Below are 57,671 nucleotides of genomic sequence, written 5' to 3'. Positions count from 1 at the left end.
GGCTCAGTCTCGGCAGTGACCATGTACGCTTTAACGGTAAATGGAGCACCATCAACCATTCCGGCGGGTGGGCAAATCCTGTTTGCCACCTCGACAGGTTACCAAGGAAACTTCGGTGGCCTGGCGGCAGCCGACAAGATTTGCCAAATTCATGCGGCCTCGGCAGCCTTGCCCAAGCCCATGACTTACAAAGCCGTGTTGAGTGATGTGTCGACCAATGCCAACTCCCGCTTCTCGGTTCCGGGTCAAGTCTTTAACCGTGCGGGTTCTCTGTTGGCCAACGGCTCAGGTGATTTGTGGGATAGCTCCTTGGCTTCGCCTGTTCAGTACGATGAGAAGGGGATGACGACCGGCTCGTCGGGTGTATGGACAAACACCGCCGCTGCGGGCCTGAAGAATACAGGAACTCCCAGTCAGGTCTGCCAAAATTGGACGGATTCAACGGACTCGTTTGGTGGTCGCATCGGCTTGACCAACGCAACGGGGCCGACGTGGATCAGCTCTTCACTGGAAGACTGTGATATGTCTTATCGTCTGTACTGCATCGGCGGCCAGTGATCAGGAGCCCATGGCCTCTTTCATTTTAAACAAAATGGAGTACATGGCATTCATCAGGTCTTTGTCGTAGCGACCCATGAGCTTCCCCTTCATAAACTCCAGGGCATCAGTGGGGGTCATGGGTTGGTTGTAAGACCTCTTGGTGGTTAAGGCATCATAGGTGTCGGTGATGGCCACAATACGGGCCATGGGGTGGATCTCGTTGCCCTCAAGTTGCTGAGGGTAACCGTTACCCAAAAAAGACTCGTGATGTTCAAAACAGCAGGCTCTGACAGCCTCTGAGGCGTCATGTTCAGTGAGGATCTTCAGTCCATAGGTGGGATGCTTTTGCATCAGTGCCCACTCCTGATCGTCCAAGGGGCCTGACTTGGTGATGATGTCCACACTGATATGGCGTTTGCCAATGTCGTGAAACAAAGCCCCTTGGCCCAACTCCTTGAGGTCTTCTCCTGAGTAACCGGCAACTTGGCCCAGGCCCAGGCTGTAGATCGAGACATCCAGAGAATGGGTGTAGGTGTAAAAGTCGTGACTGGAAAGTCCAATCAGGTAGGCCATGGACTCGGGCTCTTCGTCCATAAAATCTACGAACTGATCAATGATCTCTCGGGATTCATTGAGGGCGCGGGCCACGTCGGGGCTTTCAAACAGTTCTTCGACCAGGGAAAAGGAACTTTCGCGCAAGATGAGGGCCTTTTCCTTGGGGTCCAAGTCCTTTTTGTTCAGCACATCGTGGATAAAATCTTTGTAGGCCTGGCGGTCGCTGGCCTTAATAAAAAAGGAATCCGGGGCCTTTTTTTCGAAATTCTGAATTTTGTCGGCTGCCAGGGTGTCGCCGCTGCGCAGGTAATGGACATAGCGCCCGTTAATATGGACGTAAATGTCAAATGGCACGGCCGTGGACGGGTGGATGGACGCCATCCGGATCTTTATGTGCTCCGTATCACTCATGATTTTAGTTTGCCACGGATTCGTTGACTGTCCACCCACAATGCATAATTTAGAGGGCTATGGCGATCTCAATTGACACACCAGTACAATACCTCAAAGGCGTAGGCCCCAAGCTCGGCGAAGTTTTGCGTAAGAGGGGAATTGCCACCGTGGAGGATTTGCTCCACTGGTTCCCGCGCACCTATGAAGACAGGCGGGCCATTCGCAGTATTAGCAGTTTGGAACCGGATCAGTACGTTAGTCTGGTGGCTGATGTGATCGGTGTGAGATCGGCCACCCTTGGTCGCTCCCGTCGTCGGATGTACGAGATCATTGTTGCCGACAAAACCGGACGCATTGCCTGTAAGTACTTTCGTGTTCCCTACAAAGGCTACTTTGAACGCTTTCAGCCTCAAGATAAAGTCCGTGTGGTGGGAAAAGTTACGGAATACCGTGGTCGTATTGAGTTTCACCATCCCGATGTTCATCACATTCGCGATGAGGACGAGGACGACGATGCCCTGATTCCCTTGTACACCGAGACCGAGGGCCTAAGCCCCGCGAAACTGCGCAAGATCATTGATACAGCTTTGACTGCATTGATGGAGGCCAAAGAAGAGCCGAAGCCAAAACTTCGTCCGGATCAAGATCCCAAATATTTGCCCAAGCCGGAGCGCATGTTAGTCGAGCCCCTGCCGGAGTGGATCTGCAGCGACTATAAGCTCCCGGATCTTCCTAATGCCATTCGCGAGATTCATCAGCCACCCAAGCACACCTCGGATTTGTTTTTGAATTTCAAAGCGCCGGCACAGAGGCGGGTGATCTTTGAAGAATTCTTTTGGCTCGAACTTTTGTTGGCCACCAAGCGGGCAGGTTTGGAAAAGGAAGACGCCCCGGCACTGAAATGCAAGGGTGAGTTGGTGGGGAGGCTGGTTGAGTCCCTGGAGTTTCATCTGACGGGTGCCCAACAAAAGGCCTTCAAAGAAATTGCAAAGGACTTGGCCCATCCTCACCCCATGCACCGACTGGTTCAAGGAGATGTGGGAAGTGGAAAGACCATGGTGGCCCTGCTGGCAGCCGTCCATGCGGCTGAGTGTGGTTATCAAACAAGTCTCATGGTGCCCACGGAGATCCTCGCTGAACAGCATTTTAAGAATGCTGTAAAAAGGCTTGAGCCCTTGGGCATGCGTGTGGCCCTGTTGACCGGACAAATGAAGGCCAGCGAAAGGCAAGAGGTCTATGCCGGACTGGAATCAGGCGAGATTCATCTGGTGGTGGGCACTCACGCTCTCATTCAGTCGGAAGTGAAGTTTAAGAACTTGGCTCTGGTGATTATTGATGAACAGCACCGCTTTGGTGTGGCGCAAAGAATGAGTTTAAAAGAAAAGGGATTGTCGCCCCATTTTTTGGTGATGACCGCCACACCAATTCCCCGTTCCCTGGCCATGACCGTCTACGGTGACTTGGATGTTTCAATTATCGATGAGCTTCCTGCCGGCCGACAGGAAATCACCACCCGGGTCACCTATGACAGCAAGCGCCCCCAGGTGTGGGACTTTGTGGAAAAGCAAATCCGCAATGGGCGACAGGCCTACGTCGTTTACCCTTTGGTGGAAGAGTCGGAAAAAATTGATCTCAAAAATGCGGTTGAGGAGTATGAGAAACTCCAGGCCCGCTTTCCGGATTTTAAGCTTGGCCTTCTGCACGGCCGCATGAAGCCTGCGGAAAAAGAAGAAGTGATGAATCAATTCCGTAAGGGGGAGTTGCACATTCTGGTCGCCACCACGGTGATCGAAGTGGGCGTGGATGTTCCCAATGCCAATATCATGGTCATCGAACACACCGAGCGCTTTGGTTTGTCTCAGCTTCACCAGTTGCGCGGACGCGTGGGGCGGGGAGAGTTTAAGAGTTACTGCGTGTTGGTACTGGGTTACGCGGTTTCAGACGAATCCCGGCAAAGGGCCCAGATCATGGAGAAAACCAGCGATGGATTTAAAATCGCCGAAGCCGATCTAGAACTGCGCGGCCCCGGTGAATTTATGGGTACTCGCCAATCCGGCCTTCCCGGCTTTAAGATGGCCAACCTGGTCCGCGACCTGGGCATTCTCCAGGAGGCCCGCCAGGCCGCTTTCCGCCTGATCGAAAAGGATCCACAGATGAACCTCCCCGAAAACCACCTCATCCGCGAACAACTCGCCCACAAACAAGCCTCTGTTATTGGCTAGTCCGGTTTCCCGCCCTGCGAGTTGATCCCAAGTACTTTTTAATCGGCAAAGGATGAAGCTCAGCATGGCGGATATAAAAAACTGGCGTTCACCCTCTTCGGCGCCTATAGTGTGCTCATGCCACTTGCGATCGCGGTCATTTTTATTTTCTCTCTCATAGGGATTCTCGACACCATCTACATTTCTTACCACGCCTATAAGAACACTGATGTCTGGTGTCCCATATTTCCCAAAGAGTGGTGTTTAAAAGTACAGTACAGCAAGTGGTCGAAGACCTTTGGCATCCCAAATGGCTACTTGGGTTTTCTGCTCTACAGTTTAATTTTTGTCCTCACCTGGCTGTTTCACTACCAGGCTGCTGTTCCTTTTTGGTGGATTCAGGTTCTGTCCGCCTTCGGTTTTGGATTCGCCGTTTACTTCACCATCATTCAGGCCTTCGTCCTTCGCGCCTTTTGCCTGTGGTGCATAATTTCGGCCATCGATTTGTCAGCCATCTTAATCGCCGTGTTTTTTCTGTAACTTGCCATAAACTGGCCCCCTTCATTGTTGATCCACAAAATCCTTTATCAGTGAAGTCGGTCCTTTGCCGACCATCCCCCGCAAATCCTCACGCGCCTTTCGGCCGCAGGCGCGTCTTCGGACTGCGTCAGCATTGCTGCCGCAGTTCGTTCGGCTGAGCCTATTCCCTTCGGTCACTCAGCCTCCCGCCATGCGCGACGGCAGAGGATTCGGATTTCCGGGAGTGGCTCGGCAATCGGACCTATTCCCGGACAAAGGCGGCACACGGTTTTGTGGATCAACAATGAAGGGGGCCAGTTTGAATTTGCCATTTGGTTCCAGGGCCAGTTTGTTATGGTTAACATCAGATTAATTCGCCACGTCGATAATTTAAGAAACTGTAAGATTATCGCTGCGAGAGACGAGATTTCGCTGGTCACAAATTGCCATTGGTTCCGATTTGGAACTGGCTTGGCTTTCAGGGCCAGCTGTAACGAACCTTCCTGCTAAAAATTCGGGCAAAACTGGAAATCTCTCTGTGGATAACTTCTCTCAAGTGCTCATCCAGAGCCCACTTGGTAAATTTTACTTTGTCCCCGACCATTGGCGTGATTCACTTTTTACTCGGCGAACCAATGCAAACCAATCGGAGGGGATTATGGTTTCACGGATGATGGTCGCCGCCAGTTTATTGGTCATGTGCCAATGGGCTCAGGCGGGCGAGGTGTTGAGGCTCCAAGCAGGGGATGTTCGACCAAACGACGTTCAAAGCATGGACAGATTTATGGCCGCAGCCGACAGGCAGCACTTGGCCAATACTCAATTGCACATTGTGCAATTCAAACAGGTGATTCGCGCTGAGGATCAGCAAATGCTGAAAGCGGCTGGCGTGACCGTTCGCCACTACATTCCAGACGATGCCTATATTATTGAAGGCAGCGTGGATGCCATTCGTGAACTCAGCCAACAGGCTGCAGTCCAAGCTGTGGTTCCCATGATGCCGCAGTGGAAAAAAAGCCCTGACCTTCCCAAAGCCAGTGTGTTCACTCAGCGCCATCAAGTGGTTGTCCATGTGCACCTGGGTGCCGACGAGCAAGGCTTGGCTTTTCGCTCGGCCCTGCGCGGAGTGCAAGGGGTTGAGATCTTGGCCGGTGAAGGCAACGCCTACTACGTGCGCCTGGGCATGACTCAAATTGATGACTTAACCAAAATGGACGAAGTCATTTGGATTCAGCCCTTTCAGGAAATGAAACTGCAAAATATGGAGCTGCCTGAAGCCATGGCCGCCACTCGCGGTGATGCTTCGCCCATGAGTGGCAACTATAAAGACTTAAATGGATTTGAGTCTGGGACTCGTATTATGGGTTTTGAGGAGGCTTGGGCTCGCGGCTTTACGGGTAAGGGGCAGATTGTCAGCATGGCCGATACGGGATTGGATAGTGGAAACAAATCCACCATTTTCCGTGACTTCGCCAATATCCCCAAGGGCTATAGCTTTGGTTTGGGAGCTCAGGATTGGGCTGACAAAATGGGACACGGGACCCACGTGGCTGGCTCTGTAATGGGCGGTGGTGTGGCCTCGGGCGGAATTGTTCGTGGTGGAGCCTATGAAGCTGAAATGATTCCTCAAGGGATGTGGTCGCCAATTATTGATAATTTGACTGTTCCACCAAAGTTGAAGTCATTGTTTGAACCAGCCTTTGCAGACGGGGCTAGGGTTCACACCAACTCTTGGGGTGGTGGTCAGCTTCCCGGTGCTTACGACAGTTTTGCCTCCCAGGTTGACACCTTTATCTGGGAAAACCCTGATATGCTTATTCTGTTTGCGGCCGGTAACAATGGTGTCGACGGCAATAAAGATGGCCGCATTGATGACAACTCAATGGCATCCCCTGGTTCAGCTAAAAACGTGCTGACCGTTGGAGCTTCTGAGAATTTGGTTCTCAACGGTGGTATCCAACGCAAACTGGGCGATTTGATGGGTGGTCAGCCTTGGGGAATAGAGCCTCTTAAGAGTGACACTCTTTCTAATAATGCCGATGGAATGGCAGCCTTCTCCAGCCGTGGTCCTTGTCGCGATGGTCGGATTAAACCCGATATCGTGGCGCCAGGAACAAACGTGTTGAGCAACTGCTCTCATGTGCAGAACGCCAGTCCCTTGTGGGGCAATTACAACGCCGATTACTGCTGGTCGGGTGGAACTTCCATGTCCACGCCACTGGTGGCAGGTGCAGCGGCGGTTCTTCGCCAATACCTGGCTCAAGAGTGGAACAACTCGGCTCCCAGTGGTGCTTTGATGAAGGCTCTGCTGATGAATACAGCTGATGATATGTTCCCTGGACAGTACGGCACAGGTCGCGGACAGGAGCTTCCTGATCGTGCGCCGAACTCCATTGAGGGCTATGGTCGGGTGAACATCGACCGGGCGACCACTCCGCGTCCGCTCAAGTACTACTATGAAATGTATGATCACAAGCAGGGTATCGGCACCAGCGAGAATTTCACTGAGAGACTCACTGTGCCTGAAGGTCCCTTGCGTGTAACTCTGGTTTACTCAGATGCACCGGGTGCGCCCAATGCGGCTCGTGCTCTGGTGAATAACCTGGATCTGGAAGTGACGTCTGCTGACGGCACGACCAAGTCCCTGAGCTCCGTCGATAACGTGGAGCAAGTTGTGTTGGGCAAAGTGCCAGCTGGTGAAGTCACGATTAAAGTTGTGGGCAAGAACGTTCCTCAGGGACGTAATGGCAAACAACCTTTCGCCGTGGTCGTCACCCGCTAGAGCTTTTTCATGTCATTCAACCCTAAAGGTCTGGTGGTAACACCAGGCCTTTTTTTATAAGGTACCAAGTTAGCTGTACTTGCCGGCGGTAGCGACGAGAACAACAAGAACACCAAGGACCAAGTTGGTCCAAATCAGCAGTCTCATTTTGGCCATCTTGGGGCCAGCCACCTGAGGTTTTTTTGCGGCAACTGCCGCCTTAAAGGGGCGATAAAGAGCGAAGTAAATGAAGACAAAGATGGCGACCATCACCAGGCCCACTGCGGTCATCAAATGAACATGGGCACCCAAACCTTTAAAGCCACCATAAACCGACATCACCGTCCAAAACCCGGTGGCAGGAACAATGATCACGGCGGCCCACACCAGCTTAAAGAATCTCTCCAGAATAGCTGTCATAAAGGGCCCCTGCTGACTGGCCTCCAATTGCCCACCGACCACGGGCCTCATCACCACCATGGCGAAGATCATTCCACCCACCCAAATCACCGCAAACAAAACATGAAGAGCCATAGCCAAAGACATTTAGACCTCTCAGGGTTTAGTTTCCTCGATTCTGCGAAGCCCAACCTCTGAAGTCACGACCCCAGATATAAGTAATTGGCGGTCGCCGGTCGGCACCCCTTTGCCACTTTAAGGCTCGCCTGGGGCTCCAGATTGCCCTGATTGGAGTTGGGGCCAGATCTCTATGGCATGGATAATGCTCAAGAATCCTCACTCAAGCGGAAAGTGATTGTTTCGATATAAAAGGAGATGAGGATGCACCACCTTGGTTTTGCGGTTCAGGCGATGGCCCTGGCTTTGGCTTTTGTCTTAAGTTCTTTGGGGGCCCGTGCGGCAACATCCCAGTTTTGTCAGGACAACAACTTCAAAAACGTCGAGGCTCACATTGAGGGCAAGGTCCTCAACTTTTGCATCGAGCGCTTTCGTGCTGATCGCGAGGGCTACGGTCAACTGATCTCCTCCTTGCGTTCGGCCAAGGGTTCTCTCGACAATCTGGATATTGCCTTCATCAACAACCGCTCCTTTGGTCATGACCAGTACCAAGCCAACCCGGGTGATTTTAATCATGTCGGTCCCACCATTGAGGCCAACGACGATGAGTTCCTGGCGGAGATTCTTCAGATTCTGAAGTTGGTTTGGTCCAAAGAGCAAGTGGTGAAATACCTCAACCACACCAACTCCTTGGGATTTACCCTGGCCATGTTTCCAGGGCTTTATAACGACAAGGACAATGGGCGTATCGTAACCCTCCTCTGTGAAGCCGGCCTGCGCTTTGATGTCCTCTCGGGCGAAGTGCGCGAAGGGTTCAATTTCCCCAGCCCTTTGCCTCCCGGCATTTCTCCTTTGGCCGTCGCTCTTGATGCAGGTCGGGTAAATGTCAGTAAGGCTATCGCTGAATGTGGGGCTGACCTGAGTTATAAGCATCCCCACAGCGACGACTCAATTATGCATTTGGCAGCATTTCTCGGTGATGCGGATCTTTTTGTAACCCTAGCGGACGCGGGAGCACCGGTGGACGGTGTCAACAAGCGTGGCGAAAGCGTACGTCGCTGGGCTTATCGTGGCAAATCGCGAAAGCCTGATTTGGCTGCTGACTACGAGCGGATCATCGGCAAGCTGGCGACTCTTGGCGTGACCAAGAATATCGTCGGCAAAAAGGGCGAAATCTTTCACGTCAACGGCGATACTTTGGCTAAGGAAATTCGTTTTGTTTCCAAAGAAGAGTTTTCAGCAAAAAAGCGCGGCATGAGTCGTGGCGACTTTTTGGACTTTATCACTCAGACTTTCGACTCCATTCCTGTTCCTCGCACTCTGATTGAGGAGGCCCGAGCCAAGGCCGTAGCCAACGGTGAGGCCGAGTGCAAGGCCAATGGCTTTACCAAGTGTGAAGCTTCGCCCGGTACTCTTCAGGTTCAGGGAATCGACGACCAAAGCGGCCGCGTATGGACCGTCGAGGAGTCTCTCGGCCAGATTCTCTTTGTCCGCAAAGTCACAGTGACCGTGGAAATCCGCGCTTCAGAGTGATTTTCGAAAAATACCCGGTACCCTTCGAGACTACCAGGTGCTTTTGAGAGTGACGGCGCGGTTAAAGACCAAAGAGCCGGGCTTAGAGTCCACGTTGTCCAGACAGAAGTATCCCAGACGCTCAAACTGAAAAGCCTCACCGACCTGAGCCTGAGCTAGGGCGGGTTCAATGAGGCAAGACTTCAAAGTCTTCAGTGACTCAGGATTGAGGAAGTCAATAAAGCGCTTTTCCTTGTCGGCATTGGGGTTCTCCACCGTGTACAGTCGATCGTAAACGCGAACCTCAGCCATTTCCGCATGGCGGGCTGAGACCCAGTGGATGATCCCCTTTACCTTACGGCCTTCAGGCTTTTTGCCCAAGGTGTCCGCATCATAGGTGCAGTGGATCTCAGTGATCTTGCCGCTGGCGTCTTTAATCACGTTTTCGCACTTGATGACGTAGGAGTAGCGCAGGCGCACCTCTCCGCCCGGCATCAGGCGCTGGTAGCCCTTGGGAGGGTTCTCCTCAAAGTCCTCACGCTCAATGTAGACCTCACGGCAAAAGGGCATGGCCCTTTCACCTAACTCGGGCTTTTGTGGATGATTGGCCACCTTGAGCTCTTGCACCTGATCTTCGGGGTAATTGGTGATCACCAGCTTTACAGGATCGAGCACAGCCATGCGCCTTTGGGCGTTTTCGTTCAGATCCGAGCGCAGGCTTTCTTCAAGCAGTCCCATATCCAATATGGACTCACTCTTACTCACCCCGGTGGCAAAGCACACATTGCGGATGGAGGCCGGCGTGTAGCCCCGACGGCGCAAACCCCTCAAGGTGGGCATGCGCGGGTCATTCCAGCCATCCACATGTTTGTCGGTGACCAACTCTTTCAGTTGGCGTTTACCCAGCGCCATGTAGTTGAGCTTAAACTTGGCAAATTCAATTTGCTGAGGATGAACCGGGGTCTCCAGTTCATCTAGGACCCAGTCATAAAGAGGGCGGTGGTCCTCAAACTCCAGAGTGCAAATGGAGTGGGTGATGCCTTCGATCTCGTCCGACAGGCAGTGGGTGTAGTCGTACAGTGGGTAAATGCACCATTTGTCCCCGGTGACCGGATGGGAGGCATGGCGAATGCGGTAGATCAAAGGATCGCGCATATTCATGTTGCCTGAACTCATGTCGATCTTGGCTCTCAGGGTGTGAGCCCCATTGGGGAATTCGCCCTTTTTCATGCGTTCAAATAGATCCAAATTCTCTTCCACCGAGCGGTCACGGAACTTGCTGTTGCGGCCCGGAGTGGTCAAATTCCCCCGGTATTCCCGGACTTCGTCCTCGGTCATGCTGCAAACATAGGCCTTGCCGCGCTTAATGAGTTCCACCGCGTAGTCGTAAAGCTGATCAAAGTAGTCCGAAGCATGGCGCAGCTCGTGCCACTCAAAGCCCAACCATTTGATGTCGTCTTTAATGGCCTCAATAAACTCAATGTCTTCGGCCAGGGGATTGGTGTCGTCAAAGCGCAGGTTGCATTTGCCGCCATATTTTTGGGCAATGCCGAAGTTCAGACAAATGGATTTGGCGTGGCCAATGTGGAGATAGCCATTGGGCTCAGGGGGAAAGCGGGTGTGAACCCGGCCACCAAAGCGTCCTGACTCCTTGTGTTCGGCGATAATCGCGTCGATAAAATTGTCCACCAGCGGTATTTTGGAATCGCTGTCAGCCATGGGCAAAACCTCTTCTCGTGAAGCCCATTACATAGCATGAAAAGGGATGGCGACTGAATTAAAATGTGATACTTCAGGCCCATGGAGAAGAAAAGAATTCACATCCTGACCACCGGCGGGACCATCGAAAAATCCTACTGCGAGTACGAGGGGGATTTAAAAAACCGCGAGTCCCTATTGGAGAGAAAGCTTCTACAAAAGCTCCGTCTTCCCTACACCGAGGTCAAACTCACTTCATTGATGGCCAAGGATTCTCTCTACATGACCGATGAAGACCGGGAGATGATTTGGCAGTCGGTGCAGGGGCTCTTTAAGGGCGGCGATCCCATCCTTATTCTCCACGGCACCGACACCATGGAAAACACCATCCAGTACCTCTATAGTAAGGACCCAAAGCCCCCCATTGCGGTGGTCTTTACCGGGGCCATGAAGCCCGTGGGCTTTGACGATACCGACGCCCACCAGAACTTCATTGAGGCCTTTGTCCTCGCCCAGTACGTCCAACCCGGCTATTACATCAGCTTCCATAACCACCTTTTCCCCGCCCCTAAAGTGAGGAAAAACCGGGACACGGGGACCTTTGAATCGACCTTCTGAGGGCAGAGTGACCAAATGCGGCGCTGACAAAGTTGGTCACCTAATGCGGAGTATCTTTACACCTCCTGTTGTAGAGTCCTGAATTACAGAGGGAAAACGAGAATCACTTGGTAAAAATTTCACTCGCATTGTTGTTTTCATATTATTTGATAAGTCGTGTCATAAGTGATATAAAAGATAGTCGCTCTGAGGTCCCATTTGACCGGGACTAACAAGCCACTTGCTGGAGGTTGATGGATGGCTTCAACATTCAATGTTGGTGACAACGCGGTCTATCCTGGACATGGCGTTGGCCAAGTCACTGCGATTGAAACCAAAGAGATTTTGGGTTCTAAGCAGACGTTTTACACCATTCAAATTATTGAGTCCGGAATGAAAATCATGGTTCCCAAGAACAATGCGGAATCCGTGGGTCTTCGTCCGATTATCTCAAAGTCTGAAGCTGCCAAGGTTTTGGAGATCCTGCGTGAAACCGACGTGAAGGTGGATAATCAAACCTGGAACCGCCGCTATCGGGAGTACATGGAGAAGATCAAGACCGGCTCGGTCTATGAGATCGCCGAAGTTCTTCGTGATCTTTTCGTGCTGAAAGTGGACAAAGAGCTGTCCTTTGGTGAGCGTAAGATGCTCGACACAGCTCGTAATCTGCTATTGAAAGAGCTGACTCTGGCCACCAGCAAAGATGAGCTGAGACAGGCTGAGGGTATTGCGGCTATTTTCGATATCTGATCGCGCCCCTGACATTTGAAATTTGGAAGAAATCCAGGCCTCGCTGAGGCCTGGATTTTTTTGTGCCCCATGTTTGCTCCTCAGGGTAAGTTGCGGCATCTTTGCTGTTTGATCTGAGAAGGAGAATCTGACATGGCAGCCTCAACTGGCCCGTCTTTTCGCGTTCGTTTTGCCCCCAGTCCCACCGGTTATCTTCACGTGGGTGGTGCAAGAACAGCCCTCTATTGTTACCTGATGGCCAAAAACATGAAGGGCACATTTGTTCTGCGGGTCGAGGACACGGATGAGGAAAGATCCACCGAAGAGTCCATGCGTATGCAGATCCAAGATCTCCACTGGCTGGGGTTGAAGTGGGATGAGGGACCTCATCCGGAGACTCTTCAGGATATGGGACCCTATGGTCCCTATCGGCAGAGCCAGCGCAAACAAATCTACAAAGAATACGCCGAAAAACTGGTGGAGATGGGTAAGGCCTTTTATTGCTTTATGACCGACGAGGAGCTGGCCGCAGAAAAGCAAAAGGCCGAAGCCGCCGGCCGTGGTCAACAGGTGCTGAGTCCCTATCGGGATCTGTCCACAGAAGAGGCCCGGGCTCGCTTGGCCAAGGGTGACAGTGCGACCATTCGCTTTAAGGTCGAAACCAACAAGCGGGATTATGTCTTGAACGACCTGGTTCGCGGGCAGGTCACCTTTCCTTCGGACATGGTCGGAGACTTTGTGTTGATCCGCTCAAGCGGGATGCCGGTCTACAATTTTTGCTGTGTGATTGACGATGCTCTGATGAAGATCAGTCATGTCTACAGGGCAGAGGAGCACCTCAACAATACACTTCGCCAGATGATGATCTATGAAGGCCTTGGGTTTGAGCTTCCTCAGTTTGGCCATATGTCGATTATTTTGGGACCAGACAAGCAAAAGCTGAGTAAGCGCCACGGTGCCACCAGCTGCAATGAGTACCGGGAGAATGGCTATTTGCCCGAGGCTCTGAATAACTTTATTGCCCTGCTGGGATGGAGCTCCCCCAAGGGTCAGGAGATCATGTCCATGGACGAGATGATCGATCAGATGTCTTTGGATCGCTTCAATTCCAGTCCAGCCGTATTTGATGATCAAAAACTTAAGTGGGTGAATGCCACTCATTTGCGGGCCCTGCCGCACAATGAACTTTGGCAGAGAATGAAGCCTTTTCTGGATGAAGCCGGCCTGGATTTGCCCGCCGACTCCGATTGGCAAAACCGCGCACTCGAACTGATGAAGTCCTATATGGAAACTCTTAAAGACTGTGTGGAATTGTTTCGCCCTCTGTCTAAGGGAACTTTTGCCATCTTGCCTGAGGCCGACGAGACCTTGGGCTGGGAATCCAGCCGAGCGGTGGTCAGCAAATGGATGGAGATTCTCAAGGGCCTCGATGGCCAGCACATGAGCGAAGATCAGTTTAATGAAGCTCAGGATCGGGTGAAGAACGAATGTCAGGTGAAGGGTAAGTTTTTGTTCATGCCCATTCGGGTTGCCGTGCTCGGCAAGCCTCATGGTGCTGAACTAAAAATCCTGGTGCCCTTGATGGAGAAAGAAGACCTGATGGGTCGGGCTCAGGCCGTTCTTGAGGCCATGCCTTGAGGTCTGAGCCGAGTCGGTTTACAATTTTTAGAATACTCACTTAAGGAGAAGGGCCGTGGCCGTACGCATTTACAACACCCAGACTCACCAGAAAGAAGATTTTGTGCCTCTGCACGAAGGCGAGGTGAGAATGTATGTGTGTGGTCCGACGGTTTACGACTATCTTCATGTGGGAAACTTTCGCGGAGCCATCTTTTTTAACATGGTTCGCAATTGGTTTGAGCACCAGGGCTTCAAAGTCACCTATGTGTACAACTACACCGATGTGGACGATAAGATCATCAACCGGGCCAAACAAGAAGGTGTGGACTCAGCAGAAATTGCTGAACGCTACATCAAAGAGTTTCAGAAGGACTACGGGGATCTCAAGCTTCGCCCTCACTCGCGCAATCCGCGAGTGACGGAGTTTATGAGTGAGATCATCGAATTCGTGGAAGAGTTGATCAAAAACGGCAAGGCCTATGTGGTGGATAACGAAGTCTACTACGATGTCCATGCCTTTGATGGCTATGGAAAGCTCAGCAACAAGAACCTGGACGACCTGGAAGCCGGTCACCGGGTGGACGTGGATGAGCGCAAAAAACATCCAGCTGATTTTGCCCTGTGGAAAGCCGCCAAAGAAGGGGAGCCTTCCTGGCCCTCGCCCTGGGGAAAGGGACGGCCTGGCTGGCACATTGAGTGCTCGACCATGGCGAGGACCATCTTAGGTGACACCATTGATATTCATGGTGGTGGTTTGGATTTGGTCTTTCCCCATCATGAAAATGAAGTGGCCCAGAGTGAAGGCTGCACGGGAAAGCCCTTTGTGCGCTACTGGATGCACAACAATATGATCAACTTTGGCGACCAGAAGATGAGCAAGAGCCTGGGGAACATTCGCACCGCTCGCTCCTTTTTAGAGCAATACAATGCGGAGATCCTCAAGTTTATGATGCTCTCTTCTCACTATCGCAGCACCACTGATTTGAGTGAGGAGCAGATCCATCGCTCAATTGCCGGTCTTGCCCGCATTTATTCCGCCATGGCCCATGCCGAGGTTTTGATCCAAGCCCCGCTGGAACTGGCTCCGCTGCCGGACAAATTTGAAAAGGCCATTAACGAGGCTGACGAGGGGATAGCCAAAGCTTTGGATGATGATTTTAACACTCCCGAGGTCATGGCCCGCATTTATGAAGTGATCCGCCTCTACAACAATCTGGCTCGCACTCCGGGCAAGGTGACGGCCGACAAAAAGGCTTTGGCCGAAGTTTTTCTTCACTGGATGAAAAACAAGGGCACCTTGATGGCCTTGTTTCAAGAGAATCCGGCTGAGTACTTGCGAGTGTTGGACGATATGCTTTTAGAGGACAAGGGTCTTAAACGATCCGACATTGATCAACTCGTCACAGCTCGAAGTCAGGCCCGGACGGACAAAAACTGGGCTGAGTCCGATCGTATTCGCGACGAGTTGGCAGCAAAAGGCATTGCCGTCCAGGACAGTCCCGAGGGGACCGTATGGGAAGTGGCCAAGTAATCAAAAGAGAGGTGTTGTCTGTCTAAGCGACAAGCCCGGCCCCCGGTGGGGCAATTCGAGCTGGTGACTCCTCTTAAGCCCTCAGGAGATCAGCCCCGAGCCATAGGTGAAATCACCGAAAATGTTCGCAATGGAGTGGAACATCAGGTTCTCCTCGGTGTGACGGGTTCGGGAAAGACCTTTACCATGGCCAACGTCATTGCTGAGCTCAACTTGCCGGCATTGGTCTTGGCTCCCAACAAAACTCTGGCCGCTCAATTGTTCACCGAGTTTAAAGAGCTGTTTCCTCACAATGCGGTGGAGTACTTCGTCAGTTACTACGACTACTACCAGCCGGAGGCCTATATTCCGGCCACGGATACTTTTATCGAGAAGGATTCGGCGATCAATGAGCAGATCGATCGCATGCGCCACTCGGCCACCCACGCCCTGTTTGAGCGGCGGGACGTGATTATTGTCGCCTCGGTGAGCTGCATCTATGGTTTGGGAAGTCCTGAAGCCTATGAAGGCATGATGATTCATATTGAAAACAACAAGGAGCTCAGGCGGGATCATTTTTTGCGCGAACTGGTGCGTATTCAATATCGTCGCAACGATATTGATTTTCACCGCGGCACTTTCCGTGTGCGGGGAGATGTGGTCGAAGTGCTCCCTCCCTACGAAGAGGAAAAGGCCATCCGGATTGAATTCTTTGGCGACTTCATTGACCGCATTTGTTGGGTCGACCCCTTACGGGGCAAGATTCTTGAAGACATTGACCGCATTGCCATTTATCCCGGCAGTCACTATGTGAGCACCGAGGAAAAGGCCAAAATGGCCATCGAGACTATCCGTGATGAACTCAGAGAGCGGATTCAGCACTACCGTCAGCAGATTCGCTTTCTGGAGGCCGAGCGGATTGAGCAAAGAACCTCTTACGATCTGGAAATGATCTCGGAAATGGGTTTTTGTCCGGGAATTGAAAACTACTCCCGCCACTTCACCGGACGGGATGCTGGTGAAGCGCCGCCCACACTCCTGGAATACTTCCCCGCCCAGTTTTTAACTTTTATTGATGAATCCCATGTGACCGTTCCCCAGGTGGGGGGCATGTACCGGGGAGACCGGGCGCGAAAGCTCACCTTGGTGGACCATGGCTTTCGTTTGCCCTCGGCACTTGATAATCGGCCTCTCAATTTTCAGGAGTTTGAGCACTATATCGATAAGGTCATCTATGTGTCAGCCACTCCTGGCGAATACGAGATGAATAAGAGTGAAGGCCTGGTGGTGGAGCAGATCATCCGGCCCACGGGACTAATTGATCCTAAGGTCGAAGTGCGCCCGGTGACCAACCAGGTGGATGACCTGTTGGGCGAGATTCGCACACGGGCAGAAAAAAAGGAAAGAGTTCTGGTCACCACCTTGACCAAGCGTTCAGCGGAAGATTTGACCGAGTACTACGAGAGTATGGGTGTGAAGGTCAAATACCTCCACAGTGATGTCAAGACGGTGGAGAGAACAGAGATCATCCGCGATCTGCGACTGGGCATCTTTGATGTCTTGGTGGGGATTAACCTTTTGCGTGAGGGTTTGGACATTCCCGAAGTGAGTTTGGTGGCCATTACCGATGCAGACAAAGAGGGCTTTTTGCGTTCCGAGCGATCTTTGATTCAAACCATTGGCCGGGCCGCACGAAACGTCAATGGGACGGTGATTCTCTATGGGGACAAGGTCACCCAGTCCATGCAAAAAGCCATTGATGAGACCAACAGGCGACGCAAGTTGCAGAGCGAGCACAACGAAGAGCACGGGATTACGCCCACGTCCGTGGCCAAGACGGTGCGCAAGGGCTTGGCCGAGATCTACGGCTTTGACCTGCTTGAGGACTTGGAACTGAACAAAAAGAAATCCAAGGTCAAATCACCGGTTAAAAAATATGATTTGGATGCCAAGGGTCTGGGTAAAGAGATCGATAAACTTCGTAAAGATATGAAGAAAGCCGCTGGTGCTCTGGAGTTTGAAGAGGCGGCCCGCATTCGCGATGAGATTAAACGCCTGGAGATGCGTGAATTATTGATGCGCGACGGGCAGGTGGATGAGCAGAGTCATCAAGCAATGGATGGAGACATTGAGTCAGACTGATGTGTTTTGATTCAGGGATGGGTTAAAAGGCCGCCATGGGTGTGAAAAGGATTGAAGAGTTAAAGTCTCTTGTCAAAGAGTTCCCCGAACTCCCCGGTGTCTATTTGATGAAAAACATCCGGGAAAAAGTCATCTATGTGGGCAAAGCCAAAAGCTTGCGCAATCGGGTGCGGTCTTATTTCAACAAAAGCTCGGATAACAGTGTAAAAACCCAGTACCTGGTCAATCAGATCGACCACATTGAGTACATTCTGACCAATACCGAGGTTGAAGCCTTTTTGCTTGAGGCCTCTCTGATCAAAAAATTCCGTCCGCGCTACAATATTCGTCTTAAGGACGACAAGGCCTATCCTTACATCAAAGTCAGCGTGGCCGATGACTTCCCCCGGTTTTACCTCAGCCGCCGGGTGGACAGTGACGGGTCCTTGTATTTTGGACCCTACACGAGCGGCATGGCGGTGCGCGAGACCATTCGCTTTCTCAATCGCACCTTTCGCATTCGCGACTGTTCAGACGCCTTTCTAAAGTCACGCAAACGCCCTTGCATGACCTACCAAATTGGTCGCTGCAGCGGTCCCTGTGTCGATTTGATTAAGCCAAAGGACTATCGCGCGGATGTGGACAGCGCCCTTGAGTATCTAAGGGGTGAGGACAAAAAGGTGGTGCAGGATCTCACCCGGCGGATGCGCGATGCTTCGGAACAAGAACGCTTTGAGGCAGCGGCCAAGTTTCGTGACAGCTTGCGGGCGATTGAGGCCATTTGGGAAAGACAAAGCGTGGTCTCCACCAAGCAGGATCGGGATGTGGACGTGGTGGCCTACTTTGGTGACACGCGAGGGACTTTAATTGAAACCTTGCATATTCGCCGCGGTCGGGTGATCGGCAATCGCTTTCAGTTTTTTCCCAAGTTGGATGTGTCGAAGGAAGGGGAGGACCCACGGGAGTGGATGACTTCCTTTTTGAACCAATACTATGCGGACAATGTGATCCCTGATGAGATTTTGTTGCCTGTAGACCTGGGCGGTGACATTCACAAGCTGCTGATCGATGTGTTTTGGGAAAGGCAGCGCAAGCGGCCCTCATTGGTTCACGCTCTGGATCAAGGCGGACGCGAACTGATGACCATGGCGGAGAAAAACGCCAAGAATCACTTTAAGGATCAGGTAACCAAGCAGGAAAATATCCTTGGCGGCCTTGAGGAGATTCAGAAAAAACTCCACCTTCCGGCCCTGCCAAGAAGGATGGAGTGCTTTGATATCTCCAACTTTCAGGGAGCTCAAACTGTGGCCTCTCAGGTGGTGTTTGAAGAAGGCACGGCCCGCAAAGAGGACTACCGCAAATACAAGATCAAATCCGTGGATGGTCCCAATGACTTCCAGTCGATGAAAGAAGTTTTGTCCCGTCGTTTGGCTCACACCGAATATGAAGATCCACAGTTGATTGTGGTCGACGGGGGCAAAGGCCAATTAAAAATGGCCGTGGAAGTGTTAAAGGAGTTGGGACGACCGGAGATTCCCGTCGTCGGCATGGCCAAGGCCCGTACCCAAGGGGAGTTCACCGATCAGGAAGTGCACGAATCCCAGGAGCGTTTTTTTCTTCCAGGCCGGCAGAACCCGGTTACTTTTCGAAAAGGATCTGAAGCCCTCAATATTCTCGTACAATTGCGGGATGAAGCCCACCGGGTGGCCATAACCTTTCACCGCAAGCTGCGTGAAAAGAGTTTGTTATCCAGCAGTCTCGACCAAGTCCGAGGCCTGGGTGCGCAAAAGAAAAAATACCTTCTCGCCCAGTTTGGCTCCCTCGAAGCCATTCGCCGCGCCGACATCGATGAAATTGCCGCCCTCAAAGGTTTTAACCGCGCTCTCGCCGAAGGCATTCAAGCCGCCCTTAATCATGACAACGAGGAGGAGTAGAAATGTGCCCTGACGAAAAAGATCCATTGGTGATTTTGGTTAGACTCGATTCGACCCAAGGGTTTTTCAGCGTGGCCGATGTATTGGTTATTGCCAGTCGTCTCCAGAACAAAGGATTAAGTGCCATCGTTGAGGCGGCCCCCGGTGCTCTCATGGACACTCCTTCAGCCTTTTTTATCAAGGTTCCCGCTTCTGACATGGATAAGGCCCGAGCGGCTTTGCCCGAGGCCTTGGCTGAATAGGTTAAACATTTACAAACTGCCCCTCTTAATTGGTGATCCACAAAACCGTGTGTTGCCTTTGTCCTGGAATAGGTCCGATTGCCGAGCCATTCCCGGAAATCCGAATCCTCCGCCGTCGCGCATGGTGGGAGGCTGAGTGACCAAGGGGAATAGGCTCAGCCGAACGGGGTGCGGCAGCACGCTGACGCACTCCGAAGACACGCCTGCGGCCGAAAGGCGCGTGAGGATTTGCGGAGAATGGTCGGCAAAGGACCGACTTTACTGATAAAGGATTTTGTGGATCACCAATTAACAGGGGGAGTTTTTAGCCACGTTCCTTAATCTTGGATGGAGACTGTGTTGAGGTCTTTCTTGTCTTGAGTTGAGGGGACAAGGCCAAGGCCACCGTCGCTTCCCTGGACACGGGTGATGATTTCACTGGAGGGTTCAACGAACAGGGGAGGAGTCCCTCGCCCTGAGAAGAGGCGCCTACGCCAATAGGCCAAAAACTGTTGTTGGTCCATGCCGGTATAGCTGTGGACAAAGTCCCTGGCCGCTTGATCGTCGAGGCTTGGCAAAAACACCCGAATGCGGGATTCATTAGAAGTAAAGATTTTTCGTCCCAACAAGATGTCCTTAATCTCGGATTTATTCATCTGGGAGACTTGGCTTTTGGGATTGGCCACCAGGATAAGGGGCTCTCCATGGGCCAGTCCAACGAAACACATCAAGCTGGCAATGAGGCAAAATACCTTAGAAGGCCAGAGAGATTTGGGATTGCCAAACATCTTCACCCTCCTCAATGCTTGCGAATTCAAGCTTTAAAAAAACGTCACTCTCAATATTGTAGTTAAAGCCAAATGTCTGAATGTGCTCCCCATCGCCATTCCACTTGTCCTCATCATCGAAGGAATCATAGCGCAGATAGGGAGTGAATTTGTTCCAGCGATAGGCGAGCTGGACAAAGTAGGCATCCATTTTATTGTCATATGCATCGGCATTTTCTTTGAGCTGAGCCTGCATGTACTCCGTTTGGAAAATCAGCCGTGAAAACACCTCGCCCGTCAGGTGGGCTCCGTAGACATTGATCCGCGCATTTGTCGGCTGATGGTCTTCCGTGTAGTAGCTCAATCCCAATTTAATATTGTCAGGGGAATTAAGCTCCAGACGAGCGCCAATGGGTTTGTCGTGGTCCTTTTTGTCATACTTATAGGGGTTACTCGTGTCACTTCGTCCATTGGTGACGTAAAGATCATAGCTCAAAAACCACTCAGACAAGTGGCCGCCACCTGTGAACCACAATCCTGCAGCCTCCTTAGCATAGAGGCGGTCCTGGACAGAGCCCGAAGGGTTGATCTTTCGCTTCCAGTAAATGGATCTGGGACTTGTAACCGAAAGATAAGTGGGGCTGGCATCGTGATAGGTGTTTTGCTCGCCGTAGGGGGACAAAAACTTCCCCGCTTTCAATTCCAGCCAAGGATTATAGGTGCCAATCAACTGATAGCGGACTTTGATGTCCCCATTAGTTGAGGACTCGGTGTGCATGGGACCGTGCTCATAGGTGACATCTGTAAACAGGCGCCAGTGTTTGGCCACATTGACATTGATATTGGTGGTAAAGTGGTAGGCATCAAAGCCCACCGTCTCACTCTCATAGCGGTTTTCACCGAGCACCACATCGGCATAACCGAAAACGTGGAAGCGGTCCTGCCATTTGCCAGAATCCGCCAGGGCTGTTGGCGAGAACAGTTGTGCCATCAAAAGGAGAATTGGAAGAAGATGAGTCCCGAAGTTGTTTTTACCCATGGAGCCTAAGTCTATTTGAAACCAGACTTGGGTCAATCTTTGGGTGGCAGAGGCCATTTGTTTGCCACCCACGTCATGAGCTTATGAAATCTTAACTTATAGGCAGACCTTCTCGTCAGCGACCGACAGACTCTCAACCTGTGTGGCGTAGGCCGTCGCCACCAGTTGCCCCTCAGATGCCGACCAGTTAGCGGTGGTGTTCATAAGTGAAGAGGTGACTTCCTTGGTCGAAGAACTGTCTGCGCTCACCTGATCACAGGAGGACTCCTGGCCATCGAGGCGGATCAGACCAATGGGATTGTAGCTTCCGCCGACCAGAGCACTATTAAAGGCGATGCGAACAGCACCTCGCTCATCCAAAGTCATGGCCTTTCCGGCAAAGGAGCTTCCCATGCGTTCACCGATGCGGTTCTGACTGAGAATGCGTCCGTCAGCAGTTAGGCGGTAGGCTTGCACGGACCACTGAGAGTCTTGAGCTTCGCGACTGCCGGTAGCCACCACGTCACCATTGGTATCAATCTCAATTGCCTGAATGCGCATCTGCGAGGGAGTGAGATGGGCCCACTCCACCTTGTCGTCGGCCGACAGGCGGAGAATAAAGCCTTGTTCAGAAGTGCCATCGTGATTGCTCAAAGAACCGCCAATAACCAGTCCGCCATCGCGGGTGCTGGCAGCGGCATGGGCCTGGGTGGTGCCACCCAGATTGATCTCTTTAGCACTTATAAACTCACCTTCTTGGCTGAAGCGGGCAATGAGAGCGGATACTTTTGAAAAGTTGCCGCTGGCGGCATAACCCACACCCACAGCCTGGCCACCTGATTCAGTGACGGCCATAAACTCGCCGGATTGAACGCTGGCCAAGCGGCGGCTCCAGCGCACACCCTGGCGACTATCAAATTGAGCCATCAATGGAGCTTTGTTGTCTCCGCGCAGAGAATCTGTGGCCGATCCGGCCAGGTAAGTGTTTTGCTTAGCACTCACCGCATTGAGTTTTGTAACTGCACCAGCGGTAAAGGTCGAAACTTGAATGTCGTTTTGGCCTTGGACGATGACCAGAGCATCGCGACGGTAGATGCCTTCATCACCACGACGTAATACGGATCCAACACTGGTCACTTCACCGGCAAAGGAAGTTGTTTGCGCCGTGATTTCCTCTTGGCCATCGCCTGACAGGCTGATGGCTTGTTGAATTTGTCCATTGGCATTTAACTTAAGAATGGCCACATCTTTATCGCTGCCCTTTTGAACCGTTCCCGCCACAATCAATTGGCCTCCCTGGTAGGAGAGGCCCGAAGCAATGATTCGCTCGGAGCTGCGAAGCAGTTGCAGACGGGGCTGGCTTTGCCCGCCGAATCCCATCTCCACACCAATGAGCTCCACTGATGCAGGCATATATCCCGGAGGAGGAATATAGCCGGGAGGGGGAATGTATCCCGGAGGAGGTGTTCCGGGAGGAATTACAGGTGGGGGAATGATCACCACCGGAGGAGTGCCGGGTCCACCCGGTCCACCGGGACCACCCGGCCCACCAGGACCGCCTGGTCCACCGGGGCCACCAGGACCGCCGGGACCTGTTCCTGGGCCACCAGGACCCGTTCCAGGCCCACCAGGGCCACCGGCGCCGGGGCCAAGGCCGCCGACTCCGCCGCCCTCTTCACTGGGCTGGTTTTTGGCTGTGAACTTCACTTTGGCGCAGTTCTGGAACACGCCAAAGCTCAGACCTACTAATATTGTCAGAAGGGAATAGAACACCCTTGAGCTCCACCATGTGGAACTCTGCCATCCAAAAAATCTCATGAACTTCTCCACCCATTTTACGCAGGAAACAGGAACAGCGATCTCCAGGACGTGCAACTTGGCTACACAGATCGCGGGTACACACTCAGTATGCCCGCAAATCTGAGCGACTTACAAATCAGATTGAGACAGTGATCTCAAGCTGAGACACTTTTTAAAATGTGGAAGAATTTCTGATTACTCAATGATTTCAAGAGATAAGGAGTAGACAGTTTTACACAGGGGGACTGCGGAGAGGGTGTTACCTTACCTCGCACTTGACCACACCTTAAACACTCTGTCCGAGTTCAAAACCCACAAATTGAAATTTAGAGGCTGCGCTTAAGTTCCTGGAGGGCCTTGTCGTTTTGCACGCGGGCACTTTTGAGGTTTTCGACCTGCTTACCCAAGGCGCCCTTTTGTTGGGCGGAGATTTGGGCCGAGCGCAGACGGGCGAGGAGAGTTTCCAGTTCCGAGGAGATTTCCTGATTGGCCTTTTCAAGCTGGTAGACCTTGCGGCCCACACGGTAACGGCTGAGGAACTCCACTTCTTCGTCCACCGGGCAGACATAGTAGTAGATCTGACCCGTGCGGCCCATTTCAAAGCCATTGTCCGAGGTGCAAAAGTCCACGAGTCCGGCATTTCGGCCGTTGAGATAAAGGTTTTCGCGGGCGATTTCAGATTTGAGTCCACAGTCCTGGCGACGGCTCTCGTAGACGTTGACGGGGAGGCCTTGGGCTCCGTCCCGGCGGCCGAGCTCATACCAGTCTGCATTTTCACAGCCCTGGCGATCCAAAGGAGGATTGGTGACACAGGAACTCAGGACCATTCCGGCAGTCAGTATGTAAAAAATGTAAAGGAACCCTCGGATCATGAACGACCTCACAGGATTTCCAAGTTAGGGGGCAGGGGGCCAAAAGGCAACAAAGGAAATGACCATGAAAGAAAATTCCAGCCTTACCCCCAAAAGGCCAAAGAGGCTGTTGCGTTGCGTTTTAGGGCATGACCTGCTACTGAGAGACCTGAATTGAATCATTTCAGGAGACTAAGGGATGTCGGATTCGGATAAACTGTATGGGGAATTGGCAGTGGAGCAAAACCGTCTGGAGCGTTTTGAGAATCGCACCCAGGTCCGCCGCTACGACATTGAATTCACCTGCCCCGAGTTCACCTGTCTTTGTCCGCGCAGTGGATTTCCTGATTTTGCCACCATTTACATTCGTTATGTGCCCGACAAGTGGTGTGTGGAACTGAAGTCGCTCAAGCTCTACATCAATGGCTTTCGCAACCAGAAGGTCTTTCACGAGGACGTGACCAATCATATTCTCAATGAACTGGTGGAGCTTCTGGACCCTTGGGAGATTGAAGTCAAAGGGGACTTTAATGTTCGCGGCAACATCAAGACCGTGATCACCGCCCGCCACAACAAAGGCTGATTCTGAACATTGAATTCAAGCCGGGCAAAAAAAAAGAGCCAGAACATAATGTTCTGACTCTAAGAGCATTGCAAGGCCCAGGGTTGTCATCTGACCGGGTATCACTTCCCACTTCACAAGGTATGCCATTGATAACACAGCCCCTGAGGGCCTCTAGTCGATTTCAGGGTGAGGTCAGAACCAAGAATTAAACACTGTCGAGGAGGTCGACAAAATCTGGAAATTTTGCCTTATCTTGAGACGCAAAGAGCCTTATGAAAATCATAAGGCTCTTTAGAAAAGACTGTCTCAGCTTGAGAATTTAGCCGAAGACTATTGTGCGTAGCTTCGCCGCCAAAGAGGGAGCTTCCTTACCCACCAACAGGTGCACAAGGCCGCCCTGGAGGTTCATAAGAGCCCTCAGGCCGGACTTTTCCAGGGCCTTTTCATCCATGGACCCCTTTTCCTTTAACTCCAGTCTGAGGCGGTTTCCGGCCACACAGTCGATGGCGGCAATATTGTGTTCGCCACCAAGGGCTTCGACCCAACGGCGGAGTTGCACTTCCATGGACTCACGGTCCACGGCTTTCAAAACTGCGGGAGCGGACTCGTCCATAGCAGCTTCACCGGCTCCGCCCTTGAGCCACAATTCCATTTCAGTCTTGAGGTTCTCAGAGCGGGTACCAAAGATGGCCTGAACCCCTTTGCCAACAACCACCACGCCAGTGGCGCCCATGGTTTTCAAGGTGGGTTGATCCACTTTTTGGATTTCCCGGACGGTCACACGTAGGCGGGTGATGCAGGCATCAAGTGAGGTGATGTTGCCGGCGCCACCAAAGGCGATCACCAATTGCTCAGCGATACCTCCCGAGCCTTCACGAACTGGTGCAGCCGCCACCCCGTTGTCGTCCTCCCGACCTGGAGTTTTTAAGCCAAAGGCCTTGATGGAGAAATGGAAAACGGCATAGTAAAGAGCCGCCCACATGGGTCCAATCACCCACAGCCAAAGCCCGTTGGAGGATTTGGAGAACAACACCACGTAGTCAATAAAGCCATGCGAGAATGTCATACCGTGCTTGATGCCAAGAAGGATACACAGCAGGTAAGCAGCTGAGCACAAAATTGCGTGGAAGAAATAAAGAATCGGGGCCACAAACAAGAAGGTGAATTCAATCGGCTCAGTGATTCCTGTTAAAAAGGAAGTCAGGGCCGCACTGATCATAATACCGCCAACTTTAGCGCGGTTTTCAGGCTTGGCCGTGCGCCAAATGGCAATGGCCGCAGCGGGCAGTCCAAACATCTTAAACAAATAGCCACCAGCCATGTTGCCGGCAGTGGGGTCACCAGCCAAAAAGCGATGGATTTCACCTTTGATCACCTCACCCGTCGCGGGATCAGTGTACTGTCCCACTTCAAAAAAGAAGGGCACATTCCAAATATGATGAAGGCCAAAGGGAATCAAAGAACGCTCGACAAAACCATAGAGGCTAAACGCAAACTCAGGACTTCCCTGGGCGGCAAAATCAGAAGCCGCATCAATGGCCTGCCCGATCGGCGGCCAAACAAAGCTCAACACCACACCAATACCCACGGCCGCAAAGGCGGTGGCGATGGGCACAAATCGTTTGCCGGCAAAAAATCCCAGGTAGGTGGGAAGCTTAATGCGGTAATAGCGGTTAAAAAGAATCCCCGCCACCATACCGATGAGAATTCCGCCAAACACTCCGGTGTCGATGGACTGCATTCCCATAATGGCTTTGGTTTCCACACCCAGGGCTTTGGCTGTCACACCCATGGTGGCAACGAGAACCGCAAAGCCCACGACCGAGGCCAATGCGGAGACACCATCGTTATCCGTGTAGCCAAGAGCCACACCCACGGCGAAGATCAGCGGCAGGTTACCAAAGATGGCTCCACCAGCTTGTTCCATCACCTGGGAAACGACCAGGGGAATAATATCAAAATGGGCAGCTCCAATACCCAGTAACAAACCTGCTGCTGGCAATACCGCAACTGGCAACATCAGGGCTTTCCCCAGCTTCTGTAGTTGGGCAAATCCTTGCTCTCTCAATAAACGAATCATAACCTTTTTCCTTCCCCCGTACTCCATTCCGGCATTTCCTCTTTCACCAACTTACGTACATCTTCGGCAGACGACAAAGTTAGGGCTCTTTGCGCCAGCTTTCGACATGCAACTAAGTCCAATTCTCTGACCCGGGCTTTGACCCCGGGCACTGAGGGCAGACTGACACTCAGTTCTTCCACTCCCAGTCCTACCAATAGTGGGATCCCCACCAAGTCACCGGCGGTCCCCCCGCAAACACCCACCTCGATCCCGGCAGCATGGGCCGCTTTGGTGGTCATTTCAATCATGGTTAAAACGGCAGGGTGGAGTCCATCCACCTGTCTGGCCAGTGAGGGATGGTTGCGGTCCATGGCCAACACATACTGAGTGAGGTCGTTGGTCCCAATGGAGAAAAAGTCCACCTCTTGAGCCAATCGATCAGCAATCAAGGCGGCAGCAGGAACTTCAACCATGATACCCACGGGCACGGGACCCACACCGAGAGCCACTTGCTCTTCGCGTATAATGGCTTTGGCCTGCTGCACCTCTTCCAGGTTGGTGACCATGGGAAGCATGATGCGAATCGGACCTGATTGGGCCGCTCTCAACAGAGCCCGAATTTGGCTGCGAAACAGATCTTGCTCCTTCAGCAGCAGACGAATGCCCCGTTCACCTAAAAATGGATTTTCTTCTTCAGGGATCGGACAGTAGGCGAGTGGTTTATCACCACCCACATCCAGGGTGCGAATGATGATGGGCCTTTCAGCACCCATGGCCTGGGTCATGTGGCTGTAGATCTGAAACTGCTCTTCTTCGCTGGGGGCTTCCTCGCGATTGAGAAACAAAAACTCACTGCGCATAAGTCCCACGCCCTCGGCACCCAGGCCGGGGCCTCGGTCGGCCTCTTCGTGAGAGGCAAAATTGGCGTAGACCAAAACGCGGTGATCATCCTTGGTGCGCGCCGGAAGGTGAGCGGCCTGCTCCTCCTTGAGGCGTCTTTCATTCAAAGAGTTCTGCAGCTCCATCAGTTGGGCCAATTTTTCTGGGGCTGGGTCCAGCTCCAGAAATCCATTGGTGGCATTCAATAAAACCTTTTGGCCAGGTTGCAGATTCAAGGCTCGCGCATCAATGGCGGCCAATGCTGGAATACCCATGGACCGAGCCAAAATGGCCACGTGACTTGAGCTTCCCCCTTTGAGGGTGCAAAAACCCACCACCTTGCTGCGATCAAGACCAGCGGTATCGGAGGGGCTTAAGTCCTCGGCAATCAAAATGGATTGAGGCGGCAGCTCGGGGAGAGAAAGGCTTCCGCCAAGAATGTCGGCCACGATTCTGCGGCCCACGTCTTTCAAGTCATTGGCGCGAGCAGCGATGAGTTCGTTGGGGACATTTTCTAAGCGCTCCACCTCATGGTGGAAAACATGATTGACTGACCAGGCAGCAGATTTGCCAGCGTCTATATGATCTTCAATCTTTGACAGCAGTGCCGGGTCTTCAAGAATATCTTGGTGGGCCGAAAAGATGGCAGCTTGGGCTGATCCTGCGGATATCTTCACCTGACTTTGTAGCTCCTGAAGGGCTTTGGTGACGTTTTTGAGAGAGGCGAACAGGGTTTTGAGTTCCTGCTGTGGCCCTTGTCCCTTTTCCTCAGTTTGAAGCTCCTGGTGATGGAGAATAAATACCTGGCCCGCGGTCACTCCTGGTGCGGCCGTGACTCCGGCCAGACGTTTGCCATCAGCAGAAGAGGCCACGTCTTTACTTGTTCTCTTCGTGGGAGTGGGCTCAGCTTCTTCGCTCATTTCGTTGAGCAGGCGACTGAGTTCGGCAATAGCCTGAGATTTTTCTTCTCCCGTTGCTGACAAGTAGAAGGTTTCATTCAGGGGAATGGCCAGTTCAAGAAGCTGAACCAGAGACCGGCAATTGGCGCGGCGATCTTGGTAGACCAATTGAACTTCAGCCGAAAAACGTTTGCTGGCTTGGACCAATAGTGAAGCTGGGCGGGCATGAAGGCCGTTAGGCAAATGCATGGTCAAAACCGCTGAGTTGATCTCTTCCCCGTCGGTCGCCGTGTTGGCTGTTCCACTTGCTTGTGAACTTAGTCCCTTGGTGCGCACCACGAGAAAGCCTTTGTCCCCCGTCGACGCTCGCCCATAGGTGACCTCAAAGTCGAGAGGCTTTTCGCCCGGTAATATAATGATAGGGGAGATGAGGCTCGGCACCTGCTGGGCAATCAAGTCGGCATCAAAATCAATCAGGGGGGTTCCGGCCTCAACCTGATCGCCCACTTTCACCAGGGTCTTAAAGCCTTGACCCTTCAAGGACACCGTGTCTAGCCCAATGTGCATCAGTAACTCTACGCCGCTGGGGTGGCGTAAAGTGAGGGCGTGACAGGCGGGGTGAATCTGCACGATTTCACCGGCGCATGGGGCGGTGAGTCTTTCACTTGTGGGGTCGATGGCCAAGCCTTCTCCCACCATTTTTTGGGCGAATACTGGATCGGGCACTTCTTCGAGGGGAATCACCAATCCACATAAAGGAGCCTGAAAAACAAGAGACAGCTCCTGCTCCGAGGCGAGATTTACTTCCATTTGTCTTCCTTTTGGTCTTTCTTCGTTGGGTCTGCTGGGGTGTTTAGCGGAAGTGGACCTATAAATAAAGTGAGAAATTCTTGATGTTGCCCCCGCGCTTTCGGTTTCAGAGGATCTCAGGGTAGGGTAAGATAGAAAAAACCGCGATATAACATTGCGTAATCACGACATATCGAAATGTAGGCGTAGAAAGGACTCCAGGAGTGGACAACAAGCCAAGTAGCCAAAAGCTGTGTTTTCAAAAGGTCGGCATCTTCGTTGATGCCGAGAACATTGAACTCAGCGGCCTCAAACACATGGAAGGCTACACCAATTATAAAAAGATTCTCGATCACGTTGGTGACCGAGAAATCATTCGCATTCTCTATTACAAACCAGAATACAAAGAGATCTCTTCCGACTTTGTCACTTTTTGGAAAGGCCTGGGCGGGGAGATCAGGCGGCCGGCGAAAAACGCCGACACCTTTTTAGTCATTGATGCCGTCACCATGGCGGACAAGTTGGACGTGGCCATTATCTTAGGGGGCGACAAAGATTTTCTGCCCCTGGTTTGGTATCTCAAGAGCCGTGGCTGTCGCACCGAAATTTGGTCTTGGCCCCAAGCTACCTCTCAGGAAGTAAAAGAGGCTGTGGATCAGTATTTTCCTCTTGATGAGAGCTTTGTTCTTGGCGGTGAGGAAAAGAAACCAAAGAAGGGGCCTCCACGAAGGGGGCGGGGAACCAACAAAAAAGCCGACCCAAGCAAGAAACCCGACCCTAATCGCAGTTAGTTAAGCTGTAGCCTTTGAGCGGGCCATGATCTCCGCGTTGGCCAGAGCTTTGGAGATTTTGTGCAAGATCTCCTGGTTGCGTGAAGGCTTAAGGATGTATTCGGACACCCCAAGCTTTGCCGCCAGCACCAGGTCCTGTTTGGCCATACTGGCGGTGAAGATCAAAAAAGGAATGTCCTGGAAGGAATCGCTTTTGCGCACCCATTGCAGGAGTTGGAGGCCCGTTTGTCCGGGCATTTTCAGATCCGACAGAATCAAGTGAAAGGTGGAGCCGGTGCGCAGAAGCTGCTGGCCATGGAGACCATTGCCTGCGGACTTCACTGAGTAGCCAGCACTCAGCAAGAGCTTTTCGACAGACGCACGAAGGGACTCGTCGTCCTCGACGAGAAGGATAAGTTTGCGCTCAGGTGGCAGTTCTTTCCCAGCAGCCATTGGATCCCCCAACAAGCCCTCAGCGGAACGAGACGACACCGGAATCGCCGTTACAACCCGTCGCCCGTCAACGTTCCACATGGGGTTGATTCATCTTTTAACCTACCGACACGAACTCTTATTTTATATTGGATTTTGTCGAACTCCTAAGCAGAAGCTCGGAACGAGAAGGATTGAGACATGAGTTGTCTCAATCCCAGATCATCATGTCTTAGAGTGAGCTTTCCTGAGCTTCTTCCAAAAGGATCTCGCCCTGCTCAGATCTGACGATGATGCCATCGCTCTCTTCAAAAGGAGATTCCTCCAGAAGCTCGGCTTTTTCAGCAGCAGCTTTTTCATAGTCTGTGAAGATGGCCGTGAGAGCCATGTCTTCTTCTTGTTCTTCGATAACGGGCTCAATCACCTCATCCTTAGGGGCATCTGCTGTGCCGGTGGCTCCGACAACTGAAGTTGTCGCAGGCTCAGTGGCTGCTGGGGCCATGGCGATTAGGATCATTTCATGTTGTTGGGGCTGTGCTGCTAATGGCCCATCAATTTGAATAGTTGAGAGTTCAGCCCACACGGGAACTGTGAGTGACAGACAAAATAAATAGATGGATACACGAAACCAAAACATAAGCACCCCTCCTCGATTGCTTTCTGCTTGTTTGAGCAAGGTCCGCGCCACACTCTGTGGCCGGTCAGGCCCTTCTCGCACCTCAAAACTGTCTAAACTCTCGACAGAAACCTGTTCGGAGTTTCGGGTGTCAACCAATCATACACCACCATAAGTGCCACGAATGGCGATAGATTTGGCATTTTTTGCCTAAATTATGAACTCACCCCTCGTGGGGTGAGTTATGACTCTAACAGGGGAGCCGAGGATTGAATCCCGTCCCAGTCCTATATAGGATGGGTGGGATCGCACTTGTCTACCTTGGGAGCGCGGATGATCTACTTAGGTGTTGGTGTTTTTGGTGCCGTGGGCGCCTTGATTCGCTTTTTTGTTGGCCGCTGGGTGGGGGAGGCATCCTTTCCCTATGCCACTCTGGTGGTTAACGTGGCAGGTGGTTTTGCCATTGGTTACCTGTTTATGGTCTTTCAAGACGGGGCTCAGTGGGGAGCCTGGCCCATGTGGGTGCGCACGGGTGTGACCGTCGGCGGCTTGGGTGCTCTGACCACTTTTTCCACCTTCAGTCTTGAGTCCATGCGCTTGATGACTTCTGGTGCGGTCGGCCTTGGGCTTCTAAATATCCTGGCCAACAATCTCCTCAGTTTGAGTTGCTGCTACCTGGGCTGGAAAATGGGCGCTGCCTAGTTTCTTCCAAGGCCAGGAATAATGGTGGAGAAAACCTCAATATTAAGTTAATTTGTGCCCGGTATTTGCATAGGTTTGGCCTCGGTGTTCGATGAACTCGGGTGAATCGGAAATTTCCCTGTAATTTCGTAAGGGCAGTGCCCCTTTACGCGGTGCCACAACGGGAGATTGTCAGTAAGTTTTACCCACCACCCAGGTGTGGAGAGGCTAAGTGCCTTGAAATATTTGAATTTTTGCGGTATCAAAAGATACCCCTGACGGGTGTGTGACGGGTAAATATTTTAGGAGGTTGTCAGTGTTCAACACGACGGAGTTAAACCAGGAAGAAAAAAAGAACTACTCTGTTAAGGAGTTAGGCGAAGTTGATACGGGTCGTGATGATCTCCGCGCTTTGGACGAGATTGAAAACATCCTGGACCTCCAAGAAGATCAATTCCCCACATTCACATTGGCTAAGAACAAAGCCCGCTTTTTGCGTATGTTGAGCTGGTACAAAGGCAAAGAGGAGTGGTTGGAAGTTGCCCCTTTGAGTGGTGTCTCTAAGCTTTTCAAGCAGCAGACGAAAGAGCTTGAGGGCATTCGTTCCAATAAGCTGGACTATGAGATGGAGCTGGAAACCGGCACCTTGACTCCCAGTCAGCGCTCCTATCGCCGTGATGAGCTAAAGATGTGCAAGGTTCAGGAAAAGATGGCCGTTCATCTGATTGCTAAGATGCAGGTGAAGATTAAATCCGGTCGTCGCTAGAGTCTGTCAGCTGGATTGGCCGACTTAAAATAGATGAATTTGGACAGAAGGAGATGAGAGATCATCTCCTTCTTTTTTTGGCGCAAATTTGTCCAATAATTGTACAAGTGCTGCCTCATTTTATTTCATTAGTTGATACAAGGCTTTATGCCATTTTGAGCCAGACCCGGCATTTTTTTCCTAATATTCTCAGTATGGGCCGCCGATAGATTACTTGTGAGTCGGTGGGTGACTCTACTTGAAGCAATAATCTCTGGAGGTAAAAGCATGGTACGTACAATGTGCATCCTCGTCAGTGATGACCGTGACACGGCAGAAAAGCTCAAGGCTTTTGGCCAGCACAACGGACTGACGGTTCAGGTCTATACGACCACAGAATGGCAAAGGGGCATGCGCGATGCTGGTTTTGTACAGCAGCTCGCTGGCGATGTTCCCGCACTTGCAATTGGATCTAAGCCAGTTGACGAAGGCGCCAAAATTCTTCCTTTTCCTAGCTCCACTCAACGTGTGGATGCCAATGGAAGAGTACAGACAATCAATGAGCTGGAAGCTCAAGCGATTGAAAACGCCATTCACGAGTTCAATGGCAACTTGACTGAAGCTGCTAAGGCATTGGGAATTGGTCGTGCAACTCTTTACCGTAAGGTGAAGCAGTACAATATCGATCCTTCTGCTGCTCGTAAGAAGAGAGTGGCTTAATAGCTCGTTTTTGAAATATTGAATTCCGCAAGGGCCGGACACGAAGTGCCGGCTCTTTCTTTTTGCGTTGACTGAAAGTCGACGCGGGCGTCGAATGAGAATAGATGCGACAGCAGGGTTGGCGTTTTGTTTTAGGTGCTCTCGTGGTCATGTTCATCGTGGCCGTGCCTTCTTATTTGTCTGTACGCGCCAGTATCCACGTTGAGGTGGTTCAATACATCTGCAATCTCGTGGAAATGAAGTTCTATGAATACACCAAAGGCCTTGAAGAGTGGGCCGACAAGTGTCGGGCCGAAGGCCTGGAAATCAGCCCCTGGGAATCGACCCGGGAAGTACTCGGCCGCATTCAGGTCCACTTCAATCACCTGGGCATCTCCCATTTAGAAGTCTACACGCCTGTTGAGGACAAGCGTCTATGGGAAGGGCAGGGACAAGAGATCGGTGTCCAGGCCCGTCTCATTGAAGACCGTTATGTGATCACCAAGGTCCTGCCCGGAAGTATGGCCGCTCAGGCAGAGCTTCAGCCTGGTGATATTGTTGAGGAGCTCGATGGCGAACCCATTCACTCCCTTTGGCAGATCCACACGGGTCGCGGATTCTTTACCGTTATTCGCGGGGACAAGGTATTCCGGGTGTTTCTTGAGCCTCGGGAGGTGATTTTAGATTCGAGTCCCCAGGTAAGGGTACTCGACCCGAATACAGCAGTGCTGGAAATTTCCAGTTTTCGCAGTCCCTATTTTGAAGAAGAAGACTGGAAAAAGGTGATTCGCCAATTGGAGCCGTTTTCCAAAGTGCTGGTGGACATTCGCGAAAACTCCGGCGGAAGTTTTGTGGCTATGCTCAGAGCTCTGTCTCCCTTCTTCTGCGAGCCGACTTTGATTGGGCACTTAGTTCAGCCGCGAAAGGATCAGGACAAGAGGGGGCCCTTGCTGGATAACCTGGCCGAGGATTATCAGTTGGCCGAGTTGGATCAGAAGGGTGTTCTTGATCTGGTGACTTTTGCTGGCTATGGATGTGTGAAAGGAAAGGTGACGGTTCTCACCAACTATCAAACCGCCTCGGTCTCAGAGATTTTCGCCCATGGGATTCGCAAACGAGGCAATGCCCGGGTGTGGGGCGAGCCCACGGCAGGTGATGTGGTGCTTGCCGTGTGGTATGCCATTCCTCATTTGGCAAAAGGTTACAGTTTGTCCATCCCTGAAGCCACGGTGGTTACTCACGACAACGTCAACCTAGAAGCTCAGGGTGTCTGGCCGGACCGGGAGTTGGAATATCGTCTGAGTGATGCGGTTCAGGGGCTGGATAGTTGGGTGGTTGAGGCGGCTCGGTAATGGAGTGGGTTACCCCTCGGATTTCGCCTTTTCATTTCGGCGTTTTTTACATTCGTATACTTCACGGGAGTAGCGCTTGGACCAGTCATCCTCTTTGATCGAGCGTAATTTCCCTTGAGCTTCGCGCAACTTTTCCAAGACAGACTCGTCAATTTCACAGGCACTCATAAAAGCCTTGAGAGCCTCGTCATATTTTTTTTGCTCAAAAATGGAGAGGGCAAATCCCAAGTAGGCGCGGGCGGATTTGTCGTTGGCAGTAACAGCACGATTAAAGTATTTGGCCGCCACGGGATAATTGTTCTGTTTAAAATAGTACTGGCCGGCTGCCCATTGAACGAATTCTGATTTTGGATATTTCTTTGAGGCCGTAATCAGTACTTTCCCGGCTTTGGATTCGTTTTTTTTATCACTCAGGCTTTGCGCCAGATAAACGTGATTATCCGGCTTTTTTGAGTCCATCTTGATGGCCTTTTGGCAGTTTAGGATGGCGGCATCTAGGTACCCATCAGTGGAATCCAAGCGACAAAGGTGGGACATGGAGGACGGGTCTTTGCCAAACTGCTTCTGCATGTCCTTCAGGACTATCCGACTTTCATAGTTGTCGCCGGCCTTTTCAAATATCATCAGCAGTGCCTCGTAAGCCTCACGATAGGCGCGATTTAACTTAATTGCCCGACGAAAACTGGCTACCGCGTCGACTTGCTCTTTGGCATTGAGGTGGGCGTGGCCAAGTATGTAGTAAGCTTCATGATTGGTGGGCGCCTTTTCAACCACCTTTTTTAAAACCCGAACCTCATCCTTGAATTTCTTAAGGCCATTGTAGGCTGCTGCCAGCAGGAGCTGGGACTCCAGAGGAACTTCGTCGGCATAGGGATTAAGGGTGTCGATGATCTTTTGCTCAGAGCCCTTCTTGTGACCCAGTTCAGCCGCAAACTGAATACGCAGCTTGATGTTGTCAGGAGCCGCAGCCAGCCTCTTTTCCATTGCCGAAAGGCTGCCCTCCGCTGCCTGGCTACCCAGGCAAAATGAGAAGGTGATGAAGGCTCCAAGTAGGAGCTTAAGGGAAGATGTCGGACTGCTCATATTCATAATGTTGGTTCTTCCAATCTCATTTTAACTCGACCTGGTCAGGGATAAAAGCACTGTCCTAATTGAAAGTCGGGATTCCACCGCGATTTCAATTGTTGCTCAACTGTTGCCATGTGTTGCCGAAAAGTAGTTGTCGGAAGCAAAAGGATTTCAGGACTTTCGGCAAGAACGCTTCATTGTGAAACAACAGACGTCGCAAAAAATGTTGTTCACCTGTCCAAAATATCGCCGCTCAAAGAGGGCAGAGAGCCCCTTTCGCGCGGCACGTCCTTCGCAATGGTAAGAGCCAGAGGACGGACAGAACGAGGAAAGATTTATGGCCAAGAAACATGGAAATGTCATTCAGTTGCCAGTTAAGAGAAAAGAGCCTGCTGTGGCTCCAGTCTCAAATCAGGAACCGGCAAAACAATCACCAGCTCAGCCACCACAGCCCAAGAATGAAAAACGCAAGTTTCGCTTTGATCGGGAACAGCGTAAAATCCTGGTTTCTGCATCTTTGGTGACGATTCTCTTTGGTGTGACAATGGCTAACAGGGCTTTGCTTGATGACGAACCACTATCCAATGTTGAAGCCTTTCAGTCTCATCCGGGTCGTAGCATTGCCAGTGTTGGACCTACGGCCGGTGACTTGCGGAATGACCGTTGGGAAAGTCAGCTGGCAGCTGAACTCGTTCATGGCGGCGAGCGGGGACCAGCCAGCATTGGCAAGACCCCTTCAGCCGAGGAAAGACTGCAGTTTGGATTTTTGGAAGGCAAGTATGCTATCAAGATGAATCACGGCCGATTGGAGCACTTGCGTTTTGTGGCTGTTTCCGAATATCCCAAATACCTCGAAGATCGTAGTCACTTTCTGACAGAATATAAGGCCTTGATGCCCGGTCAGTTTGAGGCTGTTCGTCTGGTCTCGCGAGAAGAGACCGGAACAACGATTAAGGAGACCTACTCACTGGACTCTGGTCCTAATAGCGTGGGTAAAGTAGCCTTCGAGATGGATCACCAGGGCCGCCTTCTGACTTTGGCCGTATTGGAGTAGCCATAACTGGCTGGAAGACCCTTCCAGCCAGAGTTCCAGACCATTTCACTAAGCAAGATTTTTGTTAGCCATAAGACATTTCTCAATCATTATTGGTCTCTAAAATGCCGATAAATGACTGATGGTTATTGAAGATCCCAACTTTAAAAATGACTCCTCAAGGGAAGAGGGTGCGGAGAACACGGGTCCCACCAGACACCGTCATCATCCCCTCAAGTTAGCTTCTCCATTGGACCGCCTGGCAGCGGCGGTGGTTGATTTCTTTTTGGTGATTCTTCCCATCTCCACATTAGCTGCAGCTCCTTTTAAAAAAGGGATCATGAAAGCACTGATTCTCCAGGACGAGACCGATTTCATTTTGTACCTTGCATTGTTGATTCTCACCAGCGGTGTGGTGGTTGTTTTGTATCAAACACTCATGGTGTGGCTGTTTGGAGCGACTCTCGGGAAAATGTTTTGGGGCTTGCGGGTGGAAAGACTGTGGAAACATCGTCGACCCACATTTTCAGCTTCCTTGATCCGCTCAGTCTTTTGGCTTTTTGATTCAATCCTCGGGTTCGTTCCTCACCTTGCAGTTTTCGCGAACGAGAAGCGGCGGCCTCTCCATGATCGTGTTGCCGACACGGTCGTCATCACTCTTAAAGACAGGGGAGTTCGCTCGCCCGGCGTGATCGAGGCATCCTTCGTTCATGGTGTAATTGCCGCATTCGCGGTATTTGCTCTGGTGTTGTTGAGCTTCAATTCGTTTGACCTCTATATGAAATCAAAAAGCCAGGATGCCCTTGTAAGTTCTCTGGAAGAGGAAGGCAGCCTCTGCAAATCAGTCGGCAGGGCAGTTGAGGATTGGCCGGCCGACGATGATGATGATCCGGATCGTCTCCAGGTGGCGATGGCATTGTTTGCTGCGGGCGAGGTCGCCAAGTCCTGCCTGGGGGCTGAGGTCGACTTGAAATTGGTCCGTCAAGGAGTAGAGTCACCATTGGCCTATTTGGCACAGTCCTTTGTTCATGCCGACAATGCTGAGTTATCAGATCGCTATTTGGCGCGAGTGTGTGAGGTGTCTCCTGACTCTGACAGCTGTAAGATGAGCCAGATCGTCACGCTGTGGACGGAAGAGAAGTGGTCGGAGGTGGGAAGGCTGTTTGACTCCCTCAATAAGACCAATGAACACTACATCTTGGTTTGGGCAGTTCGCCACTTTGTTAAGCGGGGCGAATTTGAACAGGCGACCCAATATTTGGAGAAGATCGAACCGCGGCGCTCGCTGGGCGCATTTTTAGGAATGCAACGAGCAAAGGTCTACTGGGGAATGCGCCGCATGGAAGAGGCCCGAGCCGCCGCCTCTGTGGCTTTTGAAACCATGGGTCCAACGGAGAGGGTGGATCTCGCCAGTTGGCTATGCTACGAGGAAGTGGAGCAGAGTTGTCAGGGCGTGAGTTCCCGTAGCTGTCAGATTCTGGAGAAGGCGGTCGAGGATTCTGACGAGTATTTGGTCGATTCCAAGGTGGCTCTCACTTACATAAAACAAAATGAATGCAAAAAGGGCTATGGTCGTGCATATGAAGAGCTGTCTCGGCAAATTCCTCTTACCCATGCCCGTCGGCTGCTCTTTGCCCTGGCTATGTGGGATAAGAAGCAAATCTCGGACGGCCGACAGGTACTGTGGGAGCTGATTAACAACAAAGAGGCGGACCAGGATTTTCGGGATGAGGCCAAGGCTTTGATCATTTCTTGGGCGTCCAAGTCTGAGGATTTGGAAGCACTTCGCAATGACTGGGAGCGGGAAAAACCAGATCTCCGTTGGCGGCGCTTGGGGTATCGCCTGTTCCGTGGTTACTATTTGTTGAGTGATTATAAAACCGCCTTTGAGATTTCCCGCAATATGGGAACGGGCGTTTATTGGGACTCCATGATGGAAGAGCAGGTCATTATCTCGGCCTATCATTTGGGAAAAAAACAAGAAGCCTGGTCTTTGTTGAAGCAATATAAGCCCAACCTGATTCCTCAGGTAAACCAGCGCAGCCCGGCCAGCGCAAATTCGGAATTTGACGTGGTGACTAAGGTCCTCCAGCGGGAGTTTAAGGGCAAATGATACTTCCCTATCTCAACGGAGTGCTCCGTTTTAAGGACTGTCCGATCACCTGGTTAATTTTCATAATTAATGCATTCGTGATGATTGCCACCCTCAATGATCTTGTGTCTGCTCAGGCCTCCTTGGATGAGACCATGAAAGACAATTACTATGTGGTCTCCCAGGGAAACTTTTATGCACAGTTCATTGGTGATCATCAGGCCCATTATACTCCGTTTATGCGTGAACTCTCTGTACGAGCGCTAAGTGGGGACGAGGAAAAAGTTAAGCTTTTGGGCAACCTCGCCCTCCGCAATGAAAAGTTCATGAAGGAAGCTCCTGACTACCCCTTTAGGGGCGATCAGGTGGCTCGTGGCTGGTGGTTGGACAAGGTGCAGGAAATGCGGGAAATCCAGGATCGTCATCCTAGTTATGTCTTAGGGTTGAACGTCAACCATATTGGATTGGATCATTGGGTCTCCTATCAATTTGTCCACAGTGGATTTCTCCACTTTGCATTCAATATGATCTTTCTTTTCATATTTGGCTGCTACCTAGAAACTATACTGGGGGGGCTGGCTGTAGCCGTTATCTATCTTGGCTCCGGCATGGTGGCCGCGGGGACCTTCCTATTGATCAACGGTGCGTCCAGTGCACCTTTGATTGGCGCTAGTGGCGCAGTGAGTGGCTTGATGGCACTGTTTTGTTTTTTGCATTGGCGCGTTCCGGTCCGTTGTTTCTATTGGTTGTTTATTCCCGTAAAGGGTTATTCGGGATTTGTCTATGTTCCGGCCTGGATCATTTTCTTTCTTTGGTCAACCTCAGACTTGGGTGGCTACCTCGGTTCCCTGGCAGAATTTGGTGGCATCGCCTACACCGCGCACCTGGGGGGCGAGGCCGCAGGTCTCATCACTGGAGCTGTCCTATTGGTCCTCACTTATTTTCGACCAGACCAGCCTCCTCACCAACAAGTCAGTGAGGAAAACCCATTGGACGATAACAGGGCTGCCTAAGGCCACTGACCTTAGGTGTTTTCCTCTTCAGGCGGGGCGAACCCACGGCGCATGGTATTTTCCGTGATCACCCGAGGCTCCAGGTATTGGAGCAAGTAGTCCGGTCCACCGGTTTTACTGCCCACACCTGACATTTTAAAGCCGCCAAAGGGATGTCGATCGACCATGGCGCCCGTAATGCCGCGGTTGATGTAGAGGTTACCCACCATCAATTCGCGTTTTACCTTTTCAATGTGCAGAGGACTGCGCGAATAAACACCACCAGTCAGTCCGAAGGCCGTGTCGTTGGCAATTGCAATGGCCTGGTCCATATCCTTGGCCATAATCACCGCCAAGACAGGTCCAAAAATCTCTTCCTGGGCCAACTTGGATTTGGGATCAACACCAACAAAGATCGTTGGAGCAACAAAGTAGCCTTCAGCGGGTTTTTCACCCTGAAAGGCAATCTCGGCATAAGCTTTAGCCTCCTCAATGGTGCGCAGAATTCGCTGTTGGGATTCTTCATCCACAACGGGTCCCATGAAAGTCTTGGGGTCTTCCGCATCACCAACATGGAAGCTCTTGGTGGCTTCGATCAGTCGATCAAGGAAGCGTTCATATTGGCTTTCCAACACGATCACCCGGCTGCAGGCAGAACACTTTTGTCCCTGAAAACCAAAGGCCGAGTACACAACCCCGCCAACGGCTTCGTCCAAATCGGCATCTGAATCAATAATCAAGGCATTCTTTCCGCCCATTTCAATGATGCAGCGTTTGACACCCTTTTGTCCGGGCTGGGTTACACTGGCTTTGTTGACGATATGAAGTCCTACTTTTTGCGAACCAGTGAAGGCAATCAGATCAATATCCTTGTGTCCGGTGAGAATTTCCCCAACTTCTTCACCAATACCGGGAAGGAACTGCACCACTCCAGGCGGGACGCCGATCTCCAACAGCAGCTTCATCAGTTGCGCAGCAATCACTGGACTCTGTTCAGCCGGCTTCATCACCACTGTGTTTCCGGTGACCATGGCAGCCGCCACCATTCCAGTTAAAATTGCCAGAGGGAAATTCCAGGGCGCGATCACGGCAGCCACTCCGCGGGGTAAATAATGATAGAGGCTCACTTCACCCGGTGCGTGTCCCACTCTCTGTGGTTTATCCAAGCGGCGCATATCCTGAGCGTAGTAGCGGCAAAAGTCGATGGCTTCAGTGATATCACCATCAGCTTCACTCCAGGTTTTTCCTACTTCCAACACTTCCAGTGCTGCCAGCTTAAAGCGGTCACGGGCCATCACATCGGCCAATTTGTCCAGGTACTCGGCTCGCACCACCACCGGCGTGGCAGCCCAACCAGGGAATGCGGCCTTGGCTCCCGCAACTGCTGCCTCAGTTTGTTCCGCATTGGCTAGGGCGACCTTGCCGATCACCTCATTGGGGCGGGAAGGATTGAGACTGTCTTGAGAGCTTTCGGTCCTAACCTCTTTGTTGTTGATCACCAGAGGATAGGTCTGGCCGAGATTTTGTTTCCACTGAGCAAGAGCCTCCTTCATCTGTTGGCGATTGCCGGCAATGCCCCAGTCATAAAGGGGTTCGTTAAAGAACCCTTGGCCCTTCTTCACACTGCCATCAGTAAGGTTAAGGTCGGCACTCGGATCTTTGAGTAATTTCTCGGTGGACACGTTTTCAGCAAATTTTGAGCGCAAGAAGGACTCATTGGAAGTGTTTTCCAAGAGTCTTCGCACCAAATAGGCCATTCCCGGAATCAATTCACCAACAGTGGCGTATTCCCGCACGCGATAGCCCATTTTAATGCAGGCCTTTTTGATTGGGTCGGCCATGCCATAGAGCATTTGCAGCTCAATGGCCTTTTTATCAAGGCCTAACTCTTCGGCCATCACCATGGCGGCGGCAAGAGATCGCACATTGTGAGAGGCCGCAGCCACACGAATATGGGAGTAGTTCTCAAGCAGTGCCTGCAGGCAGTTTTCGTAATTCCAGTCTGATTCCTGTTTATTGAGGTAAACGGGTGTTTCCCAGTTTCTCTGTTGAGCAAAGATAGTTTCAAAATCCCAATAAGCACCTTTCACCAGACGAATGGTAAAGGGTGTTCCGCGCTGCTTGGCAAATTCAATTAGAGATTTGGTGTCTTCGAGTGAATCCCGGAGATAGGCCTGAATGACAATCCCCCAATAGGGATAACTCTTAAACTCAGGCTCCATCAAAAGTTCACGGAATACGGCGAGAGTGAGCTCTTTGTGGTCGAACTGTTCCATGTCGATGTTGACAAAGACATTGTGTTCTTTGGCTAAATAAAAGATGGGCCTCAGGCGCTCCTTAAGAGTGGCCACAGTTTCTTCCCAAGCCGCTGCCTTCACTTGCGAGTAGAGGGCCGTCACTTTAACCGACACATTGACCTTGGGAATGTCGCCTTGGGCGTCTTCGTCAATTTGAATGTTCTTCGGCCACTTTTCAGCGTCTTTGGCCAGCCAGGTGATGAGTTCGATGTAGCGGCGCTGGTAGTCGAGAGCCTCCTTTTCAGACAATGTGGCTTCGCCAAGTAGATCCACGGTGAAGCACATATTGTTCTTGCGGCCCTTTTTAAGTGCCGGGAGAGCATCCTTAGGTGTTTCCCCCGTGATGAACATCTTGGCCATTTGCGTGACATTCTTACGAACTGCTCCGGCCAGGAGGGCGGGGGCCAGCGAGCCCATACCCAAACCAAAATTAAAAATCGAGGGCAGATTGCCATCAGTTTCGGCGAAGTACTCTTTTAGGTGGCGAGCCACTTCTGCGCCCGAATTGAGATAGGGAAGAACATCCACAAAGCGGAACATTTGCGTCTTGAATTGCTCGTTCTTCATGCTCCAATCCATGATCCGCCCGTACCACCAATCGCGATTGAAGACGGAGGAGGATTCCCCTTCCATCGAACGAAAGATCAATTCACCCTTAGATTGAATTTGCCCCTGCAGTTGTTGGCGATTCACAGTCTTTCTCTCTTGATTCATGGCTCCACCCGTCGTCGGTTCGATCACTAGTTCCATGGGGTTCCTCCGCGAGGCGCGATTATGTTCGTCGCTGAGAGTAAATTCAAGCCTTTTTGCCAAATGCCTTGGGGGAAATTACGCCTGTTATTTCAGGCAATTACCTAGCCCCACAGGGGGGAGGGCAGGGTCAGCAAAAGGACCTCATCCCCACTCTCTCCCAGCTCTATGAATTGATCTTGATCAGTATTGACCAAATAGGGGTAATGGTTGATCGCAACTCACGGCCACTGGAAAATTGATCTGGATCGCCCTGACGCTGAGTCAAGGGGGCGAAAATGTTAAGTTTTTCCCTATCCCCTTGTGCAATCGACGAGACTTGGTTACAAGACGGTTTGTTTAGAAAATATAATATAGACTCGTGCGCCTAGGAGCTTCCCATTGCTTCGGTGGGGTTTAGTAGGTATGTAATTGAGTTGAACCAAGTTGCTCGGATATGAAATGCGGGCCCTGGGCAGGTAAGAATGAATTCAGCAAAAATTCTTGTGGTCGATGATGAAAAGGACGTTCGCGATTATCTCATCTCTGTGTTGAGTGATGAGAGCTTTGAAGTGCGCGGGGTGGAAGACGGGGACGATATCATTTCGGTCCTGTCGGGATTTGCCCCTAACATCATTCTCCTTGATTACAGTTTGCCCGGCAAAAGCGGAGTGGAAATCATTCGCGTGGTTCGTGAGAATCGTAATTTCTCTGATATTCCGATCATCATGGTGACCGGCCTTGACGGTGAAGAGGAAAAGGTGGCGGCGTTGGAGTTGGGAGCTGACGACTACGTGGTTAAGCCCTTTTCTCCCAAAGAATTGTCGGCTCGTGTGCGGGCGGTTCTACGTCGAGTTCCTGCCGACGATGTTGAGCGTCTGGAAAACGGAGATCTTGTCGTGGATCTTCGCTCTCACAAGGTCATGCTTAGTGGCAGTGAAGTGTACCTAACTTTGACCGAATTCCGAATCCTGACGGAGCTACTTCGCCAAAAGGGCAAGGTATTAACCCGGGATCGCCTGCGGGAAACAGCTCTTGGCAACCTCAATGTCACCGATCGGACCATTGACGTTCACATGGCATCTCTACGCAAGAAACTGGCTCAGTACGCTCCTTCGATTGAGACCGTACGTGGTGTGGGCTACCGCTATTCTATGAACTGAAAAAACGGCCCTTTGTGGTCATTAGAATCCCGTACAGGTCATTTTCGAGCTTCTGGCAGGCCTTTGGAGGCCCCATGAGTGGGCCTTATGGTCGTCCTCTTCTTTTGTTGGGGGCAGAAAAAAGGCGGGAGGTGGGGAGCTTTGCTCCCCCCCTTAAGCAGGTAGGTCTATCTTGGAAAGGTCGAGTGGCTCGTTGGGTCCCACGATTGTGGTGGAGCCGGAAGGTCACACACCTAGACCTAAGGGCAAGATCGGGGCCAGCTGTTTTGGGGGCTTTTTGGCCCCAAAATCAAGCTCTTCTCGAAATCACGGTGGTTTGAGCATACCGGGTAAAATTTGGGGGAGAGGCAAAACGCCACTTAGGCAAACTTATCGGGGTGACAATTTCAGATTATGCCACTGGGCGCCTTGGCCTCTGTTTAAAACTGAGACAGAAAAAAAATTAAATAATTATAGATACTTATGATGTCTCAAAGGGAGATTCTGAGACTTGCCAAAAATGGGGAGACACCAGGGGCCCTGTCAAAAGCCTCTACGCATGGAACTTTCATTAATAATTCCAAATAGATAAAAATATCCGTCGATGATCCGCCGAGGCCTCGTTCTTGCGATGATTGAATTCAGGAGGATGAGTTTCATGCGGAGAAAGCTCGTTACGGGCGGACTACTATTAATGACGGTTCTGTTCATACAGGCCTGTGGACGAAAGCTTGAGCCAGAAGAGCCCTGCAATTTCGTACAGAACAGTCAAATGCAGCGGGTGTCCTGGAAAGACCGGATGCCGGTGAAGCTCTATATTCATGCCTCCGTTCCCACTCAGTACTATTCCTCAATTGAATTGGCTGTGGACCAATGGAACCGGGCCATGGGTCGCGAAATGATGAGAATCGAACTAACCGGAGTCAGTGGCGACAACATTCCCAAACGTGATGGCGCCTCGATGATCTATTGGTTAAACCAATGGGAAGACGATCGGCGGACCGAACAGGCGCGTACCACTGTTTATTGGACAGGGGACCGCATTTACGAAGCCGACATTCGCATCAATGGTGAATTCTTCTCCTTTTACGGAGGGGACGGAGCCGAGAGTTTTTCCGGCGTTGATATGGAAAGCCTGATGGTTCACGAGTTTGGTCACGTGATGGGCCTCTCTCACAATGGTGACAAGGGCAGTGTAATGGCGGTCACCCTGTCCAGCGGAACTCTACGCCGGACCCCGGGCAAGGACGATTTGGATTCGCTTCGCTGTGAGTACTGACGAGATGGAAGGAGATGGGCATTGAGATGAAAAAGTTCCAAAGTGGAACTAGACCCTCGTGTCCCGATAATTTGTAAGGTAATTTAAGTTTTGGTTTTGAAACCCGGTCGCTAAGATCAAGGGTGTGAGCGGGATTCCCGCCGCCGAGAAGATGTAAAAGGAGCCCTCAAGATGGGATTTAAGGAGTCGCTAGAAACTACAAAAGCCATGGCCAGCGGTGCTGAGCTCGAACCTCAGTCTGTTGTGGCGACTCACTTTGTCCGTCCCGCCTATCATGAAATCCCTGAGGCGCAGAGTGAACAGGTTGATGTGTTGGCGCAGATGAAGGCCAACTTGGATCAATTGGAAGACATCCAAGGTCGTCTTCGTTTTGTGATGGGGGAAATTCGCTCCATCACTCGTAAGTAATTTCCCAGTCAGTACCAAAATAGACTGCAATCAATCCTCTAATTTTGAGTCATTCAAAACGTTTCATTTCGATCATCAAGGCTTAAATTTGCGTTAACCCGCTGTGGGTATGGACATTGGGCACCGATAAGATCTTGATTGAATGAGTGACTTTTTTCAGGGGAATGTCTGTGCAAGAAAACAAGTCCAAGGTCATCCAAGCCGACGTTCACGTTTTAGTGGTGGATGATGAGCCTTTTCTTCGCGAAGCCATCGCCGGGTACTTTGAAGCCCAGGGGTATCAAGTGGGGCAGGCGGGGTCAGGACGAGAAGCTCTGACTTATATTTCCAGTGGTGAAGTTGACATTTTGGTAAGTGATGTTCGCATGGCTGACGGCAGTGGCATTGATATTCTTCTCGCCTTTCGTGAAAACCAGGTTCCGCGCCCCAAGGGTGTGATCATGATGACTGGCTTCGGTAACGTCTCCGAGCAGGAACTCTATGGCCTGGGTGCTGACCGCTTGCTCAATAAACCACTGCGTGCCCAGGAGCTCATCCGCATCGTCAACGAACTCTACGAAGAAGCCGCCTAACCCACCCCTTCAGCTATTGATCTACAAAATCCTTTATCTGGGAAGCCGGTCCTTTGCCGACCATTCTCCATAAATCCTCACGCGCCTTTCGGCCGCAGGCGCGTCTTCGGAGTGCGTCAGCTAGGCCGCCGCACCCCGTTCGGCTGAGCCTATTCCCTTCGGTCACTCAGCCTCCCACCCTGCGCGACGGCGGAGGATTCGGATTCACGGGAATGGCTCGGCAATCGGACCATTTCCCAGATAAAGGCGAGCCACGGTTTTGTGGATCAACAATCGAGAAGGGCCTAAAGCAGTATTCAGTTTTCGAGGGTGAGGGGGCGGACTCCGGAGGATCAATATGGTTAAAACCGAGTTCGGCTTGGTGCTGCGCTCTGAGCGAGAGCGCTGCTGCCGGACGCAATAAATGGATCCAGCCTGGAATACCCTTAAAAGCATAAATCGGGTATTTTTTGGCTCCAAACAGCCGTTATGCAAAACCAGGAGGATCCACAATGACAACTACAACGATCGCACTTGATATTGCAAAGGAGAAAATCCACGTTTATGGCGTAGATAGCCAAAATCGCGTCATAATAGACAAAGTTTTTAATCGAAAGAAACTCCTCTCTTTTTTGGCTAACCATCAGCCGGTGAAAATATTTATGGAGTCTTGTGCCGGTTCAAATTGGCTTTGCCAGCGCCTCAATCAAATGGGACATCATGCGTCTCGTATTTCAGCTCAGCACGTAAAGCCTTATGCGAGCCACCAGAAGAATGACCGTAATGATGCTCGCGCTATTTTGGAGGCTAGCCGAAGGCCAGGTGCTCTTTTGTAGGAGTAAAATCCCCGTGGCAACAAGAGTTACAATGTCTACACAAAATGCGAGATCGAAGACTCAGGGACTACAAAGCTCTCAATAGCCAAATCCGGGGATTCCTGTTTGAATTTGGCATTTTAGTCCCTACGAGTTCGGCTAAATTCTTTAAAGTTATTCCCAAGGTCCTAGAAGAAGCCGAGTCATCACTCAGTGGGATAATAAGAGATGAGATTTATGAACTCTTCGTTGAGTGCCGTAACCATTACCTAAAGGCTGAAGAGCTCGAAAAAAAGATCCGGGATTACTGTAGTGAAAGCCATTTCTACCGCAAGGCTATCGAAGAAATATCAGGCGTGGGACCTCTGGTGGCCTCAAGATTTTTGTCGACAATAAGCAGCCCGAGTAATTTTAGGAATGGAAGACAGGTCTCTGCTCACCTAGGTCTAGTTCCACGACAATATTCGAGTGGAGGACGGACAAGGCTTGGAGGCATAACGAAAAATGGAGACATTGGCTTAAGAACTATGCTGATCCAGGGAGCGCGAGCCAGACTCGCTAGCTTAGTGAAAAGCAATATCCCACTCAGGAACAAAGTAAGCTTTTAATGTGGGTAGAGAAAAAGGGGTTCAATGTCGCGGCAGTGGCCCTAGCTAACCGAAATGCCAGGCAAATGTGGGCGATTATGAATAAATGTGCATAGAAAAACAAAATCCGTGTCAACAGAAGGAAGATAAAAAGAGTCGGACTCTTCCCGATAAGGACCTAACGAACATGCAGGCCTAACCAGGGTCAGGGACGCAATGAGGAGATCGGGAGCAACATCAATTATCTGGGCTAGGAATTACCTTCCATAAGAGCCGAATAGACATAAGTTGCCTTCACTTCTTATCAATCTTCGGTTGACACAACAGGCTGGATCCATAGACATGTTTGAGGTTTAAGCGTATTGATCGCAGGAGGCCGGACGCTCAAGAGGAAAATCGTGAGTCTGCGAGCAACAATTAAGTAGGTTGGTGTTTTAGTGGCTGGATTCTTGGACGACTTCTTCGGCCTGGAGGTTTTCTCCGTGGCGATAGCGATCGATCAGGCTGCGATCGAGTGAGGGAAAGGAAAACAGCAGGGCATGGCTTGAAGAAGGTTGGTCTTCGAGAGTGACGACCACGTACCACATTTCGCCGGAATCCAATTCGTCAGGAAACTCCTTAACAAAGGTCACGAGGACATTGCCCATGGAGTCGGCAGCTCGCCAAATTTCGTCGGCTTCTTCGACGGTTTCTTCCCGCAGTTGAGCGAATTCACTAAATTCTTCTTCATGGATATCTCTGTCAGCGCGAACTTTGAGCATGGATTCGTAAAGCCCCTTGGCCAACTCATCACCTTCGGCTAGAGCATCTCCGTCAATAGCACCCGCAGGAACATCCTTGAGGCTGCGATCATAGACCAACTCACCCCGACAATACTGCTCCACGAGGTCGATGTCCTTTGAGGGGAAGTGGAGGTAGACAAAGCTGGGCACATTAGCGGTCATATAGCAAAGGGCCACATGGAACAAAAACTCATCGCGAGTGGGTTCGCGGCCATCTTCGCCGGACGCTTGTTCTGGAAACTCTTTTAAGTAAATCATCACCACTTGGCCAGGAATTGTTTCCCTATCTTCCCAGACTTCGTCCGGATCTTCGAGAGTGGGGCTCAGATTCTTTTCAAAAAGTGAAAAGTCATTTTCAGGCAAGTCGATATTCTCCCGGCGCAGACGAAAGAACTCATCCTCAAGTACGGAAATCTCCTTAAAGAAGTGCTGATAAAGATCGTCCTCAGAGGCAAACACCAATCCATTGGCCTCATCGATAACGATCTTGTTTCCGTTGGCTTCGCTGCTTTCCGCTTTTTGCCGATTGGCCTTATCCGACATCAGCTTTTCTACCTTCCTTTGGGAGCCATCATGGTCCCGACTAAAGGACAGCGTCTCATTGTGAAACAACCCACAACAAGGCCATGCCTCTTATTCAATTTTAAGAAGGGCGACAGGTCATGTCAATTTCCCCGGTTTTCCCTTGCAAGGCCTTTCAAAAGCTTATGAAATTCAAATGAGACCTGACCACGGAAAGGTTGGTTTTCTTGCAACAAATTGACGATGCATCTTTGGAAGAAATTGAGACTCTATTAAGCCAGTCTATGCGTGGTATTCACGCCCTTTTTGACAACGAGACCATCGCCGATATCCTCAGGAACCCCACGGAAGAGCTGGATTTTTTCAATTTCTCAAATATGGATCGTATCCAAAACCTATTTTCCCAGTTCATGGATTGTCCGACCTCCTATGACCGTCAGGTGTTCCTCCAGAGGTTGGAGCCCGAGGAATATGAGATCGTCGTCCGCACTTATTTCCATATTGTGGACAATACGGTCTTGGCCAACTCCTCCTTTCGCCATTAAATTCTCTACCTGTGCCAAGTAGAATCCAGTCTTAGGTCTAGTCATGATTACTGGGGCGCTCCTGCCTTTAGTCCAGTCCTGGTCTCTCCGATAAATCAATGATGAAAACACCGACATGGTTCTTGAGCTTGTTATTGTCCCTTCAGCCCTTTGCGGCCTTCGCCGAGTATCGTGCTTTCGAACTGCGAATATTCAATGAGGAGAAGGGAACGGAGAGGTTAGTACGTTCTACTTTTGATGATCTCCAATACCCGACCTATCACCCTCTGGATCCCGGAGAGAGAATTCAAATCGTCCAGTCCTGGCGCTGTTGGGGCAACACCTCAAAATTTGCCCCCTTGTGCCTTAAACCAGAGGAAAGAGCGGACAACGAAGATGCCCTGGAGCCGGGAGCCCAGCCAAGGACTAGTTCCTCAGGCGAGCCCGCGACCTGAGGGCCGGGAATCCATAACTGGTGGTATAATCAAAGTGTTGGATACAATGTGGTGAAGGATTCGCCCGTGAACATTAGGATTCCTAGGAAGGGGATCATCGATGTCGTCTGAAGTGAGTCGCTCCCAGGCTCGTCAAAATCAAGATCTCCAGCTATTGCAGGAGCAATACCGTCAGCGTCGCAAGAAAGTGATGGAACAAAACGAGCAGGATATGGCCCGCTTGCGGGAGACCTACCGGGAGCGTGAGCAGGACATTCGCAATAGCGGGGAAGCCTCAGTCAATCACATCCGCAAAAATATGGACGCCAAAGTCACCAATACCCGGGTGCAAAGTGAGCACGCGGTACGCAGTGAAAAGGAGCGCCAGGCGCGCGTCTATGAAGAGGTCCAACGCCAAGGAACTGCTCGGCTGGACAACCTAAAACAGGACCATCAGGCTCGCGAAAAAGCCGTCGGTCGTGACGTTCGTGTGGCCCGCGAAAGACGGGACCGCTTGGTCGATCAGGAGAGGGAGAACACCAAAAACATCCTGGACAATGAAAACCAGAGACGCAAAAAGATTGAGGCCTATTCTGCCGAGAGCATTGAAGAGGCCAGGACCAATGCGCAGAAAAAGCGTGAGGAGGTTAACCGGACCTCAAGTGAAGAAATCAAGCGCCTCCACACCTCCCAGCAGAAGAAGATCCAGGAGGCCCGGCAGCGCCACGAGGAACAATACTCCCAATTCTCACAACAGGGGCAGGAACGACTAAAAACTCTTCGTGACCAGAACCAGGTGGTCTATGAAAATGAAAGGGAGCAGGCCAACAAAACCCTCCAGGACCTGCGGGTGCGCTCGTCCAATGAAATCCACAGTCAGCAGCGTCAAGGCGAGGAACAACTGCACACCATGAAGGAGCAGCACCAAGACGCCATGAAAGTTGAACGAGAAAAGGAAGTCGTCCAGAGAGAAAGGCTCCGAGGTGAATACGATACGGAAATCAAAACCATTCATCAGCGTGGTGAAGGCGAAGTCAGCAAGCAAAAGGAATACAATCGCCAGCAGTTAGAACAAATGAAGGTCGCTCACGAGGACCAACTGAATCAGCAACGGCAAATCCAGGAAAAGGAGAAGCAAGAGGCTTTAGCCCGCCATCAAAAGCAGATGCAGGATAATGAGAATCTTTACCGGGCTGAACTGCACAATCAGAAGTCGGAGTTCCAAAAGTCCTTTGATTACAATGAGCGAACCAACCGGGAAATTATCGAAGGTCAGAAGGACAGATTGCTCTCTGCTCTTCAGAGTCAAAAAAAGGAATTGCTGGATTCCTCGGGCAAGTATTTGGACAAGAAAGACGACCCTTTTTACCGATTGAAATCAGCGCCTTCGGTTTTGAAAGAAAGTCCCTGGGCCTATGTTCTAGAGGTGCAGATTCCTGAGAGCCAAAAGGATGATATTGACGTGGTGGTAAAAGAAAACCAACTGGTCGTCTCGGGCACCAGGCGCTATGAGGATCAGATTGAAGAAGGGGATCATAAGGTCACCACCAACAACTACCAGTCCTATCGCGAGGCGATTGACATAGATCATCCTGCGGTGGAAAAGGCGGTCACCAAGGAATACAAAGACGGCCTTTTAACCGTGCGCATTCCTAAGATGGGGATGAAGCCGCCTTCGGTTTAACCAGGGACATGGCAAAAAAGACCATCAACGAGACGGCAATACTCACTAAAAATGGCGAGGGAACTTTGAATATGTACTCACCGACAGGTGTGGCAACCAGGCCTGTGATCAGAGTCACAGTCGCAGTTCGATTACAGCCCCATTTCGACCACAAGCCTAAAATCGTGATAATCAAAATGCCCGAAGTGCCAAAGGAAGAAGCAGTTTCCAAAAGTTCATAAATCCCTTCCGAGTAAATGGCCATGACATAGGCCACTACTCCGGCGACAACCACAACAGTCCTGTTGAGGCGGAGCTTTTTATTTTCTTCTGTGACCTTCAAAGCCGGTATCAAAACATTGTGAGCCACCAGCGCACCCACGGAAAGTAAAATGCTATCAATGGTGGCGAGGAGGGCCGAGATCAAAGCTCCGGCAAACACGGGCACGAGAAACCAAGGCATATACTTTTGCGCCAGTAAGATAAGAAACTGTTCTGAGTCGCCCTCAACTTGAATCAAGTGGGGACCCATAAGTCCCAAGGCCACCGGAATACTGCCGACCACCAGGTATATGGCTGCTGAACTGTAACAGCCGATGACGGCAACAGAACGACTTTTGGCCGCAAAGATGCGGGCAACAATTTCTTGGGCAACAAGTGAACCAAGAATTGGAATGGCCCATCGATCCGCTCTTTCCCACCAGGTTTCATTGGGGGCGATCAGTGACAGTCGGTCCCCAGTTTGTTGTGCAATTAGCAAATCACCAATAGGGCCGGATTGGGAAAGCACTAGATAGAGAAGGACGAAAAGACCGATTGTGATAATTGCTCCTTGAATCACATCGGTGATCACGTCCCCCATCAGACCCGCCAGAGTGGTGTAGGCGAGAACAAAACAGAAGGACAAAAACAAGGTAAGGTTCACGGGCAAGTCGGTGGTGGCCGACACCACGTGACCAAATGCCCGCAATTGAGCGGCAGCCCAGATCAGAGAGGAGAGGCTCAGGATCCAGGTGGCGAGACTCTGAGTGGAATCGCCAAAACGGTCCCGGTAGAGATCGGCAAGAGTGAAGTATTTCTTGCTCCACAGCCGGGGGGCAATGAGCAGGCCCGAAAGAATCAGGCAGAGGCTATAGCCAAAAGGGTCGGCCCGACTCCCGGAAATGCCGGATTCATAGACAGCAGCCGAAGATCCAATACAGGTCTCGGCTCCAAACCAGGTGGCAAAAAGAGAAATGGAAATCATGTAGAGGGGAAGTTTTCGGCCGGCGACCAGGTAGTCATCTTCAGATTCAATGCGTTTCGAAATGTAATAGCAAATAGCAAACTGACCTAAAAGATAAAGAAGAAGAATGGTTAGATTCAAATGCCTACTTACCCTTTTTGGATGTCTTGGTTGCCTTCTTTTTCTTAGTTTTCTTCTTTTTGCTCATTTGGCGCAATTGTTCTTTAATAGATTTTCTCAATGCGACAACTGCCATGGTCTGGCGGACATGAATCGGTAGGCTGTTTATGGTGAGCAGTGCCTGTTCATAGGTGGCTCTGGCCTCTTGTTTTCGTTTTGCCTGCTGGAGAAGTTGTGCTCGCTGAAAAAGTCGGGTTTCCTTTCTTTGCGATTGATTGAGCAGGAGGAGCTGCCTGTCGAGTGCCTGCTGGTGATGACCCCGATTCATCTCAATGGTGATGGCGAGATCTTGCAGGCTGCCAATAAGTCCGAGCTTTTCGAGCCCCTGATCTAGCAAGGCCAGAGCCTTTTCCGGGTCTTTGATCTTTTCATCGTAGGCCTGAGCCACTTCAAGGTAGAGATCAGGATTGGGTCGAGGAGTTGTGCCCAGGGTGTGCAGGTACTGCTCAATGGCCTCGTCTTTTTTGCCAATCATGAGCAAGGCTCGCGCGCGAATCAGGTGAGCAGTTGGCAGCAAGAGTTTTCGCCTCTCTAATTCGGCCTCGTCTTTCTCCAGGTCGGGACGCTGCAGGTACTTGTCCACAGATTGGAGCGCCAACTTGGGGTTATCAGTTGCCATGTACAAATGAGCCCAACTGAGATCAATCTCTGTCAGGAGTTTGAGAGGTCGGCGGTGTTTTTGCTCCAAGGCCAATGCTTGCAGTTGTTCCGCCTTTTGGTAGTCCTGTGAGGCTTTGTCGAAATCCTCATGTTCACGATAGAGCTCACCTCGCTGCCAGAAAAGAAAGTAGGCTTGAGGGTTTTTGCTGATCTTTTCATTGATGGGTTCCAACTGGCTGTGGAGGGTGCCATGGGCGAGAGCAAACGAGCCAAAGGTGAGTGTTAGAAGTAGACCCAGGCAGGTCAAAATGCGGTCACTCAGTGTCGGCAGGAGCTCTTTGTTGAGTTGAATTTTTGAGAATTGTAAACGTGTCATCAAAGTCGCCATTTTCGCGAATAAAAGTGGTGTCCATACGATTACCATTGATTTCCAGAATGAGCGACCCCAATTCTCTTAAGTTAACCTTCATGACGGGATGATTCAAGGAGCCACCAGAGACCTTTCCCGAGGAACCGGCAACCACGTACACAGCGCCCTTGTGAGCCAGATGATCTTTTTGGTAGGCGCCATTTCCATTGGCCCGGCCATCCCCAGTGTTGAGAATCATGCTACTGCGCAGAGAGGATGAATTTCCATAGTGGCCATCTAGGAGCACAGACCTCTCGTAAGAATGACTGTGGCCCGCCATGACCAGATCAACCCCGTAGTCTTCGAGAATGGGGAGGAAGTGTTCACGCATCTCCACCAGGGCACCTTCGCTGTCGGAGTCATGAGATCCCTTGCTGTAGGGCGGATGGTGCCAATAGGCGATGGTCCACAATGCCGAGTTATTGGCCAGATCATCTTTGAGCCATTTGGCCATAGCGCTGGTGGGTAAGCGACTACTGCCTGTGGAGTCGAGACAGACAAAGTGGATATTGGCGTAGTCGAAGGAGTAATAGGCTTCGCTTCCTGACGGAAGCCCTCCAGCTTCGCCCTTGGTGGGCATGGTGAAAATCTGATAGTAGGGGCTGTCGTCCCGTTCGTGATTGCCGCGAGTGGGAAATAGTGCCGAGGTTCTCAACATACGAGGATACATATCAAAGACCGCCGCCTGGAACTCAGTATCGGTACCATCAGTGTAGGCGTTGTCTCCTAGCATGAGCCACAGGTCTGTGTGTTGATTACCCGTTTTGCTGTAATAGGCATCGCGGACGGCGCGGGCATTGGCATCCTTGGTTCCGGAATCCCCCAACACCCAAATGCGTGTGGGCTTTACAGTACCGATTATTGGGTGAGTCACGAAATAATGTTGATCGTTGAGGCCAGCCAATCTTCCAGACTCGCTGCCAATCGAATAAAAGTAACGAGTGGCTTCGCGTAGTCCCGTCGCAAGGACTTCATGTTCACGGGAGGGCTGCGATTCTTCAAACTCGTGAACCATGCGGTCAGGAGCCGGGCCCAGACGCAAACGCCCCCGGGTCGGGTTGCTGGTGCGCCACCTGATGACAATTGAATGGGAGGTGGACATTTGCAAATAAGGGCCGCGGGTGACCTGGTTGATCTTGTCTTGTATCGAATCATCAATTGGCGGCAGGGGTGGGGGGCCGTTGGGAGGCAGTGGTCCGGGTGGTGGATTGTTACTGTTGCTGTTGAGGGATTCTAATGAGCGAACGCGGCCCATTTGGTCGCAATTGACATAGAATCCCAGGGCCAGGGAAAGGCTGATAAAGAGTCCACCAAGTTGTCCTAATCTCCCCCGAGTCATGTGCGAGAACCTCTGGTCAATGGACCATCCCCATTGTTTCATACCTTCAATTATTAGACCACCTGGGGTGCCAAAGAGGGACGCTAAGCGGTTGGAAATTGTCGAGTTATTTGGGATTGGTCAATTATTTTACATCCTCTGGCACGGGTGTTTGGGGGCCAGCGCTACGAAAACTGGACTTTAAAGAAACTGACGACATCCGTAGTCTATGGGTGACGACAATCGTAGACAGGAGTGTTTTGATGGCAAAGGCGAGTCTAGGTCAGCAAGAGCTGGAAGTATTGGGTCTTATCAGTGATCGGGAGCCGGTTTCAGTGCGCGAGGTGGCGGAGGCCTTTGCTCAGAGTCACGGATTGGCGCGGACCACGATCTTAACGGTGATGGACCGTCTGCGAGCCAAGGGATATTTGAGCCGGAAGAAGAGCGGGGGTTTATTCATGTATAAGACCTGTCAGAAGAAGTCCCAGGTCTTGCGCCATCAAGTGAAGGATTTTGTAGAGAAGAATCTGGGTGGTTATGTGTCGCCCTTTTTGGCCTATCTGTCAGATGAAAAGGTCAAGCTGGATGAGGATGAGTTGGCTGAACTTAAAAGACTCATTGCCAGATATGAAAACGATGAACAAAAGGAGGCGGGACAATGATGACGAGTCAATCCCTTTTTCAGGGCCTTGTTCAGGTGGCAATTCTTGGCAATGTTATCTTGTTGTTGTTTTATATTTTTTCGCGATGGACGTCGGGCACTTCTCCCAACACCAAGTCCCTCATCTGGCGCACAAGTTTGATTCCCTTGCCTCTTTTACTTTTTTGGACGGATCAGTCCCAATGGGTGAGTTCTTGTGTGAAGGAACTGTCTCCTCTTTGTCCCCAATGGCTGGGGGCTGCAGTGACTGTTCTCCCTTCGATGGGGCAGGGGGCACAGCAGGAAGATGGCCTTTTGCTGTTTGCCCTTTGGGGAGTGCCAGTGCTGTCGCTTGCGATATTAGGCCTGGGAACCTATCATTTTCGCCTCCGGAAATGGCTACTCCGCGCCTGTCTTGCTGATGAATCGCTTCACTTGGTTGTGAGGCAGGTCGCTGATGACTTAGAATTGAGGCGTTTGCCAAAGGTTTTAATGGTGCATAACCTTGGAAGTCCTGCCATCGCAGGAGTTTGGTCACCCAAGTTGCTTTTACCGGTTGGCCTGGACAACAAACTGTCGAAGGATGAGGTCCGTGCAGCCCTCGCCCACGAGCTGGCTCATCTCAAAAACGGTGATCACTGGTGGAACTTTTACCTGTGGTTGCACCAATGTGCCTTCTTTTTTGTTCCCCTGCTATGGATTGCGGGCAAAGAAATGCATCGAGTTCAGGAAATGGCAGCCGACGAGATAGCCGTAACCCGAGGGGGCGCCAAAAGAAGCCAACTGGCAAGTGCATTGGCCTGGGTGGGGGCGGGATTGACGCCGTCGATTCCCATTCCATTTGTCGCTTCGGCCTTGCGTCCTAAACAGGCTCTAAAAGATCGCATTGCTGCCTTGGCCCACTACCGTCGGCCAAGAGTGGTGCAGGCCTGGATGAGTTTTGTGGGAGTGGGTATTTTAGTTTTTGGCTTCACTCTATTGGCAGAAAGATATTGGCCCTCGCAGGTGGTGATTTCTGCCAAGGGAAAAACGGAAGGTGAGCCCATTATGTGTTACCCGGTTCCCGATATCATGAAGACCATTGAAGCGACCAAGAAAGGGCGCTGCTAATCAGAGAATAAAATGAATGACTTAACAACCGTGTAACAGGGGCTGCCACCCCTGAAGGGGGATCTTTATGCGAAAATTAGGATATGCATTGCTGTTTGGTCTGACCGTCACAAGTTGCTCACCTTCTAAGGAGAAAATCAAGCAGGTGATTCGTGAGAACCCGGATTTGGTTTTTGGCGCCATAGAAGATGACCCGGAAAAATTCGTCGCCACGGTCAACCAAGCTGTTCAGTCTCAGCAGCTAAAGGCCAGGGAGAGGGAAAACCAGAAAGCCCTCACAGAGATCGAAAAGGACTTTATTTCTCCCAAAGAGCCCATCATTGACAAGAACCGAATCGTTTTTGGCTCCGCCTCGGCCCCAATTACCATAGTGGAGTATGGGGATCTCCAGTGCCCGGCTTGTCAGAGGGGCTACTATTCACTGAAGGAAATCAAAAAACGCTACGCCGACAAAATCAGTATCATCTACAAACATATGCCTTTGAAGTTTCATGAGCTGGCCTTTCCCGCAGCTCAGTATTTTGAGGCCATTGCCCGACAAGATAAGGCCAAGGCCCTGACCTTTCACGATCAGATATTTGAAAAACAACGGGAGATGACAAACCTGGAGTTTATTCGCACCACGGCCAAAGCCCTCAAGGTGGATTGGAAAAGGTTGGAGAAAGACCTTAAGTCCCTAGAGATCGAAAAACGCATCAGTGACGACATAGGCGAATTCACAGAGTTTGGCTTCACCGGGACCCCAGTTTATTTGATTAACGGCGTGGCCCTACAAGGAGCCTATCCGGCCGACGAAATGGCAAAAGTGATCGACCGGCACCTGCAGAAGGATAGCCGGTGAATCGAAAGCTATGCCAAAACTGGCCCCATTTTTTGTGAATCCACAAAACCTGGCGGCGCCTTTTTCCGGGAAGTAGGT

At 51.3% G+C, this 57,671-nt stretch carries 48 protein-coding genes and 1 pseudogene (1 of these 49 running past the window's edge); 32 read left to right on the top strand and 17 right to left on the bottom strand.

Features of this window, described 5'->3' with window-relative positions; translation table 11 throughout:
- Nucleotides 1-558: the final stretch of a DUF1554 domain-containing protein gene (locus H6624_14740; GenBank protein ID MCB9085601.1), read on the top strand. It extends 5,331 nt beyond the left edge of the window; the window shows 558 of its 5,889 coding nt (coding positions 5,332-5,889); the start codon falls outside the window, past its left edge; the stop codon is at nt 556-558.
- On the opposite strand, the gene H6624_14735 is transcribed toward H6624_14740, so the two are convergent.
- Nucleotides 559-1,506: an HD domain-containing protein gene (locus H6624_14735; GenBank protein ID MCB9085600.1), complete on the bottom strand. Its 948-nt coding sequence runs from the start codon at nt 1,504-1,506 to the stop codon at nt 559-561.
- Between the two features lie 59 nt (nt 1,507-1,565).
- Between H6624_14735 and recG the strand changes: the two genes are divergently transcribed.
- The 3 genes from recG (at nt 1,566) to H6624_14720 (ending at nt 6,990) form a co-directional block, all read left to right on the top strand.
- Nucleotides 1,566-3,710: an ATP-dependent DNA helicase RecG gene (gene recG / locus H6624_14730; GenBank protein MCB9085599.1), complete on the top strand. Its 2,145-nt coding sequence runs from the start codon at nt 1,566-1,568 to the stop codon at nt 3,708-3,710.
- A 117-nt stretch (nt 3,711-3,827) separates the two neighbouring features.
- A complete protein-coding gene (locus H6624_14725) occupies nt 3,828-4,229 on the top strand; it encodes a vitamin K epoxide reductase family protein (GenBank protein MCB9085598.1) in 402 nt (133 codons plus the stop codon).
- Between the two features lie 637 nt (nt 4,230-4,866).
- Nucleotides 4,867-6,990 carry a S8 family serine peptidase gene (locus H6624_14720; protein MCB9085597.1) on the top strand — a complete coding sequence of 708 codons (2,124 nt, stop codon included), beginning with the start codon at nt 4,867-4,869 and terminating at the stop codon, nt 6,988-6,990.
- Between the two features lie 69 nt (nt 6,991-7,059).
- Here H6624_14720 and H6624_14715 read toward each other — a convergent pair whose 3' ends face one another.
- Complete coding sequence (locus tag H6624_14715; GenBank protein MCB9085596.1) at nt 7,060-7,515, bottom strand: CopD family protein; 456 nt, start codon at nt 7,513-7,515, stop codon at nt 7,060-7,062.
- A gap of 234 nt (nt 7,516-7,749) precedes the next feature.
- On the opposite strand from H6624_14715, the gene H6624_14710 reads away from it, so the two are divergent.
- Nucleotides 7,750-9,018: a hypothetical protein gene (locus tag H6624_14710; protein MCB9085595.1), complete on the top strand. Its 1,269-nt coding sequence runs from the start codon at nt 7,750-7,752 to the stop codon at nt 9,016-9,018.
- A 30-nt stretch (nt 9,019-9,048) separates the two neighbouring features.
- Here H6624_14710 and H6624_14705 read toward each other — a convergent pair whose 3' ends face one another.
- Nucleotides 9,049-10,716: a glutamine--tRNA ligase/YqeY domain fusion protein gene (locus H6624_14705; GenBank protein ID MCB9085594.1), complete on the bottom strand. Its 1,668-nt coding sequence runs from the start codon at nt 10,714-10,716 to the stop codon at nt 9,049-9,051.
- A gap of 81 nt (nt 10,717-10,797) precedes the next feature.
- Here H6624_14705 and H6624_14700 point away from each other — a divergent pair, with 81 nt between their 5' ends.
- The 7 genes from H6624_14700 (at nt 10,798) to H6624_14670 (ending at nt 19,448) form a co-directional block, all read left to right on the top strand.
- Nucleotides 10,798-11,313: an asparaginase gene (locus H6624_14700; protein MCB9085593.1), complete on the top strand. Its 516-nt coding sequence runs from the start codon at nt 10,798-10,800 to the stop codon at nt 11,311-11,313.
- Nucleotides 11,314-11,550: 237 nt separating this feature from the next.
- Nucleotides 11,551-12,042: a CarD family transcriptional regulator gene (locus tag H6624_14695; protein MCB9085592.1), complete on the top strand. Its 492-nt coding sequence runs from the start codon at nt 11,551-11,553 to the stop codon at nt 12,040-12,042.
- 132 nt (nt 12,043-12,174) lie between these two features.
- Entirely contained in the window at nt 12,175-13,659 is a 1,485-nt protein-coding gene (locus H6624_14690) for a glutamate--tRNA ligase (GenBank protein MCB9085591.1), read from the top strand.
- Between the two features lie 55 nt (nt 13,660-13,714).
- Nucleotides 13,715-15,172, top strand: a complete 1,458-nt coding sequence (locus tag H6624_14685; protein ID MCB9085590.1) for a cysteine--tRNA ligase — start codon at nt 13,715-13,717, stop codon at nt 15,170-15,172.
- A 45-nt stretch (nt 15,173-15,217) separates the two neighbouring features.
- Nucleotides 15,218-17,293, top strand: coding sequence for an excinuclease ABC subunit UvrB (uvrB, locus tag H6624_14680; GenBank protein MCB9085589.1), 2,076 nt, complete (start codon nt 15,218-15,220; stop codon nt 17,291-17,293).
- A gap of 35 nt (nt 17,294-17,328) precedes the next feature.
- Nucleotides 17,329-19,206 carry an excinuclease ABC subunit UvrC gene (gene uvrC, locus H6624_14675; protein ID MCB9085588.1) on the top strand — a complete coding sequence of 626 codons (1,878 nt, stop codon included), beginning with the start codon at nt 17,329-17,331 and terminating at the stop codon, nt 19,204-19,206.
- Between the two features lie 2 nt (nt 19,207-19,208).
- Entirely contained in the window at nt 19,209-19,448 is a 240-nt protein-coding gene (locus H6624_14670) for a hypothetical protein (GenBank protein ID MCB9085587.1), read from the top strand.
- A gap of 317 nt (nt 19,449-19,765) precedes the next feature.
- Here the strand turns inward: H6624_14670 and H6624_14665 are convergent, their stop codons facing one another.
- From H6624_14665 to H6624_14650, 4 genes are all read right to left on the bottom strand, one after another.
- Nucleotides 19,766-20,215 carry a hypothetical protein gene (locus H6624_14665; GenBank protein ID MCB9085586.1) on the bottom strand — a complete coding sequence of 150 codons (450 nt, stop codon included), beginning with the start codon at nt 20,213-20,215 and terminating at the stop codon, nt 19,766-19,768.
- Nucleotides 20,181-21,290, bottom strand: a complete 1,110-nt coding sequence (locus H6624_14660) for a porin (GenBank protein ID MCB9085585.1) — start codon at nt 21,288-21,290, stop codon at nt 20,181-20,183. The genes H6624_14665 and H6624_14660 overlap by 35 nt, the downstream gene beginning before the upstream one ends.
- A gap of 39 nt (nt 21,291-21,329) precedes the next feature.
- Entirely contained in the window at nt 21,330-23,030 is a 1,701-nt protein-coding gene (locus H6624_14655) for a hypothetical protein (GenBank protein ID MCB9085584.1), read from the bottom strand.
- Nucleotides 23,031-23,338: 308 nt separating this feature from the next.
- A complete protein-coding gene (locus tag H6624_14650; GenBank protein MCB9085583.1) occupies nt 23,339-23,884 on the bottom strand; it encodes a DUF2799 domain-containing protein in 546 nt (181 codons plus the stop codon).
- 178 nt (nt 23,885-24,062) lie between these two features.
- On the opposite strand from H6624_14650, the gene queF reads away from it, so the two are divergent.
- Complete coding sequence (queF, locus tag H6624_14645; protein MCB9085582.1) at nt 24,063-24,446, top strand: NADPH-dependent 7-cyano-7-deazaguanine reductase QueF; 384 nt, start codon at nt 24,063-24,065, stop codon at nt 24,444-24,446.
- 301 nt (nt 24,447-24,747) lie between these two features.
- On the opposite strand, the gene ptsG is transcribed toward queF, so the two are convergent.
- Together ptsG and ptsP are read right to left on the bottom strand one after the other, a co-directional pair.
- Nucleotides 24,748-26,508 carry a PTS glucose transporter subunit IIBC gene (gene ptsG / locus H6624_14640; GenBank protein ID MCB9085581.1) on the bottom strand — a complete coding sequence of 587 codons (1,761 nt, stop codon included), beginning with the start codon at nt 26,506-26,508 and terminating at the stop codon, nt 24,748-24,750.
- Nucleotides 26,505-29,078 carry a phosphoenolpyruvate--protein phosphotransferase gene (ptsP, locus tag H6624_14635; protein ID MCB9085580.1) on the bottom strand — a complete coding sequence of 858 codons (2,574 nt, stop codon included), beginning with the start codon at nt 29,076-29,078 and terminating at the stop codon, nt 26,505-26,507. The genes ptsG and ptsP overlap by 4 nt, the downstream gene beginning before the upstream one ends.
- A 203-nt stretch (nt 29,079-29,281) precedes the next feature.
- Between ptsP and H6624_14630 the strand changes: the two genes are divergently transcribed.
- Complete coding sequence (locus H6624_14630) at nt 29,282-29,848, top strand: NYN domain-containing protein (protein MCB9085579.1); 567 nt, start codon at nt 29,282-29,284, stop codon at nt 29,846-29,848.
- Here H6624_14630 and H6624_14625 read toward each other — a convergent pair whose 3' ends face one another.
- Together H6624_14625 and H6624_14620 are read right to left on the bottom strand one after the other, a co-directional pair.
- Nucleotides 29,849-30,280: a response regulator gene (locus H6624_14625; protein MCB9085578.1), complete on the bottom strand. Its 432-nt coding sequence runs from the start codon at nt 30,278-30,280 to the stop codon at nt 29,849-29,851.
- Nucleotides 30,281-30,491: 211 nt separating this feature from the next.
- The gene (locus H6624_14620; GenBank protein MCB9085577.1) at nt 30,492-30,896 is read right to left on the bottom strand and encodes a hypothetical protein; all 405 of its coding nucleotides are present in this window, start codon (nt 30,894-30,896) and stop codon (nt 30,492-30,494) included.
- Nucleotides 30,897-31,208: 312 nt separating this feature from the next.
- Here H6624_14620 and H6624_14615 point away from each other — a divergent pair, with 312 nt between their 5' ends.
- The 4 genes and pseudogenes from H6624_14615 to H6624_14600 all read left to right on the top strand — a co-directional run bounded on the left by H6624_14615 (nt 31,209) and on the right by H6624_14600 (nt 34,352).
- Nucleotides 31,209-31,577 (top strand): CrcB family protein, encoded by a 369-nt coding sequence (locus tag H6624_14615; GenBank protein MCB9085576.1) that lies wholly within the window; start codon nt 31,209-31,211, stop codon nt 31,575-31,577.
- Between the two features lie 376 nt (nt 31,578-31,953).
- A pseudogene (locus H6624_14610) lies at nt 31,954-32,322 on the top strand (hypothetical protein).
- A 267-nt stretch (nt 32,323-32,589) separates the two neighbouring features.
- On the top strand, nt 32,590-33,021 hold the full coding sequence (locus H6624_14605; protein MCB9085575.1) for a hypothetical protein: 432 nt from the start codon (nt 32,590-32,592) through the stop codon (nt 33,019-33,021).
- Between the two features lie 104 nt (nt 33,022-33,125).
- Complete coding sequence (locus H6624_14600; GenBank protein ID MCB9085574.1) at nt 33,126-34,352, top strand: PDZ domain-containing protein; 1,227 nt, start codon at nt 33,126-33,128, stop codon at nt 34,350-34,352.
- A 9-nt stretch (nt 34,353-34,361) separates the two neighbouring features.
- Here the strand turns inward: H6624_14600 and H6624_14595 are convergent, their stop codons facing one another.
- Nucleotides 34,362-35,441, bottom strand: a complete 1,080-nt coding sequence (locus H6624_14595) for a tetratricopeptide repeat protein (protein ID MCB9085573.1) — start codon at nt 35,439-35,441, stop codon at nt 34,362-34,364.
- 316 nt (nt 35,442-35,757) lie between these two features.
- On the opposite strand from H6624_14595, the gene H6624_14590 reads away from it, so the two are divergent.
- From H6624_14590 to H6624_14580, 3 genes are all read left to right on the top strand, one after another.
- Nucleotides 35,758-36,474: a hypothetical protein gene (locus H6624_14590; protein MCB9085572.1), complete on the top strand. Its 717-nt coding sequence runs from the start codon at nt 35,758-35,760 to the stop codon at nt 36,472-36,474.
- Between the two features lie 121 nt (nt 36,475-36,595).
- Complete coding sequence (locus H6624_14585) at nt 36,596-38,566, top strand: RDD family protein (GenBank protein ID MCB9085571.1); 1,971 nt, start codon at nt 36,596-36,598, stop codon at nt 38,564-38,566.
- Nucleotides 38,563-39,558, top strand: a complete 996-nt coding sequence (locus tag H6624_14580; GenBank protein ID MCB9085570.1) for a rhomboid family intramembrane serine protease — start codon at nt 38,563-38,565, stop codon at nt 39,556-39,558. The genes H6624_14585 and H6624_14580 overlap by 4 nt, the downstream gene beginning before the upstream one ends.
- Nucleotides 39,559-39,569: 11 nt before the next feature.
- On the opposite strand, the gene pruA is transcribed toward H6624_14580, so the two are convergent.
- Nucleotides 39,570-42,548 (bottom strand): L-glutamate gamma-semialdehyde dehydrogenase, encoded by a 2,979-nt coding sequence (gene pruA / locus H6624_14575; protein MCB9085569.1) that lies wholly within the window; start codon nt 42,546-42,548, stop codon nt 39,570-39,572.
- 500 nt (nt 42,549-43,048) lie between these two features.
- Here pruA and H6624_14570 point away from each other — a divergent pair, with 500 nt between their 5' ends.
- From H6624_14570 to H6624_14545, 6 genes are all read left to right on the top strand, one after another.
- Entirely contained in the window at nt 43,049-43,726 is a 678-nt protein-coding gene (locus H6624_14570; GenBank protein ID MCB9085568.1) for a response regulator transcription factor, read from the top strand.
- 637 nt (nt 43,727-44,363) lie between these two features.
- A complete protein-coding gene (locus H6624_14565) occupies nt 44,364-44,984 on the top strand; it encodes a matrixin family metalloprotease (protein MCB9085567.1) in 621 nt (206 codons plus the stop codon).
- A gap of 171 nt (nt 44,985-45,155) precedes the next feature.
- Nucleotides 45,156-45,392 (top strand): hypothetical protein, encoded by a 237-nt coding sequence (locus tag H6624_14560; GenBank protein ID MCB9085566.1) that lies wholly within the window; start codon nt 45,156-45,158, stop codon nt 45,390-45,392.
- Nucleotides 45,393-45,556: 164 nt separating this feature from the next.
- Complete coding sequence (locus H6624_14555; GenBank protein MCB9085565.1) at nt 45,557-45,964, top strand: response regulator; 408 nt, start codon at nt 45,557-45,559, stop codon at nt 45,962-45,964.
- A 491-nt stretch (nt 45,965-46,455) separates the two neighbouring features.
- A complete protein-coding gene (locus H6624_14550; protein MCB9085564.1) occupies nt 46,456-46,779 on the top strand; it encodes a transposase in 324 nt (107 codons plus the stop codon).
- A 44-nt stretch (nt 46,780-46,823) separates the two neighbouring features.
- The gene (locus tag H6624_14545; GenBank protein ID MCB9085563.1) at nt 46,824-47,366 is read left to right on the top strand and encodes a transposase; all 543 of its coding nucleotides are present in this window, start codon (nt 46,824-46,826) and stop codon (nt 47,364-47,366) included.
- Nucleotides 47,367-47,779: 413 nt separating this feature from the next.
- On the opposite strand, the gene H6624_14540 is transcribed toward H6624_14545, so the two are convergent.
- Nucleotides 47,780-48,670 (bottom strand): peptidase, encoded by an 891-nt coding sequence (locus H6624_14540; protein MCB9085562.1) that lies wholly within the window; start codon nt 48,668-48,670, stop codon nt 47,780-47,782.
- A gap of 206 nt (nt 48,671-48,876) precedes the next feature.
- Between H6624_14540 and H6624_14535 the strand changes: the two genes are divergently transcribed.
- Nucleotides 48,877-49,194 carry a hypothetical protein gene (locus H6624_14535; GenBank protein ID MCB9085561.1) on the top strand — a complete coding sequence of 106 codons (318 nt, stop codon included), beginning with the start codon at nt 48,877-48,879 and terminating at the stop codon, nt 49,192-49,194.
- Between the two features lie 534 nt (nt 49,195-49,728).
- Nucleotides 49,729-51,291: an Hsp20 family protein gene (locus H6624_14530; protein MCB9085560.1), complete on the top strand. Its 1,563-nt coding sequence runs from the start codon at nt 49,729-49,731 to the stop codon at nt 51,289-51,291.
- Here H6624_14530 and H6624_14525 read toward each other — a convergent pair.
- From H6624_14525 to H6624_14515, 3 genes are read right to left on the bottom strand one after another with little or no spacing between them, the layout of a single operon-like run.
- Nucleotides 51,260-52,636, bottom strand: coding sequence for a sodium:solute symporter family protein (locus H6624_14525; GenBank protein ID MCB9085559.1), 1,377 nt, complete (start codon nt 52,634-52,636; stop codon nt 51,260-51,262). The genes H6624_14530 and H6624_14525 overlap by 32 nt on opposite strands.
- A 4-nt stretch (nt 52,637-52,640) precedes the next feature.
- Nucleotides 52,641-53,651 carry a hypothetical protein gene (locus tag H6624_14520; GenBank protein ID MCB9085558.1) on the bottom strand — a complete coding sequence of 337 codons (1,011 nt, stop codon included), beginning with the start codon at nt 53,649-53,651 and terminating at the stop codon, nt 52,641-52,643.
- Nucleotides 53,590-54,939 (bottom strand): metallophosphoesterase family protein, encoded by a 1,350-nt coding sequence (locus H6624_14515; protein MCB9085557.1) that lies wholly within the window; start codon nt 54,937-54,939, stop codon nt 53,590-53,592. The genes H6624_14520 and H6624_14515 overlap by 62 nt, the downstream gene beginning before the upstream one ends.
- Nucleotides 54,940-55,265: 326 nt before the next feature.
- On the opposite strand from H6624_14515, the gene H6624_14510 reads away from it, so the two are divergent.
- The 3 genes from H6624_14510 (at nt 55,266) to H6624_14500 (ending at nt 57,593) form a co-directional block, all read left to right on the top strand.
- Complete coding sequence (locus H6624_14510; protein ID MCB9085556.1) at nt 55,266-55,664, top strand: BlaI/MecI/CopY family transcriptional regulator; 399 nt, start codon at nt 55,266-55,268, stop codon at nt 55,662-55,664.
- A complete protein-coding gene (locus H6624_14505; protein MCB9085555.1) occupies nt 55,661-56,752 on the top strand; it encodes a M56 family metallopeptidase in 1,092 nt (363 codons plus the stop codon). The genes H6624_14510 and H6624_14505 overlap by 4 nt, the downstream gene beginning before the upstream one ends.
- Nucleotides 56,753-56,819: 67 nt before the next feature.
- Nucleotides 56,820-57,593 carry a DsbA family protein gene (locus tag H6624_14500; GenBank protein ID MCB9085554.1) on the top strand — a complete coding sequence of 258 codons (774 nt, stop codon included), beginning with the start codon at nt 56,820-56,822 and terminating at the stop codon, nt 57,591-57,593.
- The last annotated feature ends 78 nt before the right edge of the window (nt 57,594-57,671 follow it).

The organism is Pseudobdellovibrionaceae bacterium (genome assembly GCA_020635075.1).
GTDB lineage: Bacteria > Bdellovibrionota > Bdellovibrionia > Bdellovibrionales > UBA1609 > JADZEO01.
This window is presented reverse-complemented; position numbering and strand designations above follow the sequence as displayed.

What these genes read in the sequence shown, in the direction of transcription:
- H6624_14735 (MCB9085600.1), bottom strand. Translation starts at nt 1,506, where the DNA reads ATGAGTGATACGGAGCACATAAAGATCCGGATGGCGTCCATCCACCCG.
- recG (MCB9085599.1), top strand. Translation starts at nt 1,566, where the DNA reads ATGGCGATCTCAATTGACACACCAGTACAATACCTCAAAGGCGTAGGC.
- H6624_14725 (MCB9085598.1), top strand. Translation starts at nt 3,828, where the DNA reads ATGCCACTTGCGATCGCGGTCATTTTTATTTTCTCTCTCATAGGGATT.
- H6624_14720 (MCB9085597.1), top strand. Translation starts at nt 4,867, where the DNA reads ATGGTTTCACGGATGATGGTCGCCGCCAGTTTATTGGTCATGTGCCAA.
- H6624_14715 (MCB9085596.1), bottom strand. Translation starts at nt 7,515, where the DNA reads ATGTCTTTGGCTATGGCTCTTCATGTTTTGTTTGCGGTGATTTGGGTG.
- H6624_14710 (MCB9085595.1), top strand. Translation starts at nt 7,750, where the DNA reads ATGCACCACCTTGGTTTTGCGGTTCAGGCGATGGCCCTGGCTTTGGCT.
- H6624_14705 (MCB9085594.1), bottom strand. Translation starts at nt 10,716, where the DNA reads ATGGCTGACAGCGATTCCAAAATACCGCTGGTGGACAATTTTATCGAC.
- H6624_14700 (MCB9085593.1), top strand. Translation starts at nt 10,798, where the DNA reads ATGGAGAAGAAAAGAATTCACATCCTGACCACCGGCGGGACCATCGAA.
- H6624_14695 (MCB9085592.1), top strand. Translation starts at nt 11,551, where the DNA reads ATGGCTTCAACATTCAATGTTGGTGACAACGCGGTCTATCCTGGACAT.
- H6624_14690 (MCB9085591.1), top strand. Translation starts at nt 12,175, where the DNA reads ATGGCAGCCTCAACTGGCCCGTCTTTTCGCGTTCGTTTTGCCCCCAGT.
- uvrC (MCB9085588.1), top strand. Translation starts at nt 17,329, where the DNA reads ATGGGTGTGAAAAGGATTGAAGAGTTAAAGTCTCTTGTCAAAGAGTTC.
- H6624_14670 (MCB9085587.1), top strand. Translation starts at nt 19,209, where the DNA reads ATGTGCCCTGACGAAAAAGATCCATTGGTGATTTTGGTTAGACTCGAT.
- H6624_14665 (MCB9085586.1), bottom strand. Translation starts at nt 20,215, where the DNA reads ATGTTTGGCAATCCCAAATCTCTCTGGCCTTCTAAGGTATTTTGCCTC.
- H6624_14660 (MCB9085585.1), bottom strand. Translation starts at nt 21,290, where the DNA reads ATGGCCTCTGCCACCCAAAGATTGACCCAAGTCTGGTTTCAAATAGAC.
- H6624_14655 (MCB9085584.1), bottom strand. Translation starts at nt 23,030, where the DNA reads ATGAGATTTTTTGGATGGCAGAGTTCCACATGGTGGAGCTCAAGGGTG.
- H6624_14650 (MCB9085583.1), bottom strand. Translation starts at nt 23,884, where the DNA reads ATGATCCGAGGGTTCCTTTACATTTTTTACATACTGACTGCCGGAATG.
- queF (MCB9085582.1), top strand. Translation starts at nt 24,063, where the DNA reads ATGTCGGATTCGGATAAACTGTATGGGGAATTGGCAGTGGAGCAAAAC.
- ptsG (MCB9085581.1), bottom strand. Translation starts at nt 26,508, where the DNA reads ATGATTCGTTTATTGAGAGAGCAAGGATTTGCCCAACTACAGAAGCTG.
- ptsP (MCB9085580.1), bottom strand. Translation starts at nt 29,078, where the DNA reads ATGGAAGTAAATCTCGCCTCGGAGCAGGAGCTGTCTCTTGTTTTTCAG.
- H6624_14625 (MCB9085578.1), bottom strand. Translation starts at nt 30,280, where the DNA reads ATGGCTGCTGGGAAAGAACTGCCACCTGAGCGCAAACTTATCCTTCTC.
- H6624_14620 (MCB9085577.1), bottom strand. Translation starts at nt 30,896, where the DNA reads ATGTTTTGGTTTCGTGTATCCATCTATTTATTTTGTCTGTCACTCACA.
- H6624_14615 (MCB9085576.1), top strand. Translation starts at nt 31,209, where the DNA reads ATGATCTACTTAGGTGTTGGTGTTTTTGGTGCCGTGGGCGCCTTGATT.
- H6624_14605 (MCB9085575.1), top strand. Translation starts at nt 32,590, where the DNA reads ATGGTACGTACAATGTGCATCCTCGTCAGTGATGACCGTGACACGGCA.
- H6624_14600 (MCB9085574.1), top strand. Translation starts at nt 33,126, where the DNA reads ATGCGACAGCAGGGTTGGCGTTTTGTTTTAGGTGCTCTCGTGGTCATG.
- H6624_14595 (MCB9085573.1), bottom strand. Translation starts at nt 35,441, where the DNA reads ATGAATATGAGCAGTCCGACATCTTCCCTTAAGCTCCTACTTGGAGCC.
- H6624_14590 (MCB9085572.1), top strand. Translation starts at nt 35,758, where the DNA reads ATGGCCAAGAAACATGGAAATGTCATTCAGTTGCCAGTTAAGAGAAAA.
- H6624_14585 (MCB9085571.1), top strand. Translation starts at nt 36,596, where the DNA reads ATGGTTATTGAAGATCCCAACTTTAAAAATGACTCCTCAAGGGAAGAG.
- H6624_14580 (MCB9085570.1), top strand. Translation starts at nt 38,563, where the DNA reads ATGATACTTCCCTATCTCAACGGAGTGCTCCGTTTTAAGGACTGTCCG.
- pruA (MCB9085569.1), bottom strand. Translation starts at nt 42,548, where the DNA reads ATGAATCAAGAGAGAAAGACTGTGAATCGCCAACAACTGCAGGGGCAA.
- H6624_14570 (MCB9085568.1), top strand. Translation starts at nt 43,049, where the DNA reads ATGAATTCAGCAAAAATTCTTGTGGTCGATGATGAAAAGGACGTTCGC.
- H6624_14565 (MCB9085567.1), top strand. Translation starts at nt 44,364, where the DNA reads ATGCGGAGAAAGCTCGTTACGGGCGGACTACTATTAATGACGGTTCTG.
- H6624_14560 (MCB9085566.1), top strand. Translation starts at nt 45,156, where the DNA reads ATGGGATTTAAGGAGTCGCTAGAAACTACAAAAGCCATGGCCAGCGGT.
- H6624_14555 (MCB9085565.1), top strand. Translation starts at nt 45,557, where the DNA reads ATGTCTGTGCAAGAAAACAAGTCCAAGGTCATCCAAGCCGACGTTCAC.
- H6624_14550 (MCB9085564.1), top strand. Translation starts at nt 46,456, where the DNA reads ATGACAACTACAACGATCGCACTTGATATTGCAAAGGAGAAAATCCAC.
- H6624_14545 (MCB9085563.1), top strand. Translation starts at nt 46,824, where the DNA reads ATGCGAGATCGAAGACTCAGGGACTACAAAGCTCTCAATAGCCAAATC.
- H6624_14540 (MCB9085562.1), bottom strand. Translation starts at nt 48,670, where the DNA reads ATGTCGGATAAGGCCAATCGGCAAAAAGCGGAAAGCAGCGAAGCCAAC.
- H6624_14530 (MCB9085560.1), top strand. Translation starts at nt 49,729, where the DNA reads ATGTCGTCTGAAGTGAGTCGCTCCCAGGCTCGTCAAAATCAAGATCTC.
- H6624_14520 (MCB9085558.1), bottom strand. Translation starts at nt 53,651, where the DNA reads ATGACACGTTTACAATTCTCAAAAATTCAACTCAACAAAGAGCTCCTG.
- H6624_14515 (MCB9085557.1), bottom strand. Translation starts at nt 54,939, where the DNA reads ATGGGCCGCGTTCGCTCATTAGAATCCCTCAACAGCAACAGTAACAAT.
- H6624_14510 (MCB9085556.1), top strand. Translation starts at nt 55,266, where the DNA reads ATGGCAAAGGCGAGTCTAGGTCAGCAAGAGCTGGAAGTATTGGGTCTT.
- H6624_14505 (MCB9085555.1), top strand. Translation starts at nt 55,661, where the DNA reads ATGATGACGAGTCAATCCCTTTTTCAGGGCCTTGTTCAGGTGGCAATT.
- H6624_14500 (MCB9085554.1), top strand. Translation starts at nt 56,820, where the DNA reads ATGCGAAAATTAGGATATGCATTGCTGTTTGGTCTGACCGTCACAAGT.